This window comes from Paenibacillus sp. Root52, from assembly GCF_001426865.1.
In the GTDB taxonomy this organism is placed as follows: Bacteria; Bacillota; Bacilli; order Paenibacillales; family Paenibacillaceae; genus Paenibacillus.
The window spans coordinates 173,015-230,685 of record NZ_LMFO01000031.1 but is presented as its reverse complement, the minus strand read 5'-3'; the positions used below and the strand labels follow the sequence as shown (position 1 = coordinate 230,685).

The 57,671-nt window shown below is 46.2% G+C and carries 37 protein-coding genes (2 of these 37 running past the window's edge); 7 read left to right on the top strand and 30 right to left on the bottom strand.

Translation table 11 applies throughout. From position 1 onward, the window contains the following. A protein-coding gene (locus tag ASD24_RS25920; protein ID WP_056702081.1) for a GNAT family N-acetyltransferase crosses the window boundary here: on the top strand, positions 1–443 show its 3' portion. It extends 106 nt beyond the left edge of the window; 443 of the gene's 549 nt are visible here — the last part of the coding sequence; its start codon lies beyond the left edge, outside the window; the stop codon is at positions 441–443. Between the two features lie 209 nt (positions 444–652). Here ASD24_RS25920 and ASD24_RS25915 read toward each other — a convergent pair whose 3' ends face one another. Next, complete coding sequence (locus ASD24_RS25915) at positions 653–2,518, bottom strand: ABC transporter substrate-binding protein (protein ID WP_162248976.1); 1,866 nt, start codon at positions 2,516–2,518, stop codon at positions 653–655. Positions 2,519–2,726: 208 nt separating this feature from the next. Between ASD24_RS25915 and ASD24_RS25910 the strand changes: the two genes are divergently transcribed. Beyond that, positions 2,727–3,692 carry a DMT family transporter gene (locus ASD24_RS25910; RefSeq protein WP_056702077.1) on the top strand — a complete coding sequence of 322 codons (966 nt, stop codon included), beginning with the start codon at positions 2,727–2,729 and terminating at the stop codon, positions 3,690–3,692. Between the two features lie 472 nt (positions 3,693–4,164). Here the strand turns inward: ASD24_RS25910 and ASD24_RS25905 are convergent, their stop codons facing one another. Continuing rightward, positions 4,165–4,953, bottom strand: a complete 789-nt coding sequence (locus ASD24_RS25905) for an SDR family oxidoreductase (RefSeq protein WP_056702075.1) — start codon at positions 4,951–4,953, stop codon at positions 4,165–4,167. A gap of 19 nt (positions 4,954–4,972) precedes the next feature. Continuing rightward, a complete protein-coding gene (locus ASD24_RS25900) occupies positions 4,973–5,470 on the bottom strand; it encodes a GNAT family N-acetyltransferase (RefSeq protein WP_056702073.1) in 498 nt (165 codons plus the stop codon). A 305-nt stretch (positions 5,471–5,775) separates the two neighbouring features. Between ASD24_RS25900 and ASD24_RS25895 the strand changes: the two genes are divergently transcribed. Beyond that, positions 5,776–6,858, top strand: coding sequence for a MerR family transcriptional regulator (locus tag ASD24_RS25895; RefSeq protein WP_056702071.1), 1,083 nt, complete (start codon positions 5,776–5,778; stop codon positions 6,856–6,858). Positions 6,859–7,038: 180 nt separating this feature from the next. On the opposite strand, the gene ASD24_RS25890 is transcribed toward ASD24_RS25895, so the two are convergent. Continuing rightward, positions 7,039–10,434: a GH36-type glycosyl hydrolase domain-containing protein gene (locus ASD24_RS25890; RefSeq protein WP_056702069.1), complete on the bottom strand. Its 3,396-nt coding sequence runs from the start codon at positions 10,432–10,434 to the stop codon at positions 7,039–7,041. Positions 10,435–10,640: 206 nt separating this feature from the next. Then, positions 10,641–11,666 carry a LacI family DNA-binding transcriptional regulator gene (locus ASD24_RS25885; RefSeq protein WP_056702067.1) on the bottom strand — a complete coding sequence of 342 codons (1,026 nt, stop codon included), beginning with the start codon at positions 11,664–11,666 and terminating at the stop codon, positions 10,641–10,643. Positions 11,667–12,341: 675 nt separating this feature from the next. On the opposite strand from ASD24_RS25885, the gene ASD24_RS25880 reads away from it, so the two are divergent. Both ASD24_RS25880 and ASD24_RS25875 read left to right on the top strand, forming a co-directional pair. Then, the gene (locus ASD24_RS25880) at positions 12,342–13,997 is read left to right on the top strand and encodes an AraC family transcriptional regulator (protein ID WP_056702064.1); all 1,656 of its coding nucleotides are present in this window, start codon (positions 12,342–12,344) and stop codon (positions 13,995–13,997) included. Between the two features lie 92 nt (positions 13,998–14,089). Next, a complete protein-coding gene (locus ASD24_RS25875) occupies positions 14,090–15,121 on the top strand; it encodes an ABC transporter substrate-binding protein (RefSeq protein WP_056702062.1) in 1,032 nt (343 codons plus the stop codon). Positions 15,122–15,377: 256 nt separating this feature from the next. Here the strand turns inward: ASD24_RS25875 and ASD24_RS25870 are convergent, their stop codons facing one another. The 11 genes from ASD24_RS25870 to ASD24_RS25815 form a co-directional block, all read right to left on the bottom strand. Beyond that, complete coding sequence (locus tag ASD24_RS25870; protein ID WP_056702060.1) at positions 15,378–16,958, bottom strand: hypothetical protein; 1,581 nt, start codon at positions 16,956–16,958, stop codon at positions 15,378–15,380. A 240-nt stretch (positions 16,959–17,198) separates the two neighbouring features. Next, entirely contained in the window at positions 17,199–18,494 is a 1,296-nt protein-coding gene (locus ASD24_RS25865) for an ABC transporter substrate-binding protein (protein WP_056702058.1), read from the bottom strand. Further along, positions 18,473–20,242, bottom strand: coding sequence for a sensor histidine kinase (locus tag ASD24_RS25860; protein WP_056702057.1), 1,770 nt, complete (start codon positions 20,240–20,242; stop codon positions 18,473–18,475). The genes ASD24_RS25865 and ASD24_RS25860 overlap by 22 nt, the downstream gene beginning before the upstream one ends. Before the next feature lie 447 nt (positions 20,243–20,689). After that, a complete protein-coding gene (locus ASD24_RS25855) occupies positions 20,690–22,342 on the bottom strand; it encodes an extracellular solute-binding protein (RefSeq protein ID WP_056702055.1) in 1,653 nt (550 codons plus the stop codon). Positions 22,343–22,366: 24 nt separating this feature from the next. After that, a complete protein-coding gene (locus tag ASD24_RS25850) occupies positions 22,367–23,236 on the bottom strand; it encodes a carbohydrate ABC transporter permease (protein WP_056702053.1) in 870 nt (289 codons plus the stop codon). Between the two features lie 15 nt (positions 23,237–23,251). Then, entirely contained in the window at positions 23,252–24,193 is a 942-nt protein-coding gene (locus tag ASD24_RS25845) for an ABC transporter permease (RefSeq protein ID WP_235540867.1), read from the bottom strand. Positions 24,194–24,635: 442 nt separating this feature from the next. Continuing rightward, positions 24,636–26,186, bottom strand: coding sequence for a response regulator (locus ASD24_RS25840; RefSeq protein WP_056702050.1), 1,551 nt, complete (start codon positions 26,184–26,186; stop codon positions 24,636–24,638). Between the two features lie 465 nt (positions 26,187–26,651). Next, a complete protein-coding gene (locus ASD24_RS25830) occupies positions 26,652–27,875 on the bottom strand; it encodes an MFS transporter (RefSeq protein ID WP_056702046.1) in 1,224 nt (407 codons plus the stop codon). 277 nt (positions 27,876–28,152) lie between these two features. Then, a complete protein-coding gene (locus ASD24_RS25825) occupies positions 28,153–30,216 on the bottom strand; it encodes a molybdopterin-containing oxidoreductase family protein (RefSeq protein WP_056702044.1) in 2,064 nt (687 codons plus the stop codon). Positions 30,217–30,698: 482 nt separating this feature from the next. Next, positions 30,699–31,541 carry a formate/nitrite transporter family protein gene (locus ASD24_RS25820; RefSeq protein WP_056702043.1) on the bottom strand — a complete coding sequence of 281 codons (843 nt, stop codon included), beginning with the start codon at positions 31,539–31,541 and terminating at the stop codon, positions 30,699–30,701. Between the two features lie 690 nt (positions 31,542–32,231). Then, on the bottom strand, positions 32,232–33,593 hold the full coding sequence (locus ASD24_RS25815; protein WP_056702041.1) for an FAD-dependent oxidoreductase: 1,362 nt from the start codon (positions 33,591–33,593) through the stop codon (positions 32,232–32,234). Positions 33,594–34,094: 501 nt separating this feature from the next. On the opposite strand from ASD24_RS25815, the gene pelA reads away from it, so the two are divergent. After that, a complete protein-coding gene (gene pelA / locus ASD24_RS25810; RefSeq protein ID WP_056702039.1) occupies positions 34,095–35,306 on the top strand; it encodes a pectate lyase in 1,212 nt (403 codons plus the stop codon). A 113-nt stretch (positions 35,307–35,419) separates the two neighbouring features. Here pelA and ASD24_RS25805 read toward each other — a convergent pair whose 3' ends face one another. The 10 genes from ASD24_RS25805 to ASD24_RS25760 form a co-directional block, all read right to left on the bottom strand. Further along, positions 35,420–35,899, bottom strand: a complete 480-nt coding sequence (locus ASD24_RS25805) for a glutathione peroxidase (protein ID WP_056702038.1) — start codon at positions 35,897–35,899, stop codon at positions 35,420–35,422. Between the two features lie 320 nt (positions 35,900–36,219). Continuing rightward, entirely contained in the window at positions 36,220–37,110 is an 891-nt protein-coding gene (locus ASD24_RS25800) for an ABC transporter ATP-binding protein (RefSeq protein WP_056702036.1), read from the bottom strand. A 394-nt stretch (positions 37,111–37,504) separates the two neighbouring features. Then, positions 37,505–38,014: a hypothetical protein gene (locus tag ASD24_RS25795; protein ID WP_056702034.1), complete on the bottom strand. Its 510-nt coding sequence runs from the start codon at positions 38,012–38,014 to the stop codon at positions 37,505–37,507. Between the two features lie 232 nt (positions 38,015–38,246). Continuing rightward, positions 38,247–41,426 carry a GAP1-N2 domain-containing protein gene (locus ASD24_RS25790; protein WP_056702032.1) on the bottom strand — a complete coding sequence of 1,060 codons (3,180 nt, stop codon included), beginning with the start codon at positions 41,424–41,426 and terminating at the stop codon, positions 38,247–38,249. Then, the gene (locus ASD24_RS25785) at positions 41,423–42,682 is read right to left on the bottom strand and encodes a TRAFAC clade GTPase domain-containing protein (protein WP_056702030.1); all 1,260 of its coding nucleotides are present in this window, start codon (positions 42,680–42,682) and stop codon (positions 41,423–41,425) included. Before ASD24_RS25785 ends, ASD24_RS25790 begins: the two co-directional genes overlap by 4 nt. Before the next feature lie 38 nt (positions 42,683–42,720). Then, positions 42,721–43,368 carry a hypothetical protein gene (locus ASD24_RS25780; RefSeq protein ID WP_056702028.1) on the bottom strand — a complete coding sequence of 216 codons (648 nt, stop codon included), beginning with the start codon at positions 43,366–43,368 and terminating at the stop codon, positions 42,721–42,723. A 21-nt stretch (positions 43,369–43,389) separates the two neighbouring features. Then, positions 43,390–44,673 carry a vWA domain-containing protein gene (locus ASD24_RS25775; RefSeq protein WP_056702026.1) on the bottom strand — a complete coding sequence of 428 codons (1,284 nt, stop codon included), beginning with the start codon at positions 44,671–44,673 and terminating at the stop codon, positions 43,390–43,392. Between the two features lie 75 nt (positions 44,674–44,748). Then, positions 44,749–47,166: a transcription initiation factor TFIID gene (locus tag ASD24_RS25770; protein ID WP_235540851.1), complete on the bottom strand. Its 2,418-nt coding sequence runs from the start codon at positions 47,164–47,166 to the stop codon at positions 44,749–44,751. A gap of 1 nt (position 47,167) precedes the next feature. Continuing rightward, positions 47,168–50,557 carry a tubulin-like doman-containing protein gene (locus tag ASD24_RS25765; RefSeq protein WP_056702024.1) on the bottom strand — a complete coding sequence of 1,130 codons (3,390 nt, stop codon included), beginning with the start codon at positions 50,555–50,557 and terminating at the stop codon, positions 47,168–47,170. An 18-nt stretch (positions 50,558–50,575) separates the two neighbouring features. Next, positions 50,576–52,369 (bottom strand): vWA domain-containing protein, encoded by a 1,794-nt coding sequence (locus ASD24_RS25760; RefSeq protein ID WP_056702023.1) that lies wholly within the window; start codon positions 52,367–52,369, stop codon positions 50,576–50,578. A gap of 435 nt (positions 52,370–52,804) precedes the next feature. On the opposite strand from ASD24_RS25760, the gene ASD24_RS25755 reads away from it, so the two are divergent. Further along, positions 52,805–53,737, top strand: coding sequence for a hypothetical protein (locus ASD24_RS25755; protein WP_056702021.1), 933 nt, complete (start codon positions 52,805–52,807; stop codon positions 53,735–53,737). Positions 53,738–54,071: 334 nt separating this feature from the next. Here the strand turns inward: ASD24_RS25755 and ASD24_RS25750 are convergent, their stop codons facing one another. From ASD24_RS25750 to ASD24_RS25735, 4 genes are all read right to left on the bottom strand, one after another. After that, positions 54,072–54,410, bottom strand: a complete 339-nt coding sequence (locus ASD24_RS25750) for a cupin domain-containing protein (protein ID WP_056702019.1) — start codon at positions 54,408–54,410, stop codon at positions 54,072–54,074. 44 nt (positions 54,411–54,454) lie between these two features. Further along, on the bottom strand, positions 54,455–55,432 hold the full coding sequence (locus ASD24_RS25745) for an iron-siderophore ABC transporter substrate-binding protein (RefSeq protein WP_056702017.1): 978 nt from the start codon (positions 55,430–55,432) through the stop codon (positions 54,455–54,457). Between the two features lie 59 nt (positions 55,433–55,491). Then, complete coding sequence (locus tag ASD24_RS25740; RefSeq protein WP_056702014.1) at positions 55,492–56,340, bottom strand: helix-turn-helix transcriptional regulator; 849 nt, start codon at positions 56,338–56,340, stop codon at positions 55,492–55,494. 200 nt (positions 56,341–56,540) lie between these two features. Then, on the bottom strand, positions 56,541–57,671 hold the 3' portion of the coding sequence (locus ASD24_RS25735; RefSeq protein WP_056702012.1) for a hypothetical protein. 72 nt of this gene lie beyond the right edge of the window; the window shows 1,131 of its 1,203 coding nt (coding positions 73–1,203); its start codon lies off the right edge, out of view; the stop codon is at positions 56,541–56,543.

The window sequence follows — 57,671 nt, the reverse complement described above, 5'->3', positions numbered from 1 at the left end:
ACTGGCTACCATGGGTGGATCATGTGACCGAAATCGAGCATACCTCCAACTTTATTACCAATGCCTTGAAGCAAGGTGCTGAAAATGGTGGATTTACCGCAGGTGTATGGTTAAAAGGCGAGCTTGCAGGCATCATTGGCTTCCATGAAATTAATTGGACGAATCGCTCCGTAAGCATTGGATACTGGCTTGGAAAAGGTTACGAGGGGCAAGGATTGATGACCAGTGCGTGCCGTGTGCTCGTGGATTATGCACTTGTGACATTGGATCTGAACCGAGTGGAGATTCGTTCGGCGACCAATAACAAACGCAGTCGAGCTATTCCAGAGCGGCTTGGATTCGTGCTAGAGGGCGTCATTCGACAAGCAGAGAAGCTGCCTAAAGGCTACGTGAACCACGCTGTGTATGGCATGTTACAGCATGAATGGGAACTGCTGCGCTAAATTAAGTACATACGACTCCATTTCATAACTCTTTTTTTGATTAAATATTAACAAAATATAAGTTTATCGTGAGTCCCAACAAAAAAATCAGTAGAATATTAACCTTGATCGTAGACAGCTGACTAATTAGTCGGCTGTCTTTTCGTTAATCTGACGGGCAGGTTAGTGGCTAACCAAAATATTCATTATTTCTTGATGAACGAAATCCATCAATGTTTGGATGGTCGTAGCGCAAGTGCATAAAAATCTGCCCAACCATATGGGTTTGTTTGCATACCTATTAAACGCTTGTCGTAGTAAGTGGACTGGTGTAGATGGTACATAAAGAATAAAGCCCGTTTATTTCTAAGCCATTGTTCCGTTTCCTGGGTCATTTGAATCCGTTTGTTTGTTTCGGGCTCGTCTTCGATCATACGCAATCTAATGTCTAGATGTTCGTAAATCTCCGGGGATAGGTGCCTACGTACGACGTGTCGATCGTCAAACATAAGTCGTAAAAAAGAAATAACCGAATTATCATCAACAACAGCATTAGCTAATACAAGATCCGCGGCATCGATAATCTCTGGACGAATAAACTCTTCATAATCTCGAACCTCAACGTTAATTTTTATTCCATATCTATCACATTGTTCGCTAAACCAGCGAGCGTTTCGTTCCAGAGAATCACCCAATATATGATAGGTCAGAATGGATAGTGTTTGTTGTGGAAGAAAGGGTGGCTCATCTAGATAATCTGACTCTGGTTTTAAGTAGCCGGAACTATAGTTCGTATATTCTTTATGCTCTAACATTTGTTCAGAGAGGATGCTCCAATCAGGAAAAAAACTATAGGCAGGGCTATAGGTATCGTTGTTAAGATCTGCACTCATGCGATGTGGATTGGCTAAACGACTAAGCCATTGTCGAAAATCGTCATATTCTAGAGGTCCTGGCTTGTTTAGTTGAAATGTCATATAAGTGCATCCCGTTTCTATTTGTTCAATGTCAGGCTGTTGATTGTTTCGTGGATGAAGTTGAAACGGATGAATATAGGGAAGCGTATCCCCAGCTAATTCCTTTAGAGGTGATAAATGATAACGTGTTTCCGGTATGATCCACAATTCAACTCGGTCGAGATGAGCTCGTCCCGAAAAATAAGCAGGAAAGGCTTCAAGAACAATTTGGGAGTCATCGTTCTCAACTACTCGGAACGGGCCACTTCCAATGGGAAAACGTGAAAATTCCCTAGATGAACGCTTTCCCGAAGAGAGCGGGAGGATTGAAGCACGTGGAGAAGCGAGCAGTTGTGGAAGAAGGTGATACGGTCGGCTCAGACTAATTTCAACACAGTATAGGCCTATGGCTCGAATTTTAGCTAATGGAAGCTCAGTCCATTCTGTTCGCCCAAAATCTGTTGACGTTAATCGTTCAAGAGTATAGACAACATCCTTCGCATGGAGTTCGGTATTGTCATGAAAGAGTACGCCTTTACGTATGTAAAAAGTCCATGTACTCTCACTGTTATCCGTTTCCCAATAATAAGCCAAGTGAGGAAGGACTTCGTTATTGTCAACATTTTCAATAAGAAGTGTATCAAAGAGTTGCCGTGCCATATGCCACTCTGTACGCCGAAGTGCAAAAGCTGGATCTAGATTAGGCATACTTCGGTAAAAGGGAAGACGCAGTGTGTCTAGTTGATAATGTTCATTCTTATCTACTCGGTAACCATACTGCCCCTCTAGCCACTGTACAAATCTGCCACGTATGACATCGTCCACATCGTGGTTCTCAAGCAATCTTATTCCATCATGAAATTTTCCTTTAATTGTTGCTTCCTGAGCGAGTGCAAGCACTACTTCCGCTTCCGAAGTTAATATCGTCAGCGTTGAGCGATTCCCTCTTCCAAGTCCAGGCGACCATGCGATCCACCCAGCCGTACATAAACGACGGATAATCCACTTTACATTACGTGGTGTGCAGTTCCATACTGTGCCCAATTCCTCTAATGTCGTCTTCTGAGAAATCTGCCTTTCGAGCGTGATAAACAATTTCTTGAGACTGAAGAAATGTTCCGATAACTGCAGAAGATTCACCTCCAAATAAAAGGGGATATTTAAAATTGAAAGTTATACTCTTTTTATTCCCCTTATTTTAAATACAATCATAACATACGGACCATAAGTGCTACTAAATAGGAGGAGGAGGTTGTGGAAGTCACATATCTTCATTGGCAGACATTAGCCAAAGCAAAGGAGTGTATCAGAGAATTGTTCACTGTTTACGAAGAAAGAGGTGGGCCTGTTGACTAACGGAGGCTCAGGTCGTATAGGTACAGTTAGAGATCATTATATTCTCGCCATTGGTGCAGCTGTTCTAGTCACCTTGCTGTGGTCAACATCCTACATTTTGAATAAGATTGCGTTTCAGCATCATATTGGGCCTTTTACATTAGCTGGATTACGATATGCCGTTTCTGCAATTACATTGGTGCTCGTTCGGTTGATTCTAATAAAGCGAACAAACACAGCACAAGAAATGGAAATCCAAAAGAGAAGAGAACGTATCAAATTACGACCATACCATATCGTTATTCTTGGTGTAACTGGGTATCTAATGGCACAGGGACTGCAGTACGTGGGGCAAATGCTGATTACACCAACACAAACGAGCATGATACTCTCGGTTGGTAACACTGCCGTTTTAATTATACTAGATATTTTTTGGCTCAGAGAGTTACGTGGTCGCTCATCATTTTTAGGCATATTGGTCGCAATGGCTGGAATTGTCGTTTTCTATTTTCCTTGGGATTTTGGAGGAAGTCACTTTAGTGGAATTGTTCTAATACTCGCTTCTTGCGCTGGATATGCTATCCATCTGGCACTAACGAGGCACTTACTGAAAAACGGAAAAGCGAACCCGGGTGATCTGGTTCTCATGCCCATGGCTATTGGTGCCTTCGGGATGTTAGTAATCGGGCTATTTTTTGAAGGTTTACCAAGCTTCTCTTGGCCACTTGTCGGTATCATACTTTGGCTAGGGATTATTAATGGTTCATTGGCATTCTCCTTATGGACGTGGAGCCAAAGACACTTGCGAGCCTATGAAAATAGTCTAATCAACAATTTGATGCTCTTGGAGGTGGCTGTTTTGGATGTTCTCATCTTACATCGTAATTTATCAGTTGCCGAGGTGTTAGGACTACTAATGGTAGGATTAGCTGTAGTATTCGTACAAATATACTCTCATTTCAAAAGGCATACTCAGTAATTTTGAAACGCCTCTGATCTCCGTAAATAGAACATCCTGTTGTGCAATATTGATTAACGAGATGATGATTGCTTAACTAACTACACGACAATCAGTGATATCCATAAGGAGTTATGGTATGAAAAAATAGACTATGGATATACATCCAGACTACGAAGTATCTTTAAAGGCATAGTGCCCCCTCTATTCCGATATATCGGGTATAAAGGGGGTTTCACTATATAACCCTTTTTGTAAATGCCGCATATCGCGTCACTGTATTGGATCGAGCCCAATCTACCTATTCATACTCACTGTACTGGTTTAGCTCAATGTAATGGTCTGATTCGATGCAATCAGTCAAACTTGCTGTGGCTGATTGCTCACTCATCTGAGTTCCACCTAGTACAGACTGATGTCCTGTACTTTCATGTACTTCATGTACCTTTGAGTGTGCATTCCCATTATATCTAACGCCTGACTCAGACCTATACTAGAGTGCTCGTACCATACCGCCGTCTACTACAAGGGAAGCTCCTGTAATATACGTATTGGCACCAGATAGAAGGAACACAACTGCCTTAGCAAACTCCTCCGGTTGTCCATAGCGTCCAAGAGGTATTTCCTTACGGAATTGCTCACCGACTTCTTCAATACTAATTCCATTCTGCTCTGCCCGCGCAGCATCCAGATCACGTATCCGATCTGTGCCAATTCGTCCTGGGGATACGGTATTAATCAGAATGCCATACGGCGCTAATTCCTGTGATAACGTCTTCGCCATACCAAATACACCTGTACGGAAGGTGTTCGATAGGATTAGCCCTGGAATCGGCTGCTTCACTGAGGTAGAAGCGATGTTTACGATATGGCCGCCGCTCTCCTTCATATAGGGAAGAACGCCACGGATCACTCTCACATAACTGAGTACATTTAATTCAAATGCATGCTCCCAGTCTTCATCTGTCAGCGATTCAAACGTACCTGAGGGCGGCCCGCCTGAGTTATTCACCAGAATATCGATCTGACCAAATAACTCACCTGTCTTGCGGATCAGAGCTTCGATATCTTCCTTACGCGTCACATCGGTTACACAAAATTCAACTCGTCCGCCACCACCAGCCGCAAGCAGTTCTTCCTTAACCGCCATCAGCTTCTCCTCGTTCCGGCTTGCAAGCATCACATCCGCGCCTTCTGCTGCCAATTGAGCTGCCACCGCTTTGCCTAATCCTTGACTCGACGCAAGTACGAGAGCTTTCTTCCCTTGAAGTCCCATATCCATCGTTATTCCTCCTTCACGCTTATGCTTCGATAAAATAACTCATCAGAATGTCGTCTACATATTTCCCGTCAATATAAAATTCAGACACTAATCTACCTTCTGTTAGGAAGCCACATTGTGTGTAAAAAGCGATAGCCCCCGGATTACTCGATAAAACGCGTAACCGTAGCTTCCTAATTCCCTGCTCACGCGCATGCTGCTTCATCGCATCCATCAACGCTGTCGCAATCCCACAGCGGCGATCATGGGGATGAACTGCAATATTAATCTCATACACATGTTGATTAACAGGCATTGCTGTCGCTGGATGAAAACCGACATAACCACACACGCGTTCACCCTGTACCGCGAGTAGCTGGCTACCCGGAGGACAATGTTGCAGATATTGTTGTCTAGACCGCCAATGAAACGGTGCAGGTGACGTGTTTTTGTCCCACACCAGGGCATCCAAATCCATGAGTTGACGTGTGTCTTGGATTTCGGATGGTCGAATTGTATAGGTATGGCTTGTTAACATAATCGCGCAACCTTTCGTGCAATAATATATCGCTGCGGATCGCAGCATTCTCATAGAGAAGTTTGGTTGGTTTCACGGTTTAGCCTTGCAACTCATCCCCTGAAGAGAAATCTCACGAATCGATGGAAGAGCTGTAAAGACTACGTTGTTCTATATTGTAGCATAGCCTCAGACTGGACTAAAATCTGAAGCGACTATACGTTCTACTACAGTTTTCTTACACTGTTTGCAGATAATCTACAATCAACACTTAACCTTAACGTAACGTCATGGTTTATACTGAATGTACAAGGAGGTGCAGCAGGATGAACATCAAGGAGGCAGCAGACAGACTTGGTATATCTGCGAGGGCGATTCGTTTTTATGAGGAAAAAGGATTGATATCCCCTGCAAAACAAACAGGCAACGGATACCGAAGTTACACGGAGAATGATATATGGCGCTTACAGACCATTGCCGCCCTTCGTGAGATCGGCATGTCACTTGAGGATATCGCCCACGCCATCGGAGAGATCGACCAAGGTAATCAGCAACGGCTGGAAGAATACCTGGAGCTGCAACAAGCCGTCATGTACGCTCAGTGGATCGAACTCAAACGTATGCTGGATACCACCCAACGCATGATTGAGCTGAATCGTCAGGACGGGCCACTGGAAGTCAGTCACCTTCATGTGCTTGCAGACAGCTCACGCCGCTTGCGCGAAGCAAGGCAGAATTGGCATGACCGCTGGAATTACGATACACAGGCCGCCATCCATGATGAGAGAGTGCAGGCTACGAACAGAGCGAATTCTGAACACGTCAAATCTGAACAACTTGATCTATACCACAACTATGATGAAGCCCTTGAACAGACCGCTGATTGGATCTCGCCCATCCTTGGGGAAAAGGGATTGGACATCGGAACCGGGACAGGCAACTTGGCTGGAAGGCTGTTACAGCGAGGCGCGGATATGACGGCGATTGATCAATCCCGGGAGATGCTGCGTACCTGTCGCAACAAATATCCTGTTATGCATGTGAAGCTCGGCAATTTTCTGGCACTGCCTTTTGAGGGAGACTCCTTTGATTTTGTGGTATCCAGCTTCGCCTTTCACCATCTGAGCCCAGATCAGCAGTTACTGGCACTGGAGGAAATGCAGCGTGTGTTAACCTCACGGGGGCGTATCTGCCTCACTGACCTTATGTTCACAGAAGCTGACCACCGGGATGCATTTACGGATCAGGTTAAGGCCACCGGACAGGAAGAGTGGCTACGCGCTGTTCGAGAGCGCCACTTCCCCTTACTCAATGAACTGTGCACATGGCTGGAGAGCCATGGATATGTGACGAAGCATATCCGTTACAATGAGTTATTGCATACTGTGCTGGCCGTTCCACTGCGATAGGCATTGGAACGCCTCATTAAATTCCGTTGGATTCCCATCCTCATATATAAAGAAAAGAAGCCCTCTTGTAAATGGAAAGACTCACTTCCACTGAACAAGGTAGGCTTCTTTTTTGTGTATAGGGGACAGAAGAGAGTACCAACAAGATGGTATATTATTTGTCTCTCTCCTGATTACACATTACATATAAATATCAATAACTGTACGCTCTGCAGCACCACGTGCTTGTCTGAATGTCTCCTGCGAGATGCAGACGCCGCCCTGACGATAACGGTTAATCGTGCTTTCCGCATGAATCTCCTGGCCATTCACCGTCACACGGTTAACCCCACCTGTACTCAAGTGGTAGATAAATGTCACTGGCTCACCCGCATACTCGAATTCGAACTGCATACCGTCCAGCTCTGCTGGCAATACAGGGTCAATCACCAGATCTCCACCTTCCTGACGGATGCCAAGCGCATTCGAGATCAGTTGGTTCATGTAGATTCCAGGACCGCTGGAGTAGATTCTCCATCCACCCTTCACCTGTACGGTTCCTTTACGCAACTGGTCAAAATGTTCCTGCGCTTCATAGCGTGTGTTGAATTTACCGTCAGAACTACTGAAGTAGGCGTTCGCTTGGCGGATCTCCGCATTCGGCACAACCTCATTGATACCGATTGGGTTGATCATCGCCAGACCATTCCATACCTGATCCGTCTTGCCCAGCTTCGCCATGGCTTCCACGTAACGAATATGCGCATGCACATACTGCAAACCAATCTCGCGTCCAAAGTTGGATGCCTGCTCCGCCCGCTTGAAGTGTGTACTTACACCGCCTGCATATTGTGCCGGACGATTCATCAGACGTACACCATCTGGGCATAGGAACTGCTCACGGATAAGTGCATAGTGTGATTCAGCCTGCTCTGCATTCAGTAATTCACCAATCATGCTGCGCGTCATAGGCAGCAGACGATACTGAATACCTGTTTCTGTATCTGTTGGATGCAGCATCAACTTCGCTTGATCCGCTTCCTCCATGTATACAAATCCCGGGATTACATCTGTACCTAGCATGTAACGGTTAAAGTCCTCACGAATGCCTTGTGCCAGCACTTCAAGCTCCTGTGCAAATTCCGCATCCTTAGATTGCAGTGCTTGGGAGAGCACGTTCACGGACTGATAAGTTAGGGCTACTGTCCAGCTGCTCACCATGTATTGCTTCAGCTGAGCATTCGCCGGCTGGAGCGTATCATCCCAGTCGCCATCCCCGTAGGAAGATAAGAATGTATCGTGCAGGAAGTTGGCACGGATATATTCAATTTCTTTTTTGGCATGATCCAGTACGGTTGCCGTCTCTTCTGTGAATCCGAAGCTATGCTTAACGGTATACGGCACCTGCTCATCCAGGATCGCATAATCGCGAGTCGCTGTCAGATAGTCTGCCAGTACTTTGAGCGGCCATACGATGATATCGCCATGACTCTCTTCCTGTTGAATGGCAAAATATTTATCAAACATGAACCACTGCGGCCAGTTCCCATCATCTTCATACTGGTGGGTATAGACCATTTTGATGATATCGGCTACCTGTTCATATTTTTGCGTTGCCATGAAATACTCAACAGGCCCTTGGCATACATCCCGCGTACCCCATGCTGCTCCGCCATATTGCTCCAATCCGTGAGGCACAGAGTAGTGAACCAGCATATTATGTGTGTACCACCATGCCAGCGCATTAACTTTGAATAGATCCTCTGCATTCTGACCTTCACCGCGCGATAGGCGGAACCCATTCATAACACCCGCGAAAAATTCACGATACGCCTGAACTTCTTCTTCAAACGTCAGGCTCGAATCAAGCGTTGCTACCGTACCTTCTGCTTGACCTTCAAGTATCCCTTGGATCGTTAGCGTCCACTCAGCACTTTCCTCCAGACTGAGCGTAACCAGAGATGCGCTCCCACTGCGTACACCACTTGCCAGCAAGGATTCGTCACCCACGTTAAAGGTAGCACCTTCCACCGTCATTCGATATTGCAAATGAGGATATGTGCCTGCGCTAATCGCCTGTGAGTCTGCTGTGAAGATCAACGTATTGCCATCCTGCTCCATATGTAGCGGATACTCATATTCATTCACATTCATCGTCACTTGGCTCGTTACCAAATAGCGGTATGCCTTACCACTCGTTGAACGCACATCCATACGTACTTCGGTTGTATTTGTACCCGTGTAGTTTGTAATGATGAATGTGTCCGAATCGGTTTTGTACATCCAGCGTACATAGTTGAAGCCTATTTCGAAGAGCGATGGCATGGTCAGTAAACGATAGACCCCATCCAGCTCCACATAGATCCGTTGTCCTGCTGTCTTAGGCACGTTAAGCGCATTGCGGGCATTGCTGATCATTTTATTAAAATTCGTATTCCCAATGACAAGCTGGGAATTGAAAATACCGTACATATACGATGTTGTCGTAATAACCTGTGCTCCGAGCTGCACATTGCCACCGCTCATCAGGATATGACCATGCGGACGTTCTACGAGCAACTCTTTTGCTTTTAACACAATATGCTCGTAACTCCCCGTGAAGAAGGATAGCAAGGAGTCACCGCTGCGTTCTTCCTGATGCCGATCAGGGAACAAGTGATTAATCTCCTCTTCCGTCAGATCAACCGTCACCAGCGGATCGCCAAGGCGTGCAGACCGTTTTACTTGCTCCAATGTCTCTCCAAGCTGGATAGATTCTGCCTGAACCGTATTCCAAGCTGCCGCTACTTCATCCCCAAATTCCAGGGCAGAGATACCTGTAGGATGATCTGGCTTAGCGAGTCCGTAGAAGATAACTTGCGCTTCTCCATCCAGTTTCAAGGCTTCCGACTGTAACGCTGTATAAGCGAATTCGTACTGATACGTCTCATTAGCAAGCGCCGGGCGACTTAAGCCCTCGGGCTTATCGGTTTCTTTGTAAGACAGACCGAAGAACTGGAATCCGTCCGTGGAGTAACCTACTGCTTTGGTCAGTGAACCTTGCTGCATATACGGAAATGCGCCGCCCTGAGGCTGATTCTGACGGGAACATACCACATAACCTTTAGTTGCATCTTCAAATACGGTGTGATCGATATATTGTGACAGATACGCTTCATTGCTACGTACTGCGCCTGGATCGGCAAGACCTACGTCTTGTCCGTAAACGACATCCACGTGATGGTATTGTCCCTGGAGCTTCACATCCCAGAACCAGATCCCCTGTGCAGTAGCCGTAAATACGACCTGATAACCAATCTCTTGTTGCATACCATCCAGTGGTACGGTGCCCTCCCAGATTAACTGGTTGCTTGGCAAGGACTTACTCTTCACGACTTTGCTATTCGAGCGCGCTCCCAGCAATGGAACGGCATGAATGTTGCTACCCTCAAACACCCGCAGGTACAGGTTATTCAGTGATCCATCAATCGGGTTGCTAAGCAACTGGTTCAGCATCGTTGTGCCGAAAGTCGCCTGATACAGATCTCCACTATTCAAAAAAGAAAATGTCAGTTCCCCAGCAGTCAGCCGGATCGATTCATTCATCATCGTTGTCATCTTATCCACTCCTTGATGTAATATAAACTCAAATTCGAAACGTTTCGAATTGTCTGAAAAAGAATAGGGATTCCCTGAGGATCGAGCATGTTAAGCCTGATCCCGACGATGAACCCCTCTATTTTTTACATACTCGTGAATCATGTTAGCCAGATCTTGCTTATATATTCCAAAGCTATGCCACTATGAGCATCTATCGCCTATCCTTAAGCAGGCTGTGTAGGCTGTGTGTCAGTACCTGATTGAACAGACCGCACGGAACGTCGTACCACCATATCAATCGTTAGCGTATATGATGGATTCACCGCTTCACCGTTCAGCATCTGGAATAACAGATGTCCGGCAAGTGATCCTGCTTCATGCTTAGGCTGACGGATTGTCGTAAGCGGAGGATGAACGTATTCCGACAACTGAATATCATCGAAACCAACGACGGAAATGTCATTCGGAACAGATATGCCGCTTTCCTCGAATGCCTTCAAGCCACCAATCGCCATCTCATCATTACCATAAAAAACGGCCGATGGAAGCTCACCTTGCAGCATCATCATTTTGGTGGCACTATATCCACCTTCACGTACAAAGCTACCACTCAGCTTCCACTTCGAACGTTCCTCAAGCCCAGCCTCCTGCATGGCTCTAAGATATCCTTGATATCTTAAGGCATTGTCATACGAGTTGGACGGTCCACTAATATACGCAATGGTGCGATGCCCTTCCTGGATCAGATGACGCGTAGCGAGATAGCCACCCTGTTCCCCGTCCACCAGAACATTTACCAGATGATCTCCTGAGAGGTGACGATCCATCACAATGATTGGAAAACGTGATCCGGCTGATTCTACCAAAATATCATCATGGATGTTATGTGCGAGTATAATCGCACCGTCTACCCTTTTTTCACGCAAAAATCGAACGGCTGTGGAATCACGCTCACCCATAGAGCTACATGCAATCAGATCATATCCGTTAGCGAGCGCTACATCTTGCACACTCCGAATCAGTTCCGAATAATACGGACCAGACAAGTCCGTCAAAATCAAAGCGATCGTATTCGTCCGGCTCCGCTTCAGGTCCATGGCAAAGCCATTTTTGCGGTAATTCAGTTCACGTGCTGCTTCAAGCACCTTACTCTTCGTTTTCGCACTCACCTTGCTATCCCCATTTAATGCATAGGAAGCTGTCGAAAGCGCTACGCCTGCTAGCTTTGCCACATCCTTAATCGTCGCCATTCTACGTTCGCTCCTTCTACCTTGACCAAATTTCTCTTGATAAAACGAAGTTAAGAACGTTACTCTTACCACTCCGCTGACAGAACAACCTTCCGATCGCTGTTATCCCCAGATTTTTTTGAACTCCCTTCTCTAAAGGGAAAATCTGGGGATAAAGGCGAACGCTCCGCTTCTTCACGTTATTTCTGTCCTCTCCGTTCTCGTGTAACTATTAAGTCCGTTTTGTATATCTACATTTTATACTGTAAATGGTTGTGACAACCACTATATCTAATAACTTTCTACGATTGTGGGGTACTTCCGCACTAATAGGATATGCTCCGATACTAATTCGAAACGTTTCGAACACTCTCCGAAAAAATGCTTAACAATTGCTCCAAAAACCCTCTGCTACTAAGCTTAACAAGATATTTACTAGCGTTCTATCAACGTTATTATTGTACGTATAAATATCAATTATCTTGCTTTTTCAAATACATAAAATCGTTAATTACGCTTATAAATAGCAGATTGAAACGTTTCGACATTTTCATTATAGTCTGAGTTGGTAGCGATTTCAACCTCTTTTTCCATTTTTAATTGAATTATATGATTCAACATGTTGGTGCCCACACCGCTCCGTTATAGGTTATACTGCTTATTATCTTAGACCGATCAGAAAGGAGATCATTGTTTATGCGCAACTCGGAACACGGCTTCTACAGCAAGACGCCACCTGCATCTGTTCCTCTGCATGAAATCTGTGCCATTCCCTCTCCTATGTACAAACTTCGGTATCTTGTGAAGATCCACGATCAAGAAGCGCTCTCTCGAACAGATCAGTTGTGGAGCGAGCTGCACACCATCTATATTGTGACTGCCGGCCAAGCCAGACTAAGCACTACAAACGAACAATTTACAGTAGATACAAGCTCAGTCATTGTACGGCGAGCAGGAACTATACTTCGACATGAGCGTAAACGTGGCTCAGTGGCTCCGCTACAGGGCTTTGTTATCGCATTTGAACCGATAGAACAGGAAGTAGATACCTGGCCGTTTGCATCGGTAACGTCGTTAACAAGCCATAATATGACTGACTTCGTATATGATTTGGCTCAAGCCTGTATGTGCCCTGAGGCTGACAATCCTTTTAAACTACATATGTTGTTCTTTCAATTACTCGCTACTTTAAAGGAACAAGTTGTACAGGTAACACAGGAGGATCATTCTTGGCTGGATCTCACGATCAAACGCATTCATGACATGTATACACACCCTCTCTCCCGCGAGCAATTGGCAAGAGAGTTCAATATCAGTCCAGAGCATTTCTCTCGAGAGTTCAAAAAAAGGACGGGACTTACGTTTGTCGAGTACATTACTCGGCTGCGCATTCGAATTGCCCAAGAACATCTTCTGCTCTCGAATCCTTCACTACAGGAGCTGGCAGAGCTGACAGGATATCGTGACACCTTTTATTTGAGCCGTAAATTCAAACAGGTCGTTGGTTCCGCCCCGACAATTTACCGGAAGATGCCGAAGAAAATTGTCTCACTTACATTTAATTATACTGCTTCGTTGATTGCACTAGGTCAGATCCCCCATATAGGTGCTGTTGCTAGCTGGATGAGGGATCGCATTCAAGAACAAGGAATGGATCAATTTGAACAGCGGGGCGAGCATGAATTTATTCACAATCTGGATCTCATTGCAGACGCCCATCCAGATCTCATTGTCGGTTATGCACCACACGCCAACCTAGATAAGCTGCGGCAGATTGCGCCTACAGTCCTGCTGCCTTTCGAAGAACTTGACTGGCAAGAACAATTACTGAGACTCGGACGAATAGCTGGACTTGAGGCTAACGCCAGACAATGGCTAATTCAGTACGATACACTTCAACAAGAGGCTAACCTTACGTTAGATCGTTGCCTGGGGACTGTACGTGGAACAGCGGTATGCATCTTCTGGATTGGGGAGAGCGGAGCCTATATCTACGGCCACGGCTGGGGAAGAGCTTCACATGTGCTGTACCAAACGCTTGGTTTCTCACCTCCTGCTCACATGAAAAGAGAGGGTCACTTGCTCACGGGATATGCGCATGTCCCTTTATCCGAAGTTCATCTGTATGCAGCAGATTATATCTTCATGTCCTATCCCTCCGAACTAGCCCAGCGTGAAGTCGTCGATCACTTACTTCATCAGGAGCGCTGGAGCAATTTGGAGGCGATTCGAAACAATCGAGTCTACACCATCAGTGATGACATGTTCTATGGTTTCGATCCGATCTCTATGATCGAGCAACTGAAACACATCCTGCACCAGTTAACATCACATTTGTCCATGGTTCGATGATCATAGCCGTCCATGTACAAATGAGAACTCTTCCTCTATCTTATTAATGAGAATAATAATCATTATTGATTATATACAGGGGGATATAGACTATGTTTGTCGTAAAAAACCGCTTTGCAGGACTATTCATCATGCTTGCCATGTTAATGGTGTTAGCTGCCTGTGGTAGTAACACAGATACATCCAGCTCCACGGAGCAAGCGAGCGCCGGGGTCGAAGCAACGAATGGCTCCACTGAAACGAAAGCAGATACATCATCCAATTCCAAGGGTACATCCAATGCTACACGCATATATGCTTCCGCAGAGGGGGATGTTGAAATTCCTGCTGAACCTCAACGGATTGTTACGGATATGTACGTAAGTGATCTCCTTGCATTAGGGATAAAGCCTGTGGGTGCCGTTAAATATTATCTGGAGAATCCTTATTACGCTGATCAGGTTCAAGGTATTGCAGATATCGGTGATCGCGGAACGGTATCACTCGAGAAGATTATTGCACTTAATCCAGATCTGATTATCACTGCTTCTAAACAACCAGAAGAGGTTGAGAAGTATAAGAAAATTGCCACGACTGTCGTAATCACCCATGGTACGTTCGCTGATGTACATGAAGAGATTCGTGGATTCGGTGAGTTGCTGGACAGAGCAGATGAAGCCGAAGCATGGCTGAAAACATACGATGAACGGATTACAGCTGCGCGCGACAAAGTTAAACAAGTGATCAAGCCAGAAGAAACATTCTCTATCCTGGAAGCAACAGACAAAGGGTATTATGGTTACGGGGATAACTTTGGCAGAGGTGGACAAGCGATCTATCGTGCCCTGGAGTTAGCACCTCTTGAGATCACCAAGCAGGAACTCATGGGAGATACACAATGGAAAGAAATCTCGCGTGAAGTTATTGGTGAGTATGCAGGAGACCATGTCCTTCTCACGGTAGATGAGAGCAATGCGGGTTATGAGGGAGATGCCATCTGGAAGTCTCTTCCGGCAGTGAAGAATAATCAAGTCTATGAATTGCAAGAAGATCGCTACTGGTACTTTGATCCGATTGCAATCCAAGGACAAGCCGAGGAATTCGCCGACATGATCGTGGAGCGGGCAGAGCAGAACCGTAAATAATACGCACTTGCCTACTGCCTACCTCTCTCTTAATATCTCTTTATATCGCTCTACTCTTCTATATAAGTGAACAAACAAGACGCTCGGTCAGGTTTAATATCCTGACTGGGCGTCCTGTTTTATGGTGTAGGTTGTACTTAATGTATAGGTTGTATCTTATTAGAACGAAGGAATCCGATATAGATGGCTAGTATCTAACATGACTAAACGTTATTACTGAACTGTGTCCCGCATTAAAAAGAAGATAGCGGCTTGTTTATTTCAGGTATCCTTTGGATTTCCAATATCGCTTCGCAAAGGATTCAACAGCGTACGGCAGCTCCCCATTCAATAAATCCTCATTCGCTTGAATGAGCTCCTTGCACCCACGTTCCAACAATTGAACGGTATACAGTAATTGAGATCCACCTACATAATGAAGTTCAAGCAACAACGGCTCTTCCTCATCCTCGTCCTCCTGGGCCGAGTATTCGATCAGCACAATTTCCGTGCCGTCCGCATGCTGGTGTAGCGTATAGAAGTATTTCTCGACCTTCGTCTCCCCTTGTGTATCCGTATACTCTCTACCAATACGCAGCATAGCTGGTTGAGGAACACCATCACACAGCTGACCTGCTTGTCGAAATGCATAGTAGAAGTCTCCAATCCACAGCCCATGCCGGTCATCATCATAATAATCGTCATATGGCTCCACGATAGGCAATGCTAATAAGTCACGAATAAGTTGCGGTGAAATTAAGGTGCGGGCATACTGATAATTCGATACGGACTGCAGCAAGGTGTCCCATCCATGGTTGCTTAACTGCTGAATATCCGCAGGTGAGTCTTCCGTAAATACACTCCATTCAGAGTTCTCACTGTTCACATAACGATATGCGCCTGAGATCATCCAGACAGGATTGCCCGCTTGCCCAGCAAGTTCATTAGGAGAGCCCGAAGCTGGGTCTGCTGGCTCTATTTTGAGCAACAATGCACAGTCATGCTCGTCCTGAAAATACAGACTGCGGAAATAGCCCTCCGTATGCTCATCGCCATAGACAGAACCTCGGCAAAACTGTCCATCCACCCAAAACTCATAGCTGTTCAGCAACTCACCCTCCTCTCTTACAGGTAATAATGAAGGGTGAGTAAGACGCTCAATGTTCTCAGCTGTGAACTGATGATCTTCGAACCAATCCGGTACATCTGGCGCTAGTTCTGCGGCATAAATATACTCTCGTTTAATGACAGGTTGTCCCTGCTGCAGCCTCTTTATCATCTCTTCTCGCCATGGAAACGGCTCTTCTGTATCTTCGTCAATTACACACTCGGGAACAAATAACTCCAGCATGTCAAAACCTTGCCATGGTCCGAGATCCTCCCACTCTTCAAGCTGACGCTTCACTTTCCGCTGTCCTTGAACCTGAATTCCATATTGCTCTGTACTTACTAGCAGCCCACCTTCTACGTTGCCTCTCACCGTCAATTCTCCATGGTTGTAATCTCCCCAGAACATATCCTCCACATAAAGATCACCTGTAATATATATTTCCTGCCCTCCCACGAGCATATAAGGCGTTGTAAGATCACCATGCACAACCAGGTTAGAAGCGGCCGCGTCGGATTCTGTGTTTCCAATATAACGATCAACGATCAGATTTCCCTCCACCATAATCAAAAAAGGCCCCTCATCCAGCAACAGCTCACTGATATGAAGATCACCTGAATGCAGCCATACTTCCTCGGCATCAAATTCACCATCATGTGCTTCATTCTGTGTATACATCCAGCTTTCGTGAGGCAACCTCGTTTTGATATCGGCAAAAGTAACCTTTTGACCTATGTGATGTATGGACATGTCCTGACACTCCTCATCGGTTGATATATGGATAGTCTCTTCAAACCTACTAATCTTTGAATCTATTGGCAGTTCTATTCGCAGTATGACTGCCATTTTAATTATACTAGAGGAAATATCCACCATTCCACACCAAAAACCCTCATCCATGCGGAATGAAGGTTACACGATATTATTTGAAATACAGGTTAGTTACACATGCCACTCTGATGACAGAGTGGCCTTATCATTATTAGATTGCTAGGTTTCACTTCTCGCCAAAATGGCATTGGCACGTTCACGAAATTGCTGCGCTGCATCGTCTGCCGTTAACTTGCCAAATAACAATAGATCATACAGCTCACGCAGCACGGCAGTGACTTCAGAGCTACCTACAGGATCTGGAGCATCCATCGGACTGCTATGTTCTGCGACCCAATCTATATAGTCGAATACTTGTGCTTGCTCCGGTTCAACGATCATTCTCATCTGCTCCCGCACACTGGACGAAACGGGTACACCCCGCTCCCCTTTGAGCAGTAGATTGGCATCCAGATCATTAACGAAAAAGCTAATAAACTTCGCTGCCTCTTCCTTCTGTCTGGAATTACCCGCAATGGAGAAGAACATGCCTGGCTTCAGAAACAGCCCATCCGAATTGTTAGGCCCCGGCATTGGGGCAATAGATAAAGGCTTACCATAACGCTCAGTGGTACTAATGAATTGGTTAGAATACCCCCAGCTAAACAGAGCCTCACCCAAATAAAACGGATCATTGTCTGGCTTACCAATATCTGAGGTCCAGATGTCTGGAGCAAAGATGAGTTTATCCTGCACGAGGCGCTGCATCAGTCCAAAGTATTCAACAAACAGGGCGTCATCCTCATAACCGAGACGTGTCCCATCCTCCGCGTACAGCTTAGCACCATGTTGCCTCAAGTAATACGCGAAAAACTGTTCTGGGGTAAGATAAGTACCCAGGTAGATGCCCCTTCCCTGGATGTGCTTACCCATCTGATCAAAATCGTCCCAAGTCCATGCATCTGTCGGGAATTCAATACCATTTGCCTGCAACACTTCCGGATCATAGATACTCAACAGCGCATTAACACCTAGGCTCAGTCCGTAGACTTTGCCGTCTATACTGCCACTATCCAGCTGCTGTTTGTCCACGTCCTTCGTATCAAGCCATCCACGCTGCGCATACGGTGCTAGATCCTCCAACAGCTGTAGTGAGCTATACTGAGCCAAATACGAAATGTCCATCTGGATAATATCTGGCAGCGAGTTCCCCGCCGCCAGTGGAGCCATTTTCCTCCAGTATTCATTGAAACTGCTGTATTCGTACTCAATATTCACATGTGGATTCAATTGTTCGTATTGATGGATAACTTCAATCGTGGCATTGTTACGAAATTCTCCGCCCCACCAGGCAATACGCAGCGTAATGGGTTCTTCTTCAATCACCATACCAGGCCTTTGAGCAAATTGGGGCACGCAACCGAGCAGAGCTGCCGTCAGGCAGATGATGCCTATTATTCGCAGTAATCTTCCCACAGCTTCTCCTCCTTCGGCAGCGGTAAGGGAACCATGACCTTGGTTCCGCAACCCGGCTTGCTCTCTAGCCTGATGTCATGATCGTCACCGAAGGCTAGACGTAGCCGCTCCCTGATGTTCATCAGACCAATTCCCGTACCCCGAGTCTCCACTTCACCGCGAAGCACCTTCTCCACAAATTCCGGTTCCATGCCTGGGCCGTGATCTTCAACGACAAGTAAGAGCTTCCCTTCTGATAGTTCCGCATACACACGAATCTGACAGGCGCCCACCTGCGGCTCCAGCCCATATTGGATCGCATTCTCCAGTAACGGCTGTAACGTCAACTTGGGAATAGCACACCCTAGGTAAGGCTGTGGCACATGCAGGTGAAAATCCAGTCGGTGCTGAAAACGATACTTCTGAATCGTGACGTAATGATTAACGATCTCCAGCTCTTCCGCCAAAGTGATGACATTCTGCTTGAAGCTGATTGATGTGCGCAGTAAATAGCCGAGCGACAGCACCATACTGGAGATCTGTTCCTGCTTATGCTTTTTGGCAAGCCAATGGATAGAATCCAGGGCATTATACAGAAAATGTGGATTAATCTGAGCCTGCAACGCCTTGAACTCCGTTTCCTTAATGACCAGTTGGCTTGCATAATTTTCTTTAATAAGTGTATTGATGTGGGTGATCATCAACCGATATGTACGGTGCAATAACCCGATCTCATCCATATGATGATGCGTTGGCACGGTTAGATTCGCATTATCGATATTGTCGAGATCACCATACTGCACCTCTTTCATCTGTCCGATGAGCTGTCTAATCGGTCTCGTTAAGCTGCGTGCAAATACCATCCCAAGGGTCAGTACGATTACAATGGCTATGACATAAACGACGATTAGCGCATTTTTCAGCCATATGATTCGCTCAAAAATCTCGTGATAGGAGGCCATGTTATAGTAGACCCAGCCGGTGTAGGACGATTTCTTTTGCGCTAGAAATACTGCCCTTCCATCCAGGTTCTTGATCTCATAACCACCACTGCCCGGCAATGGCTTCAGCCCTTCAGATACTGCGTTCTGGAGCTGCCGATAAGGATAAACTACGTCGTCTCCTGCCTTCAGAACAATATCACTATTCTGGCTATCCAATCCTGCGTATTCCTTCACGAGACGTTCAATGTTAATCCGTAGAAACAAAATGCCGACAGGCTTGAGCGTCATCGGATCATAGGCTCGTACCTGTCGAACCATAACCAGCATCGGGTCATCATCATCTGGATACAACCACCTAACAGCACCATTTGCATGCTCAGCAGCTGCAATCATTCGATCATACTTTTCCTCAGATACGGTTATCGTCTCACCATACTTATTCACTCTTCCCTGAGAATCAATTAAATGAACGGACTGCACGTAACGTGCAGCCCCACTAATGTGTTCCCATAGCCGATCTGTAATCTTCTTACGCTCAATAAAACTGGAGTACGCCGTGTCATCCTCTAACAAAGATTTTAGCGCCCGCTGGATTTGCATATCCGAGATCATATTTAGTGATAACGCTTCCAACTTCTGCAATTCAAGATCAACCGTAGAGGACGAGAGATTCAGCAGCCGGGAAGACTTATCGAATAACTGCTTATCATAGACGGAATACGTATAATACAAGGAACTGAAAGCCAGCGTGATAATAAATGCCATCATGAACATGATCATCATGAACATTTTCATTTTGATACTTAGTTTGCGGTAGGCTATCATGACACAAGCGCTCCTTTGAACCACGTGATTTTACTAGTGCGTGTTGAACAACCTCTACTAGATATATCACATGCAGGAAAATTCTCCTATATCTTTTTAGCGCCCCGCTCGTCTAGCAGCATTCAACGCTTGGATGATGCACGAATCTCCCTTTTCGTTCGTGTGTACATGTTCAGATTCGTCTATATAAGTTCGACTGAAAAATATTTACACTTACCACTCCGATGACAGAATAACCTTCCGATCGCTGTTATCCCCAGATTTTTTTGATTCCCTTCTTCCAAGGGAAAATCCGGTGATGGCGTATGCTTCCGAAGTAGCTTTCTTTCAGAAAGCTTTGAGGCGAACGCTCCGCTTCTTCACGTTATTTCTGTCCTCTCCGTTCTCGTGTAAAAAGTTTAGTTGAACTTATATAGCATATGAGACATAACGAACATTTCTTGCCTATTATTTTGCATTATATCGGTCATACGCAGCTTGATGAATCTCGATGGCACGGTCAATGCCCATGCTTTTGATCGTTTCAGCCATCGTGTCAAATTCCGTGATTGGCTTCTGTCCGCTAATGATAGCTGTCATCGTCTCATTCAGATACGTATTAACTTGACTCATAATGGACGTGCTTGTGCTAACCTCATCGGAGGACAAACGAATTGGCGGAAGTGTCAGTGCTGAGCTGGCTTTCATCCATTCCTCATTCGCTGCACGTTGTCCTTCATCGAACAAGAGTGCATCCAGATAGCGGCTGTCTTGGTTGATCGGGCCATCCATAATGGATAGTGCATACGAAGCTAGAGCCTGATCATACGTCAAACCTTTTGGATTATCCACAATGACATCCGTGAATTTGACTCCATCTCCTTCTTTTACATAACTGTCGTTCTCGATCCCGAAGTTGAACAGGTCACTGCCCTCTTCACTATAGTTATAGTCCATCCACTGTACGATATATTTCAGTTTGTCTTCGTCTGCCGAAGATGTGATGGCTTCACCATAGCTGAGCACCTTCGCTTCCATGTTAAACGTTGCATAAGCAGTTCCATCTGGAGATTGTGGCCATGGCGCACCTGTCACATCGAAGTTCGGATCGGTATCTCTCATGAGGTTAAAATATTTCCCCATACCGCTGAATACCCCGCCCTGATAAGCACCCGCCAGATTGTTGGTAACCTTGTAGTCGAACGCCTTACCATCATTGGTCATAATCTCAGGATCAATCAGACCTTCCTTATACCACTTCGCCATAGTCTCCAAGAAGTCACGATATCCGGGTTGAATAGGACCGAATTCCACCTTGTCCCCATTCATCTGGAAGCCTCCAATAACGCCAAAGGCAGTAGCAAAGTCATGCAGCTTCGTCAGGTTACCTGGTCCCCAGTTACCCGTGAAGGGTAATTCATCTTGTTTCCCGTTGCCATTCGGATCTTGCTCCTTGAACGCCTTAAGCACCGTATACCACTCATCAATATTCGTCGGAGCTTGCAGGTTCAACTTATCGAGCCAGTCTTGGCGGATAATCAAACCAGAGGTTGCATTCAGCTTGAGTGCATCCAGCTTGAGCAGCGGGAACATATAGATCGTTCCATCATCAAGGGCAATCTGCTTCTTCACATCAGGATCAGATTCGATAATGCGCTTCAGGTTAGGTGCATAGCTATCGATCAGCTCGTTCAAACGGATGATTCGGCCATCCTTGATCATTTTCTCCGGTCCGCCAACGGCATCAGCCCAGTTATAATAGATCACGTCAGGTAATTCTTTGGTAGAGATGAGCAGGTTAAATTGATCCCGTTGTTGTCCGAGTGGAGGGTGCGTGAACTTCGCCTCGATCCCCGTTCTCTTCGCCTTTTCCTTGTAGGAAGCCATATCTGAAAAATTGTTCAGTGAGGCTGTGAGCTTCGCATCATTGGCGCGCCAATAATCAATCGTGAAGGGTTCACTTGTAATCGGTAGCGGAATCTCAGTCAAGGCTTGAACCGCAGGCTCCGTCCCTTCTTCAGGCTCTGTAGCACTTGGCTCACTAGCTCCTCCTGTACATCCAGCCAATAAAGACATGGTGAGCAGAGATGACAATAGAATAGACCCCATTCTTTTTTTCACGTAATTCGCCTCCAAGGATTAAATTTATTGTTTCACAGCACCGATTAAGGCACCCTGAACAAAATAGCGTTGGATAAACGGATACACCAGCATAATCGGAAGTGTCGAGATAATAATGGTGGCATATTTGATGTTCTCACCTATTGCAAAGCCTGTATCCACACCCGCCCCCATCGCTTCCGTGCTGCTGCTAATTAAAATGTCGCGCATAATAATCTGGATCGGGTACAGCTCTTGACTCCGCAGATAGAGCATCGGCCCCACGTAGTCATTCCAGTGATCCACGGCGTAATACAGCATCATAACCGCTAGAATCGGCTTGGATAAAGGCAGTACAATGCGGAATAAAATCAAGAAATCATTGGCGCCATCCAGCTTCGCGGATTCGATCAGACTGATCGGGATGCCTTCGAAGTTTGTTTTCATAATGAGAAAATAGAATGTGCTGATCGCTCCAGGGATAATCAGGGCAAAGCGCGTGTCCACCATCCCCAGATTTTGAATGAGCAGAAACGTGGGAATCATCCCTCCACCAAAAAACATCGTGAATGTAATCAACTTCATCAGCGTTTTTCTGCCCAGCAGGTCACTACGAGATAACCCATACGCCGCGAGTGAAGTCATCAGCAAGTTGATTGCTGTCCCCACCACCACGTAGAAGAGTGTATTCATATAACCCGTGTAGATACGGGTATCCTGAAATACCGCTTTGTACGCTTCCAACTGAAAGCCTTCGGGCCAGAGCATGAGTGAACGGGAACGTAACATCTGATCCGGATCACTAATCGAAGAGTTGAACACATACAGCATCGGGTAGAAACACAGGATCATGACCACCAAGAGCAGCAGCGTATTAAATGCATCAAAGATATGTTCACCTGTAGACCTCTTCATCGCTTCACCTTCCAATTACCAGAGACTGGTTGAGTTGAGCTTTCTGCTGATTGCATTAGCAGCGATAAGCAGCGCAAAGTTAATGACTCCGTTGAACAGCCCAATGGCTGTTGAATACGTATAATTGCCCTCCAGAATACCGGAACGGTATACAAAGGTTGATATGACATCCGATGTCTCATAAGTCGGTGCGGTTTGCATGAGCAATATTTTCTGGAAATCGGCATTCATCACCGCGCCCATACGCAGAATAAGCATGATGACGATGGTTGGCATGATGCCAGGCAGTGTAATATGGAGCAATTGGCGCCAGCGATTCGCACCGTCAATCTTGGCAGCTTCATACAACTGGGGATCAATGCCGCTAAGCGCCGCCAAGAAGATGATGGACGCCCAGCCTGCTCCCTGCCAGATATTCGATAGAATGTACAGCGGACGGAACATATCCTTCTCTGCTAGGAACATCAGCGGCTGTAGATCGAAGAACCCACGAATGACATTGAACAACCCGCCGTCCAAGGATGAGAACGTTTTCAACATTCCGACCACGACAACAACTGAAATAAAATGCGGCATGTAGCTGACCGTTTGCACTGTGCTTCTGAACCATTTCTTACGTACTTCATTCAAGAGCAAGGCAAGTATGATTGGGGCTGGAAATCCGAATACGATACTGTAAAAACTCAGAATTAATGTGTTCTTAATGAGTCTCCAGAAGTAATAACTTTCGAAGAACATCGTGAAATTGTCAAAACCGACCCATTCTCCCGACATTATGCCTTTGACTGGGCTATATGATTCTTGAAACGCCATCAGGAGCCCATACATTGGCCCATAGCTAAAAATCAGATAATAGGCGACGACAGGAAGCAACATGAGGTATACATACCTGTTACGAACAAGTTCCTTTTTCACAAAGCTCCATTTGCCAGATGGCTTCAAATGTCCCGGCTCCATCACCGGACTTCGCTTCAGCTCCATCCACTGTACCTCCAATTCTGATGTGGAAATCCTCTATAGGTGCGTGTTCAAAAAGAACGGTTTTCAGTACCGAGAAGATGGGATGAAGATAGAAATGGAGTAGCGGAGCGTAGGCAAACCTACGTGAGCAACCACATTGTTTCCGAAGGAAACAAACTGCGTAAGCATCCACTTATTTCGGCTGAATCCCATATTCGATGCTGAGATGCCGTCAGGCATCCTTCGTAATCAAAAGCGGACTTTTTGAGCAACCTCTATAGGTATAATGATAGGCCTTGGGTGGGTCTTCTTCCCATGCTCATTTCCGAGATATGGATGTTCAAAACCGTGTTCTACAAGTTCGTGTGATAAAAGTACGGTTTCAGCAGCCCGAAACTAGGGACGGCTACACAAAAAAACCTGCTGTCATTGAAGACAGTCAGGGTATGGCTTTCTTATATTCGGATGGAGAGAATCCCGTATATTTCTTGAACACTTTGCTGAAGTAAGGCCAGTTCGATCCAAAGCCCGTATACTCTGCGAGCAAGGAAACCGTATAATTCCCATCCTGCTCCAGTAGCTCTAATGCTTTTTGTATCCGGTAGGTGAGGACATAATTGGTGAATTTCTCGCCCGTCTCTTTCTTGAACATCTTGCCAATGTAATCGGGATTCATGTAGATCTCTCCGGCAATGGACTGGAGTGTTAACGTTTCATCCTGATAGCGTTTCTGTACAAGCTGCTTCACCTGGTGCACCATCTGAGACTGCCTGGAACGCTGCTGTTCATAACGGCGAAGGGTAATCTGTTTGGCGACAGTCAGCAGGAACTGTTGGAAGGAATGCAACGTACTCGTCTCAATCATATACGGTAGTCGGTCCATATAATGCTTCATATCTGCAGCTCCGCTGAGCCGAATAATCTCCATAAATATTTGGATAAGGTATGATTTGGTCTGGGATATATCGTATCGAAGATCGACCAGCAGTTGGAAGATTCGGTTCAGCTCCGCTCCCGCGTCCTGCCAGTGCCCTGCTTGAATTGCGGTGACAAGCCTTCCCTGATCATACTCAAACTCAGGCACATCCCGCTCCTCTATTGCGGCAACATCACGCTCCATAATAAGGCTGCCCTCTCCAAGGTAAAAGCGATGGTTCAGGTACGCAATCGTTCGCATATATAATTGACGCGCCTGTGGTAGTTCACCAGGTTCACTCAACGCCATCGTCAGGTCATAGCGATAATAGCGGGTAAAGGTAACTCGAATCTCATCAATATTCCGAAATAGCTGTGCTTCTGACATCGTATCTTCCATCATGACGAGCAGATGCCCTCTAACCGTTGTACTTAATATGGGATTATGAAAAATATCCTCTGCGATGTTCTTAACAGCGAACAAGTGCAGATACTCATGCTCTCCCTCAATCTCGACTAATAACAAACGTACACGCTGACCCAGAAATTGCACACTAAATAACTCGCCAAAATACTTCCATTCCTTCACGCCATACGTCTTGTTGGTGACCAATTCCTTCAGAAAATACTCCTTCGCATGTGGCAGTACTCGCTCCAAATTGTATTGAATGGCCTGCACAAAGTGCTCATGATCTGTAAGCTCACGCTTCTCACTGACCAGCTCGCCAATGGCCTGAACCAGACTCTCCTCACTGCAGGGTTTGAGCAGGTAATGCTTCACCCCATATTGCATGGCAGTCTTCGCATACTCAAATTCAGTAAAGCCTGTGAGCATAATAAACGAGATCTCCCGATATTTCTCCGCCACCGCTTCAACAAGTTGCAGCCCATCCATACCTGGCATACGAATATCCGAGATAATAATGTCAGGACGCTGCCGTTCGATTGAAGCAAGCGCTTCCAATCCATCGTGAGCAATACCGATGAGCTCCGTACCCAGTAGGGACCAATTCACGACACTGGAAATTCCGTCAGAGATCAAAAATTCATCATCAACCAACAAGACCTTGTACATGTAGAACATCCCCCTGATTGTTAACTGCTGTCTTTATTCTATTATATGAGCATTATGCATAAATATGGGGGTTAGTTCCGGATGACAGCGTTCATGTTATATGAACCTGTGATGTGGACAGTTCTGGATGATGTGATTTTACATGAAGATTACAGAGACACGATCAAGCTCTTAATATACTGGTATAAAATGGATGAATCGTTGTGAATGGATGTGAGGTTAATCAAGATGAAATTAAAAATTTTTCTGAAATACTTCTTGGGCTTTTTTGTTTTGTGGAATGTATTATCCGTGGTATTCAGCATGATCTTATTGGGTAAATCGTTAGATGAAATTGATTATATGCTTAACATATTCGGTGGAACTATATTTAGCGTGTTAGTTGCAATTGTAAAGGCACGAAATGAATGAAAAACAGCCTTCCCTCGTTTCAAGAGGAAAGGCTGTTTGTGGTTATTCCTTTTTTTAGCCGTCGATTCCATATTCCTTCACCTCACGGTGCCGATTCAGTGCCGCATGCAGTAGGAAACCAACTACCGCTACAGCTGCCATCGCAGTCGCAAGCCAGGCTACAGGAATTAATCCCTGCTTGTCATACATGACTCCCATCGCATACGGACCAATGACCCGACCAATTGCTCCGATGCCACCGGACACCCCAATATAGAAGGGCGCTGCTCGTCCAGCGTGCTCGGATATAAATGCTGGCGTTGCCGGGGAGATCAGCATTTCCCCAAAGGTCGCGAGCACCATCGCTAGAACCATGCCCGGATAGTTATACATTGTGATCATCACCAGGTATGCCATACCGTAGAATACGGCGCTAGCCGTCATCTGAGCGTTGGAAGTACGAGCCATTGTACGTTTAATCCACGTCGTGAAGGGCTGTCCTACAAAGATCAGCACCCCGTTCAGGGTCCAGAGCAGACCATACATTCTTTTCTCCATGCCTTCTGAAATAATGTACGGCGATACCCCTGTATTCCAGATCGAGTTACCGAATAACAGGAACAGCACACCGAGACTCATAAACAGATACAGCCTCGTATTGCCTAGCAGTGCCCATACACTTGCACCACCGGTCTCCGTCTGGCGTTTGGTCAGATGTACTTCCCCTTGCTCCGGTTCAAGCCGAGACAGATAATACCAGAAGAATATCGCAAAGCCCACCGAGGTGACCCCGTTCAATATGAAGCTGAGGTGATACGAAAAGTCCGCCAGAAATCCACTAAGCGCTGTACCAATCGCCACACCGATGTTGTTCGCCACATAAATAATGTTGAACAGCTCACCACGTCGCTCTGCAAAACGAAAACCGATAAACGCTTGAATCGCAGGTAACGACAAGGAACTGAATAAGCCAATCCAGCCCATTGCACAGATAAATATAACCCAATATGCACTGATCCACGGTAGAGCAAACAGTCCTAAGGCATTCAGTGCCAGCGATCCGATAATCAATTTTTTGACTCCAACTCTGTGATACAGTGAGCCGCCAAGCAATTGTCCAAAAATACCGCCCAGCGATTGAATCAGGATGACAAATCCGGCGTTAGCCATCGTCCGACCTAACTCGTCAAACACATACATCGTTGTCAGCGGCCACATCAAGGCACTGCCTGTCGCGTTGACCAGACTTGCCAGCAAAAACACTTTTACTTCCTTAGGATAGGAATCTAGCCATCTCATAATCGTCGTTCATGCTCCTTCATACACCACCTGTTTCCGTAGAAAAGGCTCCCACAACGACTGGCATGACCAGCCGACGCGAAAGCCTATATGGTAAAGTTTATATAATATGAATCTAGTTACATAAAACTCATTAAAACGAGTTTTATGTAACTAGATATAGACAAATTGAACCGTTTCGATCTATATCTAGCCTTGATTTAAGCAGCTAAAGGTATTATGAAATTGATTCAATATGAATCTATATTACCTCAAAAAAATGAGCTTGCAAGCACACTCACTGACGCTTCACTTCAACAGTGGCAGAGAAGAATGTTGCGCCATTCCCCATATCAGACAGACGATTGGACGTCAGCGTATTGACGCGTTGTTTCTTCCCTTCGCCATCCCACCACAAGCCTTGGCTAATTACTGTTCCTGGGAGCATCGCTTCGGTAATTTTCGCTGTAAGCTCAATCTGTCCACGTTCGTTCCACACGAGCACTGTGTCGCCCTCTTCCACGTTTCGACGTGCGGCATCCTCTGGATGAATCTGTAGCATAGGCATTTTCTCCAGACGTTGATGCTTCTGCGTATTCGCAAATGACGAGTTCAAGAAGTTATGATTCGGCGGAGATACAAACATCAGCGGATATTCATCTGTAACACTGGCAGGTCGCTCTCCATCATAACCTTCCAAGGATGTGCGGTACGTAGGTAGGGGTGGCAACCCACGCTGCTCCATCGTTTCGGAGTACAATTCAATCTTCCCAGATGGCGTTGGCAAACGATCCAAGTAAGAATCATATGGCGTCATATCCAGCTTCACAAACCGCTGCTCCTGAAGTGCCTCCAGTGTTACCCCGTTCATATACGGGTTATCTGTATTCTGGAGTGCTGCCTCAATCATCTGTTCTGGCGTCTCGCCAAAGATCTCAGGATCATATCCCATCGCCTGTCCAAGTAAGGAGAACAACTCTACATTGCTCTTACTCTCCCCGATCGGCGCGATGACAGGCTCCTGCAAATGAACGTACTGATGCCAGTAGGAGGTGTATAGGTCTGTTGCTTCAAACGAAGACTTCGCAGGCAGCACAATATCTGCGTATTTGGCTGTATCCGTCATGAATAGGTCGTGTACAACCGTGAATAAATCTTCTCTTGCAAAACCTCGCTCCACCCGCTCGGAATCCGGTGCAACAACCAGTGGGTTGCTGCAATACACTAACATCGCTCGGATTGGCTGCTCTGCTTCGAGCAGCGCTTCACCAATCCGGTTCATGTTCACTACTCGCGGCTCTGGATTATGCCGCAGATCTGGACGCTCCAATGCATCGCTATTGGTGCTCGCATAGCTATTCGTGCGCACGGCACCGCCGCCGCGCTGCAACCAGTGGCCTGTGATCGCAGGCAGACACGATATGCTGCGCACACTCATACCACCATGATCATGATGCTGGAGGCCATTGCCGATATGAATATGCGCTGCGTTCGCCTTGCCGTACAGTTCAGCCAGCTTCACGATGTCAGCCTCCGGCACGCCGGTAATGCGTGCCACACGCTCTGGGGTATAATTTTGAACATGATCACGTAGTGCGTCATGTCCTAAGGTATACTTTTGCATAAAGGCTTCGTTCGCCATCCCACGTTCAAACAACACATGCATGACTCCCAGTGCTAGCGCACTGTCTGTACCCGGGTAGAGCGGGATAAACCAATCTCCCCATTGAGCGGTACGGTTGCGGTGTACGTCGATCACGACGATCTGAGCGCCCTTCTTGCGAGCTTTCTCTGCGAGTACAACCTGATGCATATTCGTGCTGACAATGTTACCTCCCCATACGATGATGAGATCCGCATGCTCGGTATCCTCTGGGATTGTCCCTTGATTAGCGCCCATGGTATATTTCCAGCCGGTATTGCCCGCCGCATTACAGATTGTCTGCTCCAGCATGCTCGCTCCAAGTGCGTTGAAGAAACGTCGATCCATACCGTCAACGCCGAGAATGCCCATATTGCCATAGAAACTGTAAGGCAGAATGCTCTCTGATCCGTACGTCTCCGCAATGGAACTGAATTTGGAAGTAATCTCGCCAATCGCTTCGTCCCAGCTGATCTGTTCGAACTTACCTTCACCCTTGGCGCCAACCCGTCTCATCGGATATTGCAGCCGCTCAGGGTGATATACACGCTCGGTCATATTTCTAACTTTGTTGCAGATGGCGCCCTTAGTGATAGGATGATCGGGGTTTCCCACGACCTTTACAATTTTTCCGTTCTCTTTATGTAACAGCAGACCGCATGTATCCGGGCAATCGAGTGGACAAACTGCCGGAAATACACCATTCTCCTGATTAATCATGTTGAATTTCCTCCCCTGTAAAAGCTATCTCTCTATCATATCTTCTCTAATGCATTAACGTAAAGAGAACAGTTCATTTTCACATCTACACAAGACGCCATTATTTTGCAAAAAAAGTTTTTTGCTTTTGATTCATTATCCAGATTCAGGGGTAAATAAAAAACAAGGCATTAGGCTAGTGTTTCCCCACTTCCTCCTCATGCCATATCATGGACCACTCCCGAAATTCGCCATGAACAGGTTTCGTTCCCCCGAACCTTGTCATGGCGAATTTATTTTGTCTATTTATATAATATGAAATTAAACTAATCATTATTTACAGCTGTCACTTCGATGACAGAATAACCTTAACTCTGTCCAACTGACAAAAATAAACATGAAAAAACGACCTCGTTCTCGCTCTGCTACGGGTATATACTCACCGTGATCTAGAACGAGATAAGATCGTCTGTACTGTCTGTCATACTTCCTTGAAGTAATCGTTACGCCTGTTTACTCAGCATCGGTCTAGCTTCAGGCTCGGTTGCCATTTTTAACTCCGGCTTCACTTCGGACTCGCTTTGGCGAAGATACACTATATAGTAAGCTGCCGCGACAAACAGAGCACCACCCGTCAGATTACCAAGCCATACCGGTATGAAGTTCATGATGTATTGTGCCCACGAATAATGCCCTTCGAAGATTGCTGCAGGAATTAAGAACATATTCGCTACAACGTGCTGGAAGCCGATCGCAACAAAGGCCATCGTAGGAAACCAAATACCGAGTACTTTACCACTCATCGTATCTGCTGCGTAGCACAACCACACCGCCAGAGCGACCAACCAGTTGCAACCAATACCGGAGATGAAGGCTTGCAAGAATCCGTCATGCAGCTTATGCCCCGCCATATCCACGACCTTCGCTAGATATACGCCCTCACTCGTTAGCCCTAACACATGACCAAACGCATAAGCCACGAAGATCGCTCCTAGAAAGTTCCCAACCGTCACCAAAGTCAGGTTCTTGAACATGCTTCCCACCGATAATTTACGTGCGATTGTAGCTAGAGGTACCGCCATCATATTGCCAGTCAGTAACTCTCCGCCACCAATAAGCACAAGAATAAGACCTAATGGGAAGACAGACGCACCAATTAGGTTCACTAGGCTTCCCCACTCTGCCGGAGCAGAGGCAATCACCCGTATGTTCAGCAGAAATCCTAGAGATATAAATGCCCCTGCCATAAAACTAAGGATAAGTACAGATAAAACAGGATTGTGAGCCTTCTTAATCCCGCTCTGCACCGTGTATTGTGCAACCTCAAGAGGTGTTTTGACCGCCATCGCCATTCTCTCCTTTGCTTCTCATATTGAATGGAACGTTCTTCAGTTCATGCCTGAGTTTTTTATAGCTTCACTGTATGATCTAATTGTATCTTGGCTGAAGATAAAACTTTGTGCAAATAATCACAAACATTAGATGCATTTTTATTTATTGATCCGTTTCATAAAGAAGGCTCTAAAGGAGTGTCTCGACGATGATGGAATTACGGTTCCTTATAATGATGCCTGAAGATGAGTTCTTCACTTCATAATATTATCTCTGGTGCTGCACCTAGTGGGGCTAAACATTTTCGAATCTATATCTTACGAACATGAGACACGCTATTTCGCCAATATAGCACCGATCCGGAATCTAACGAACTCAGTGCAACTTATTGTGATCATTGGGAGTAAATTGGGACACTTTATCAGGCTTTTTCGTGAAATAAGGTTGCTGCGGTTCGTTACAATTCCAATGTTGCTCAAATATGGGTTATAAGCTCACCTGAGTTCGTTAGAAATTTGGAGGTGACTTTGAAACGTGTAGCACATCCTACATGCTATGGTTCGTCTATCTCCAGCTAAATAGAGAAAATACTCTTTTCTCAGGACAAGCAAAAAGCCAGCGATTACTCGCCAGCCTTTTGGTTTGATTAGTACCTTTGATTAATACCTAATTTACCTTTTATTCACTCACTGATTCGAATTTGCTTACACCAACGCTGGTGCTTTCACTTCAATTGGAGGTAAAGCTTGCAATCCAGCTGTGTTCAAGAAGTTCCACGGTTTGTTGTAATGTGGCTGGAAGAAGAAGTCGATGAACGCGAGCTCATCTACCGTCATGTTGTTTTGGATGCAGACCGAGATGGTATTGATCGATTGTGTCAGATCCACCTGAGACATCACTTGTGCACCAACAATACGGCGAGTTGCTTGCTCATAGACCACTTTGAGCAGCAGCTTCTCAGCTGTTGGCATGAACTCCGGACGGTAGCTATCCTCCAACACGACAGCCTCAACCACCAGACCCTCATCCGCTGCAGATACCTCAGTCATACCTGTACCAGCAATGTTTTGCTCATAAATTTTGATACCTGACGTACCCTGTGTACCCATATAAGGTGTTGTAGGACGAACCAAGTTACGCGCTACGAGTGTTCCCATCCTTACAGCATTGGTTGCCAGTGGGATGTAAGATGCTTTACCTGTTGGGTTGTAATGAATTGCACAGCTATCCCCTGCAGCGAAGACGTCCTTCTGACTCGTTTGCATATATTTATCTACAATGATAGCGCCGTTCGGCAGCATATCCACCTGACCTTTGAGCAGCTCCGTATTCGGGCGGAAACCGATGCACAGGATAACGAGATCCGTCTCAAATTCACCTTTGGATGTAATAACTTTGCTTACTTTGCCATTCTCACCGGTAAATTTCTGTACCGTCTGACCCAATGCCAGCTTAATACCGCGGCTAGTCAGCGTGTCTTCGATGGCATCTGTGAACTCGGGATCAAGGTATTTGTTCAAAATACGGTCCACGCTATCAATCAAGGTAACTTCTTTACCGTTCATTTGGAAAGCCTCGACCAGCTCGACGCCAATGTAACCTGCACCTACAACCGTGATGCGTTTGGCATCTTTGGCTTTTTCTATAATGGTATTGGAGTGGTTATAGTTTTTGCAGAGCAAGATGTTATCCATCTCAATACCTTCAAGCTTCGGAATAACCGGCCATGATCCTGTAGTGACAATGAGCTTATCGAAAGTATCTTCGAATTCTTCCCCCGATTGCAGGTTTTTAGCCTGAAGTTTGTGATTAGCCGTATCAACGGCTGTAACTTCATGCAGCATTTTGGTTACAACGCCCAGATCGGCGAGCTGATTCGGGGAAGAGTAGAACAGTCCATCTGGATCTTTCACCACGCCACCAACATATAGCGCAATACCACAAGATAAGAAGGAGATGTTGTCATTGCGCTCGTACACGGTGATTGTTGCGTCTGGATACAATTTTGCGGTGTTAACAATAGCTGCGGTTCCTGCGTGTGTACATCCGATAACTGCGATTTTCATTTAAAATTCCTCCTTGAGTGTATGAAAAGTTGTAGGATTTATAATGTTAATTAAGTTGTGAAATATTTCACTACTTTGTCGATACTGTCCTTGTGATTTATTTCACTTTATACACTCATTATAATGTGATCTTTTTCACATTGCAATAGGTTTCTGAAAAATATTTGTCTAAATGCAGTTTAACTCGGTTGGCCTGCTATTGATATGCTCCCTCGACCCGGGTACTGACTATGCGTGTATTGTATGGCTTCACGACGTTATTTTCCCCTGAAAACAAACCCTTTATGCTCCGATATGATGATCTGCATTGCTTCAAATGAACACACAAAATGGGTTAGTTCTACCCCTGCTTTAACGTAAATGAAGAGAAATAATCCCATTATTTTCAATAATATAAGGTAAATGGGTTGATTTTCATATTGGTAAGCGCTTACAATATGCCTATGATCCTTTATTTGGATTTTATATACTACAAATACCAAAATTACAGGAGGCGTTCATTTGAAGAAACATTCAGTGCCTGCCACACTCAAATTGGTTCCCGTCGCGCTTGCCGTTGCCATGATGACAGCCGGAGTCGCTGTACCTTACGGTGCTTCTGCTGCTTCCACTGCCCCTGGCCCTACTACTGCTGTCGATTCTCCACCCGTAACGATCAAAACCGAAGTTCTGTCCTCCAAAGCTTCAGCAGGTGTGGATGTCTCCTCTCTGCTTCAGAAGTTTAGGGATTTCAGTAATTTTGCCACTGGTGATCTAGCCAAGGACACAGCCTATGCACTCAATATCGTCTCATGGCAGATGCCGCATGGTGGATTCTACAAAGACATGGAAGAGCAATATGCAGCACCTTGGGATGGCGTGACAGCACGCTCTGGCTGGAAGGATCCAAATGGCACTGAACTCGGGACGTTTGACAATGATGCTACAACATCAGAGATCCGTTTCCTGGCTAATATGTATAGCAAAACAGGAAATCCCGTCTTTAAGGACAGCGTCCGCAAAGCAGTCGGCTTTATCCTGACCTCTCAATATCCGTCTGGAGGATGGCCGCAGGTATATCCTAAACGGAGCAACTACTCTGACGCAGTGACTTATAATGACAATGCTATGGTACAAACGATGGTATTAATTGACGACATCGTGGAGCGAAGACAAGGATTTGACAACGATATTCTAAGCAACAGTGACCGTAATAAACTAAAAACCGCTCTGGATAAGGGTATCGATTATACCCTTAAAGCACAGATTATCAATAACGGTCAGCCTACCGTTTGGGGTGCACAGCATGACCCTGTGACCTATGCTCCTGTAGCAGGCAGAGCGTATGAGTTAGCCTCCAAGTCAGGATCTGAATCAGTAGCCATAACGGCTTTTCTCATGTCCAGACCTCAGACTCCGGAGATCGAACGAGCAGCCAAGGCAGCGTTGCGCTGGTTTGATACGGTTCGGGAAAACGGAACCAAATACAATCGGCAAGGCCCTGTTTATTTTGAACCGGATGCGGGGAGCGTAATCTGGTACCGCTTCTATAACGTAGATGAAGATGTGCCTTTCTATGCGGATCGGGATGGATTGAAGTATATGAACATTCTGGAAATCAGCGAAGAACGGCGACACGGGTATTCCTGGGCAGGAAGCTACGCGCGTAATCTGTTGAAGCTTGCTTCGGATGCCGGGTACTATCCTCTGAGCACACCTTTGCCTGGATCATAAACCTTATGCCGCCAGGCATCCTTCGTAATCAAAAGCGGACTTTTTGAACAACCTCTATAAATGATAAAGGAGCCTGGTCTCTTAATCGAGACCAAGCTCCCCACATCATGTATTTAACCGAGCAGCTTCTCGATCTCTGCTATCATAGCTTCTGGAGATTCTTTAGGTTCATAACGACCTACAACCTCACCCTCACGATTAACCAGGAACTTCGTGAAATTCCACTGAATCGTGTTATCCTCACCCTCACCTGGTTGCTGTTCACGAAGGTACTGGAACAATGGATGAGCATCTTCGCCATTAACATCGACTTTGGCAAACACAGGGAAGTCAACTCCATAGTTTACTTGGCAGAACGACTCAGCTTCCTCACTCGTGCCTGGCTCTTGTCCACCGAACTGATTACAAGGGAAGCCCAATACAACCAGACCCTGATCGCGATAACGATCATATAACTTCTGCAATTCGCCGTATTGTGGAGTCAGTCCACATTTGCTGGCTGTGTTGGCAATCACCAATACTTTACCTTGATACAGATCCAGAGGTGCTTCCTGATTAGCAGTAGTTAACGCTTTATACGAATATACGGACATGACTGATTCCTCCCATGATTGATGTTGTTTTGGTTCTAGGCTCAAGCTAAATTAATCAGAACGACGGTGCGCTCTTGAGTAGCCTGTCTTACTATTATAAGCATGAACCGTTTAATTACCAAATATCCTCAGCACCCTACCTGTCTATAGCTCACTCGCTTGCCATTAGACTCTCCGCGATGTACAGCGTCGTGTATAAAATGGAGTACCCCTTTAGCAGTCTCTACACAAAAAAATAAGCCGCATGCAATACTGCACGTGACTTATTTCTATAATTAATGACGACCCATAATATGATCTGCAATATTTAATTTCCGTGATTAACTTCCCGTTGCCTGATGAACACGTTGTTCTGTACGTTCTCCGGCATGAACCATCGCACTGTTGAACACCCGTGGATCTGATGTCGTAGATTGTTGTTGACGCTCCCCTGCAAGAGCATAAGGCAAGCAGAGAGGTACACCAGAACGTGGGTCAATAACGATATCCGCTTCAATGTTGAATACTTCACGGAGTACATCGGAGTTCATAACCTCTACAGGCGAGCCTGTAGCGATTGCTTTACCCTTCTTGATTCCGATCATATGATGCGCATAACGTGAAGCATGGTTCAAGTCATGGACTACCATAACAATGGTGCGGTTAGCTGTCGCATTAAGCTGTTCCAGCAACTGTAACACCTCAAGCTGGTGAGCCATATCGAGGAACGTTGTCGGCTCGTCCAAGAAGAGAATATCTGTTTCTTGCGCAAGCGCCATAGCGATCCAAGCACGTTGACGCTGCCCACCAGACAGTTGATCAATTGGACGGTCATGGAACTCCGTCATGGCTGTTACATTAATCGCCCATTCAATCATGCGCTTATCTTCAGCACGCATTGAACCAAAACCTTTTTGATAAGGGAATCGTCCATAAGACACCAGTTCCGTTACTGTGAGTCCTTCGGGAGCTGTAGGATTCTGTGGCAAGATCGCGAGTTGCTTCGCTACTTCACGCGTGGATTGCTTATGAATGGACTTTCCGTCGAGCAGAACGTTACCAGCCTTAGGATTCATGATCCGAGCCATCGTTTTCAGGATCGTAGACTTTCCTGAGCCGTTGGCTCCAACAAGTGCTGTGATTTTCCCTTGGGGAATCTGGATATTCAGATCCTCAACAATTAGTCTTTCCTCATATGCGATATCCAGCTTAGACGTCTCCAGACGAAACATTCGATCATCCCTCTCTCATTTATCCCGGTGATACCCCGGCTATCGACAACGAAAACGAAATTGTAATTCTGATTATTTCCGGCGCAAAATATCTTCTATACTAAAGATACTGATAATCATTATCATTTGTCAACAGGTAATCGAAATTTAATCTATTTTTTCTAAGCTGGATCGACACATTTTAGCTACTAACTTCAGTTATTGCCTCTTAGATACCTTCGAGAATGTGAGAGCTTTTCTCAGCATAAGCGTAACTTGACGCGTCAATTTCTCGAAAAAACCATCCCATCATCAATATGCTCTTTTGCTCCATTTATGCAGAAACTCAAAGGCCAGAAGCTCAATCACATCCACATTCATACTACAGCATTCATCGTAGGACAATGTGCAATTCTCAATCCGGTTGTATCTCGTGGAGATATAAGATCATCCTTTTCTTATCATCAAATCCGGTTTCCTCTGACTCGAACCTCGCTTCTAATACCACTTGAATCTCATCCATTGGGATATCTCGAAGCTGTTCCTGAGTCAGTTGAAGCTCTTTCTCTTCCGTGTACCACACGTTAGCCTTCAGAATGGTTGTAACTCCGAGGTCTATAGAGCTTCTTGGCGGAAGAATGGATTTTCCATCATGATGTAGGTCAATATCGAACAATCCAACGCCATGAAAGATTTCATGCTCTGTCTGCTCTCCAACATACTTGATGCTGGGACGAAAATGGATAAGCTGCTCCCCTTCAGGAGTGGCCACGAGCTGCAACACATAATCCCCCACCTGTCTTGTTGCTGTAAGCGAACCATCTTGCTTCTCTGTACGATCCGGTGGGTCTGAGATCGGATCTCGTACATTAGAACATCCCACTACGACACAACACATCAGTATGATCGCAAGCCAAACTTTCATCGTATGCCCCCTATTTCATCTCATTTATTCTATGAACCTCTACATTCTAGACAGTCAAAACCATCCAAATGTTACATGGAAATGAATTCTTGTTCACAAAAAAAGATGACCTCTGGTCAACCATTACCGAGGTCATCTACTATGAATATTGCATGACATGAGTTCATTAATTCATTGTGTTCATACATGAATTCATTACATTCAATCCATGAAACAGACAGAAGACTGTCTTCTAAGCTTCCGGTTGCGACGAAAGCTTAATCACAGTGGTTCCACTTTGGATACTGATGATATTCGCTGGATCCATATCATCCGGAAGTGAGACCTGTTGACCGAAAGGATATAAGCGATCTGCCGCCTCAACCGTAAGTGGTTCTGTCACAGCAGAACCTCCTTCTCCAGCCTCCGCTCTGTTAGAAGGTCCGGGTGGCGCCGTCTCCGTTCCATCCTGGGAAGACTCATTCGTAGATTCGGTAGAATCGGACGTTGTGGTCGAATCGGAATCCTGACTTACCTCGTTACTGGACTGGGTGTCATCAGTCGTGTCAGCAGAGTCACTCTCCGAACTCCCATCAGAGCTATCCCCCGAATTACCTTCTGCCGCACCCTGTGATTCACCGTCAGCTGAACCTACCGCATCTGGTTCCTCATTCCGGTTGAAGCTCTCCCATTCACTTGTAGCATCCTCCAGTTCGACTACGGTGCCATCCGCCAGCTTCAATTGCAACTTATCCGTCTGTAATGCATCGCGGTCTGCTTCATTTCGGAAGCGAATCACGAGTTGTGGCGCAGTCGCTGTGCCGCTCTCTTCGGTTACCGGTACAATGTACGCCATCTGATCGGCTAATGAAACTTCTGGTTCAACTGGAACCGCAGGGTCTTGAACTGGTGTAGGTGAAGCGGCAGGAGGTTCTGCATTATTCCCCATTAAGGCGTACGTTCCTCCTGCAATACCGAGAATTAGAATCACCACGAATGACCCTAAAAACACATTCTTTCTCTTCCCAGTTAATAAACGTACGAGGGATGAAGATAACTCAGACTTCGCACGGTCATAGGTGGGCTTTATGGCCTTACTTGCTCTAGCATAATATGGCCTAAAGGCTGACTTTGACTTGAAGGCTTCACGATCATGCGCCTTGAAGTACGCGACGATCGCATCGGAGTATGGCTTGCTCGCTTGAGACCCTCGGATAAACAGTCGTTGATTGCCCGACCATTCCAGAAACGGGTACAGACCTCGCTCACTGCCTGCTGTACTCCGAACAAACTCAATCAGTCCTGCATAATCCAGCTTAGCCCCACTACCTCCACGGTAAAAGGCAAGAGGCAACGCTGCGAACGCATCCTGATCAGGGCGTTCTCTAAGCTCATCGGCAAGCCAGCGTCTAGTCCAGCGTTGGAGCTCATTACGCTCTGTAAGGGAGAGGGCTTCCAGCTCCTCTTCATCCCGACCTTCCCCACTCAGCCATGCTCTCGCGGCCAGCATCATGTTCGTGCGTGCGGATACATCTGAGCCCTGACGTGCAGCCCAATCCCGAACCTCACGATCATGCTGCAAAATATCAATACTTAATAGGTGCGCCCGACCCACTCGGTCTAGATCAAGATCCTGGATCAGGAAGAGATTAATGACGTAAGCAAGCTTGTCCGCCAAACGGGTTAATTGCTCTTGATATGACAAGGCTCCAGCGTCAGCACCAGATTTACGTTCTGGACGGGCAACGGCCTCGGATTGACCGATCTGTCCCGTAATTTCTGTGTCTACAGGGACTTCCATGGAAGTTGAGACACGATCCAATACACTCACTCGACTGAGTGCTTCATTGGCGGATTGCACCGGATTTGGTGCAGAGCATAGCCGTTCACGAAGCTCTATGGCTGTCCGTTCTAGCAAAAAAGCATTATGGATCGACGACGGATGGAATAGCACCCAATTTTCAATGACGTCCACCACATTTGCCGCTAACTCTGTATGTTTTAATTGACTGTCCAAGTAAGGCTCAAATAACAGCTTGGTCAATGATTCATTGGTTAACACCTTACCGAAAAATGCACGATTCAGCGCAGCATTCCGATCCAGTAAACTGTATAATTCTTGAACCGCCCGCATGCGTTTCTGGGTGCGCGCGTTGTTGATCGCATAGATGAAATAGTCCACGATTCGGGATTGAACCACTGGCGCGGCTACGGCGAAATACTCACCGATTCGAGCTGCAACCGGCTCTTCGGGCACATTTTCACGTTTAACATTATTTAGTTCCCGACTAAGCAGCGTCAGGAATAGCTCATTCAGACGAGCGCGGCGCTGGATTGCTCCTTCGGGTTTCAGATATGTAAGAAGCCCACTTAGCACACCACTTTTATTATTAAGGTATAGGTCTTCATGTCCTTGTTCAAGCCGGTAAAATAGCGATAACTCCCCGTACGCTTCAACCGAAAGCTCACGTCCAGGCTCCATGCCGGACAACATCTCGTCGGCAAAAGAATAAAACGGCGTAGCCGCCTTCGGATCATGCAGCAATGACCATGCAAAATCCATATAAGGAAAATTTGCCACTGCTGCATCTACGTGGGTTACTCTGCCTGACATGAGATCAAACGTAAAGTCCTTCTCCGTATTACGATCTTTGGGACGAAGTGTGCCTCTCTCCACGAACTGAAGGTGGATACCTTTCTTCGCCTGTGGCTCCTTGGCAAACGTCATGAACCCCAGCTGTCTCCGGAAGGCGTAAGGTAGTGCCGTATAGAGCAGACGAAGCAACTCCTTCGCCCCTGCTGTGACTTGCTCTGCGGGCAGATCCAATGCGATATACACTTTACGGCGTGTCGCGACAGCCTGCATCACTGCATAGAGCAACCGCTTGAACAATATCTCGTTCAGTTTTAACCCAGCCAGAATCTCGGCAGGCGCGACTGAAGGGACTTCAGATCCCTGCCCAGCTTCCCTCTCCCTTGCAGAAACACCCGGTAATTCAGACAGCGCAGGCAGCACTGTGCCTTGCTCGATGTCATAGGACGTAGCAAACGCCGCGTCCAGCCAGCCGCCCGCTCTCATCAACTCTTCCGAACGCTCAGGAGACAATACATAGTTATGAGCGAAGAAGGCACTACGAAGCCCAGTAAAGTCCGCCGCTTGGTACACATTCTGTCCTAGGATCGTCTCTCCACTCTCCAGATGCAGTAGATGTATTGCTGCTGGGAACTTGGTCTCGTCCTTCTCGCTCCGGCCAGTCAGCTCCGCAGGAGCATCATAGACACAGTACGGATGAAGTACTTTTTTGATAAAAGAAGGTTCCAGTCCCGGTGATGCCGCGACCGTATCGAAGCCTTCCGTTGTGCGAAATACCCCTCGCCGCTCTCGGGTATACATCTGTTGTTCAATCGGCGGGGTCATGGAAGACTGCATCATCCCACTCTCCCCTCAATATACTTCAGCTTGTAGAGCAGCCATAGGAATGGCTCGTCCACGCGGATTGGGCTAACAACCCCTTGTAGCTTCATATCTACAGGATTGCTTCCTAGTGCGGACACAGCGAAGTATGCCGTATCTTTGAAATAGACATCCATTGTGCCTTTGAACGGACGATCCACCTTCTCAATAAACCGACGAATCTCTCCATCGATATTCTCAAACTCCGTCAAGTCGAACCAGTCGCGGTGTACCATGTTACGGAACACGTTGCTGTTGGATTTGATGTAATCGCCATCCTCATCCTTCAGGGAATGCAGCATGTCGCTTTTGGTCAGCACAACAGCTGTTGGGATGTTTGTTTTTGCCTTATCTTGATAAGCAATAAAGTCACCGAACAATGTCAGTACCACGTCGCGTGGTTCATCGTATCTTGGTGTCCACTCACCCGGCTCATTGCCGAGGTTAATCCGGATTTTGTCCCGAATGGAGCGAATCTGAAGTGGATCAACCATAAACAGAATGCCTGCTGAGTTTTTGATATGCTGTCCGTGAAGTCCCAGATAATCCTGCTCCACCATACCCTCACCAGCCACGTCAAAAAACACCAGTGTCAGTGGAGCTTTATCTTCGTCCTTGAACACAAATTGGAAAATAAACGGTTCCTGCAGCTTCTCCTTCTGTGTTGAATCTAGCAGATCCCCCCGCTCAAACAACGGCTCTTCATAATCCGCACGGAATCTACGGCTAATCTCTGCATTCAGCGGCATACAAGCAGCATCAAAATGATCGGCTGTGTAATGCTGTAACGTATGGATGAGCGATGTCATGTACACCGATTTACCCACTTGGGAAGCCCCAATAATGGATATGATATTGCTCGGCGCCTTACCTGCTGTAACAGGTAGCTCATTATGACAATGTGGGCACAGTCTGCGGCGGGTGACGACACCATACCGATCATTCAGCCCCATTACAATGTTATCTGAATAAATGCGATGCTCCTCTGGCACGTCATGCGGGGCAAGCACGGCCTCCATATCAAACACCGTATCAAGTCCAAACCGTTCACGGTAACGATTTAGCTTCGCATCTTCCCCCAATGCGTAGTCTTCATCGTCGTCTCGGTGATGAGCTGCCCGGAATACAACCTCTTCAGGCCAGAATTTACTGAAGCAATAGGGACATACAATATCGTAAAATAGCGGCCGTTCTTCTGGCTGCTGTCTTTTCAAAAAACGACTAAAAAAGCTCATAGCCACTCCCCTCCCCTAATTGAAAGTCAACCCATTAATTAATCCGATATTAGTCGGTACACCGTTCCATACTTGGGGCCGTCCGTGAAGAATAGCCTAACGTATTCATCCTTCGCAACCTCAACGGGCGGCATCTCATTTCTTCCAGGTACAAAATCATTTACAAATGGATACACCGTACCATCTTCCTTATTAAGTGGAACACTCCCCTGTTTACGAACATAGCAGAGAGCCTCCTTCGGAACTGGTGCTTCGGTCGTAACGGTCATAAATACACTTTTTCTTTTCTGAAAAAAACCACTCTTATACCGAATGGAAAATCGAATATCCGCCTTGCCCGCACTCGCCATTACCGTGTTCTCACCGTTCAATTGACGGAGCAGTACCGGCTCGGCGTCATCCATCCTACAAATATAAACCGTATAACGGATCGCTCCAAAACCTGTTATCCGATCCACGTATCCGTTACTTGCTTTGTATTCCTCACGCGTATAGAGCTTCAATTTACCTTGCGCATGTGCATCGCCGCTGTTCTCTTTGCCCAGCATCGCAACCTCCAGCCGTTCAACATACACAGCCTCGACACCCTCTGGCCAGAGCCAGCGAAGCGTACACATGCCTTCGTCCACCGCAAGTGTCAGTTTGCGAATTGTGGGCGCCGAAGGATCTGCATCCGTAAATTGCATGTTCCTAAGACCTCCCGATGTTTAAAATCCTTTGCTTCGTTTGTCTCTTGCGCGCCCTCCGAACCCTTCTGCCGAATCGTTCCCTTTTCTGGCAGCGCGACGGCCACGATTGCTCCGTGGTGTGTTCTCTTTCATCGGAATAATCCATGTAAACAGGGTCAGTACGGAAGCCAGCAAGAGCATTGCGCCAAGCCTTACAAATGCATCGCCGACAGGCGATCCATCCAGCCCCCATTCTAGAAGGAGACCCGCTAACAGACCTGAGACTGCTCCACCAATGCCGAAGCTGAGTGCCAGATGGCGATTATCGAATACCAGTCCAAGTGATACCCCCAGCGCTACCCCAATCAACAGCAGGGCAGCTACGCGGAAAATAGCCAGATACGTGCTATGCTCCATCATCCCAGTACGTTCCGTAACCAGTGTTCGTTCATCAATCGTATCGTAAATCTGCTGGAAGGCCAGGTTAAGGCCACCTGCATCCGGCACATCATAATAGAGGCCACCTGTCTGCCCAGCAATGCTCCGCAATAGATCTGTACCCGAAGGGTCTACCAAACTAAGTCCTACCGTGTTGACCGCAATCTGTTCATTCACATATTCCGATAGAATGCCAGACGTATCAACCTCACTCATTCCGTCAGATAACAATATCGCAACGGTACCACGCTTCGGATCCTGTTTGCCCTTAATCTGCTCCATCGCTTCTTTCAAGGCCGCATCAAAGTTCGTTCCACCTGAGGTCGTCACGATGCTATCAATTTTATCATATACCTCATTCTTAGCAGCTTCATTATCCAGTGCAATGAACGGCTGCAACAGTTCTGGCTCATCCGCAAATGTAATGACGGCTACCTGCTTATCGCTCTCCATCTGGCTAATCAGTGTCTTCGCTGCCTCAAAGCGACCATTATTCGGATCGGTCTCTGTCATGCTACCTGAATTGTCAATCATGAGCACGATATCCTTAACCTGCTTCACACCGCCTGGATTGATCTGATACAGCAGTTGCACCACTAGCCCCACCACGAATAAGAGTGCAAGCGTTGCGGGGACAAGTAATTTCCAAGATAAGCTCAGATATCGCAACTTCCATGAAGCACCGTTAAGCTTCGGTGAGATCATCTCAGCGAGTAGGCAGAATAGACCTACACTTAGTGCAACAACACCGAAATATAATCCCATCAGCAACAGACGCGGCATCTCTCCAAGCCACTGATGCAGCATGATTTCCCCTGCCGCAAAACCTACTGCTCCGCCAATGAGGCTGAACAGTACCAGGAGAAGATTGATTTTTCGCTGCATGTTCACATGCATCCTTTCTACACCAGCCCTTAATGAGGCTGAATTAATACAACCGTGAGTGCTAATGAAGGCTGGCTACCGCACGGGAGACAGTTTGTCCGCAAGACCTTCAGGATGCAACTCATATCCGTTATCTGTATAGGAATCGTAATATACCTTGGCATTACGATAGACCATCAGATCTTCGAGATGGAAGCCTCCCATAAGATTCAATTTCTCTACTCCGCTACTTCGCTCTTCATACACGACACCAAGCTTGTAGATTCGTGAAGTTTCCTCGGCATGTGCCGCGTAGTCCATAAAGGCACTATCATGGTCACCAAAGAAATATTTTTCTTCATACCGATGTTCCTGCGTATAATCGAACACCCTAACCCGAACAACAGCCTGATCCTCTAACGTGCGATATAATCGACGGAACAGATCATCACGAGTCAACACATTTTTATCCCCATACGTTATCGTGACATTAGCACGTTGTAATAGCTCTTCTTCAAAAGGGACACGCAATGGTTCAGCAGTCAGCAACAATGCATGACATACGTCCATAAGACGCTCCAATACACGCTCCTTGCCCTGCCTAGCCAGATGGTTCATATCCCCCATATAGCGGTCTTCAAACCATACGGCTCGTCCACGCTTGGCTTCCAGATCCGTGATCAGATCTTCCGTCACTTTGCCGTAATATTCCATGACATTTTGTCCAATGTACTCATCCGCTGCAGCTATGCTCTCCTCGGCTGTCTCGCGCAATGTTTGTTCCAATTCCTCAAGGGATTGGGTGATGCCTCGACTAAAAGCGTGAAGTTGCTCCATCTCCGTATCGTAGATGCGCAGCAATTGCAGTTCATTTTCGATCCGTAATAGCTCCACCTTCGGTACATACACTCGCTCAAGGATACAGTCAATCACGTTGCGTACATTTTGTTTATCACGGAATAAAGCTCTTTTGAACGGTTGATCCTGCACCTGCTCCTGTAGCCGCTGCTCAAGAACAGCTCGTGCCGACTCAAGCTGCATGGATTTGTCCCGAATCAACCCAAGCAAGCCTTCCCGTACACTTCCCATTCCATGATTACTCCAAGCCGCCCACTGGAAGTAACCTACCTCCGGGTGCTCACCCCGGGCTTGTTCCGCCTGCTGACGAAGAGTACTTTCGGTACTCCGCTGACGTACACGTTCTTCTACCTTACGTGCTACATTATCGCGGAAGTACGCCTCGGCTCCATGACCAAACAGCGCTCTCTCCGCTTCCCGTAGCGATAGCGGCTTGAGATCAGCGTAACTGACGTTATGGGTCATGATGCCACTCATACCGCTGACCAGATCCTCACCTGGTAATAGCCCATCAATCTTACGTTCTATCGTAATCGGATCAAGGCCGAAGAATGAAAGCTTGTCCTTGATGCCCCAATCCTCCGGTTCCTTCCGCATCTGTTTAAGCAGATGCCGGTAGAAGTGATACAGCACAGCAAGCGCTATAGGCTTATTGGGACGCCTGATCTCAGCATAACCTGCGCTGGCATAACCATGCTGATCTGAGGTGGTGCGAATGTTATTTTTAAATGAAGTATTGTTGTAGGTGTTCGCTCCTGTGCTCGAAATGGTGCCAGCAGCATCCATGTCCTGTTTACGGTTCTTGAGCAGACAGATGCGGCAGATGATCTCGGCATTCTCTATCCACCCACCAGATACCCCTGTGCCCCGTTCATTCTTATCTGACAAAATATATACCAGGTCAAACAGCGGGGAAGCCGGATGTGTGACCGGAATGGAGATGCCATCTTCAGTCACGAGCAGACGACCGCTAAAGGTATAGTCCAAGCCCTGCATATAATCAAGCTCTCGCAAAAAGGCCAGTCCTGCTGCGCTTGCATACCCGTATGAGTCCACTTGCTCCATTTCACTAACCAGAACATGCAGATCCGTCTGCACGGATTTGAAGGATTGAGCCAGTATCGTTTCCGTCAATTTCGTAAGCTCAGGCAAAAGCACATTCAATGGATCATCCGCTCTAGTTACAACCGTCACATAGATGCGGTCAAACGAAGAATACAGTCGCCCGTATTCAGCGATTCGGTTACTCACCCGCCGTAATGTACGATTCAGACCCGCAAGTGCCTGATCTGAATCGTGAAATTGACGGTATATGTCTTTGCGCAATGTTTTGGATGATTCAGAATGTCCCGTAGACAGCGGTAGAATATGACGAGCTACCTGACTTTCCTCAGATCGTTCGCCCCTACGCTCCTCTTGTTGATCCAAGTCCTCTGTTCCAGCCTGTACATAGACCACGCCATCCCCGTTATCCCACTTCGTTCGGTTGATCTCACGGACAACAGGTAATGCTGGTGCAACCAAGTCACCCACGAACAAGAACAAAGCAGGGTAATGAATGCTGCTGCGACCATCACCCAGACTACCCTGACGTTCCTGCTCCGCCGTATATGATGCCGCGAATTGCGCCAAGCTGTGCTTCATCCCGGCAGCCATCTTACTTCAACCTTCTGCGAATGTCGTTTAGCTTGGACGACATCGTTCTGTAGAACTGATAGATATCCTCACCATTCGCCAGTTCGACACGTTCGTATTCCAGACGATCACGGGACTCCATGAACAGTGCAGCAAGTTCATCCAGTTTCGCAAGAAGCGGAGCAATATCCTCCGAAGCGGTCAGATCGTTATCGCGGCGTGAAGCTTTGCGGAGCAAGGTGTTCCGATCCTTCTCAGACAATCCACGGAAGTTGCCAAACACCTCATATTCAGCAAAATTACGACTCTTCATTAGATTGGCGAACGGCTCCCATGCATCTTCCTCGGGATCACGATCATAGACATACAGTGCACCCTTCTTCACAATTGTGTCCGTATAGAGGGCTTCAATGAAGCGATCATACCACTGCTCTTCATCCTGATGCTGCGCAAGGATACCTTCAAGCTCAGAAACTTTCACTGAGATTGCATTCATCTTCGCCAGTTCCTCGCGTACACGCGCAATCAGTTGTGGAGAACGCACCAGGTTTTCTTTCGCCATATCTTCATTAATACTTCCGAAAATATCCTTCACGCTCACCCGTGGCAATCCTTCGGATTGCAGACGTTTCAGCTCAATGACTGCCCGTTTCACTTCACCTAGGTTCGGTGTGGTTGATGTCAGACGCATGTCGTAGCTGCCTAACTTCGCGGATAGATCAAACGGCTCTGTCGTTACTACCGCGTAGCGGTTGCTTGTGTTCTCATCCAACGTCTTCGCCATAATGATGTTGTACCCGAGCGCTTGCTCGAATTCGGAACGGACACGGGCATTGTACTGCTTCACGCGGCTGTTCTCATACACATCGCCCCATGACTTCTCTGGGATCGGGGATGGAAGATACGTCCAGTTATTTCTCTCCGTCTGTACAAGGTGGCGACCAATGCCCTCTTTGTCGAGAATCGTACGCTCATAACTTTCTTCATATACTTTCAGCGGTGTATACACGAAGAGCGGCACACCGTTACGTGTGTTCAACCAGAAGATTCGGTTACGAACCTCGCTCTCCTTGACCGTAAAGTGAGACTTCCCTACCGCATTGTTCTGATAATTGCGAATACCTTTGAGAATACCCGGTGCCTGTGTTGGTACGGATACGAATCCCCATGATGGGAAATGAAGGCTGCCTGTGCTGTTGCTCAGGTTAAATACCGGCACCGCTTCATCATCCAGTTTACCTGCGATGTGCCGTTCTACGAACTTCTCAACAGATTCATCCTGACCATACTTAATCACGAGGAAATCTTCCATTGAACGGGTAATCAGATCGCCGAACTTCTCGGTCAAGAAGTCGGAGATGGAACTTACCACATCAATCTCGTTCTCCTTCACCCATTGGTTGGAGTTCTCCAGCAGTTCACGCGAGAAGTCACGAATCAAGTCATCCGTATCACGCTTGTCTAACAGTCCGTCCACGACGCTGACGATATCCGGTACACTTACCACGTTCCAATAATACGTCTTGTTGCCTTTGTGATCTGCCTGTTCTTCCCCGCGGGTCAGAATATCTCCGTTCTTGGAGAAAATCGAGCTGAGTGCATTCAATGTCTCACTAAATACGTTATAGATGCGGCTGTTCTCTTGGTTGAGCAGTTCGTACAGATCCTCATAGAACTCGATCATCTGTTCGTTCCGCTCTACATCAGCGTGTAGCCAGTACTCATGAATTTTAGCTTCAATATAAGCATTCTTTTTCTTCTCTTTGGAGACGAAGGCGCTCTTCGCATCACCGAGCTTCTCTTCAGACTGTTCTTGGGCAGCCTCGATATCGCGTGGAATGCGGAAAGCATTCTCCCGTAAAGTCTCAATGTACGATTGGATCATCTTGAGAATACAGAAGCCTTTCTCCGTATAGATGAGACGAGAAACATAGAATGGCCCCTGCTCTGGATGCAGGAACATCCGGCGAATCTGTTCGGTGAATTGCCCTGCAATCTCACCCGGATGCTGTTTCTTCGCTTTGATATATTCTTCACGTGCACGTGCTAGGAAGTTCTGCTCCAGCTCCGTGTCCATGTTCACCACTTGGGATTTCACGACATTGTTGTAGGACAGACGTTCACTGTTCTGATAACCTGGGAGCGGCTCCGGCACGCGGGATTCGAATGCCTTCACTACACTTTCGAGATCAATGCCTAACTTACGGGCGAATTTCTCGGTATCTTCCTGATTCGGTGCTTTGGAGAACATCGTGCTCATCTTATCGAACATCCGGTACGCCAGATATGTCGTCATTTCTTCAATCGGCAGTACAGCCGAGGATGCACCAATGATGTTGTAATCATAGTTCGCCGGGTATACCTTATTCATCTGTGCAATGTTGGTACGAATGTTGCTGATGTAGTCATGGATCGCGAACTCTTCCCCAGACTGCTTCTCTTCACTCGCCATGAAATTGGTGATATTCTCTGCCGTAACATTCATACAGTAATCGTACGCATTCTCCAGCAGTTTACCTTCCGTGTTCGTGGCTGAGATCAAGTGACACAGGTTAAACGGTGGCAATGGAGAGTTAACGGTCAGAATGTTACCGTACTTCTGAGTAAAACGCTCACCGCGGCTATCCACGTTCATCCAGTAGTCCAGCTCTTTAAGCGCAGCATAACCGTTCTTACGGATATACTCCCGTGTGTGCTCACTCAAGCTTTTGTTGGACAAGTTCACGTCTGGCGTGAACAGGTAGCCCAGTGTATTGACGCGGTCAATCCCCGCTGAGCCATGATCACGTTCGATGATGCCACGCACAATATAGGAAATATCGAGGAAGCACCCACTGCCAGTACCACCGGACAGACCTGTAAGTAGGAATACCATCAATTTCTTATTCGTACCTACGGAAAGTGTCTTAATCTTCTTATCGATCGCTTGCACCACTTGGTTGATCTTCGTAAACAATAGCAGACGACCTGCCTGACGAACGCCGGCGGCTCCGTTCATGCCATCCGTAATGCTCAGCTCTGGCGAGAGCCAGTCCGTAATATAAGGCTCCAGCACACTGCGGTTCTGCAGCAATCCACCAATCTCGGCATTGGACAGTAGCACAAATTCATTAATCGGATCTAGACCGATTCCTTTGTATCTCTTCGCACGATCCTGTTCGTTCGTTTCGAATGCGAGAAACTCGACGTTGTCTGGTTTCTCCATTTTCTTCTTAGACACTGGATCTTGTGGCAGCTTGAAGCGACGATTAATCTGATACTTGAGACGAAGTAATGCATCGATCCCTGTTCCCCCAAGACCAATAATCAACATCGGGTTATCGATGGTATCAACCCTGATTTTTTCGCTGACAATACCTCCGCCAAGCGATACATCCAGTTGCTGAATATGTTCTCTAACAATCGGTTTCATTCCATGTCCTCCCTTTGGTTACACTAAATATTCAATCAAAATTGTTTTATCCGCTTGTTGTAGTGGGATGCTCAGTCGATCACCGTTCTTCAGTTCAACGCCTGAGCTTGCATCAACCGCACGACCGGATTTCTCCAGCGTGCCTCCTGCTGTGTTGCGTATCATAATCCTGTCACCATTGCCGGGTGTAAATATATATTTTTCGGTTTCCTTAAGTTCAGGGTCTAGCTGCAGCAATTGATGTAGATGGAACTTGCCCCGGAACGATGCTAGCTTTTTGTATTGTGGATAGGACTTGTCTCCCGTGTTCTCATCACGAATCTCGACGACCATCTGACCGACAAACCCACGATTTTTACGTTTCAGCCAGCCCATCAGGAACCAGCCTCCAACCGCTACAACGATCAGAGCGATGACACCCAGAATGACCGGTAACCATGGGAACGGCTTGTCCTCTCCACCGGGTGATGTCGTTGGCTGAGTTCCGCTTCCCGCTGCTCCACCCGCATTAATGATGACTGGAGCGCTCTCTCGGTAAAAGCTATCTTCCTCTGCCCGAATAACTAATTCATATTGATGGTTATCTGGAACGGTGAACGTACCAGCAAATCCATCTCCCGTGTTCTCGATTGGCTGTTCCTCACTTTTACCTGTATCCTCATCGTTGATTACCAGCGTTGCCTTCATGTCAGCATACAAATCTTGATCCTGTAATGGTTGACCGCCATTCTCTAGCTTCGCGGTTAAATCGATCTTGTCGCCTTTTTTATAGGACTTGGTCTTAATTGGATCCACGACGAGTTGCAGATCGTAGTTAAACAGCAGATTGATATCGATACTGTCCTTCGGAGCCCCTTTGACTCGTAGCTTCCAATCTCCCTCCTCTGGTTTGAGCAGCTTCACCAAGGAATAGCTCTTCGAAGTGGATAGCTTGGCTGCATCGGAGTTCAGATCGACAGCCTTGCCAGCTGGATCGGTCAATTGAATCTCGACTGGCTTCGATGACATGATCGAGATATTAGCTTCTAACACACTATCATTCGGCACGTTCACGGTAACTTCCTGATAACTGCCGTTTCCCGTAATGGAAGGCAGCTTTACGACATTTAATTTGGCATGATCTGCGAATATTTCGCTAAGAATCTGTGGCAGATCATCCGGCGTATCGGTGATAAAGGACTTACCGCCTGTCTGCTCGGCTAGGTCAGCGAGTGCATCCTTGTTCAGTTTGCCATCGGCATTCAGACCGATCGTATACACGGGAATGCCTTGTGCCTTTGCTTCCTTAACGGCTATGTCCAGATCCGCATCGGACTGTGCCTGTGTACGCCCTTTTGTTTTGTTAAAATCGTTGTTACCATCCGCCAGTAGCACGATCATCGGGGAATGAGACGGGTCAGCACCATGATTCAGGATATTCACAGCCTCAGCGACACCTACTGAAATGTCAGTGTATGGCCCTCTGCCGAGCTGATCAATAAAGTCCTTCAGGTTGCTTTTGTCTGCATCTGACTGGATCTCTAGCATTGCCTTCTCCCGCTCCACCTGATCGGTGTATGCGACAATCCCTACCTTGTCCCCTTGGACAGGTAACATATCAATAAACATTTTCATGGCTTCATTGCTAATCTTGTCACGATCACTTGTGTTCATCGAATTACTTACATCGGCCACAAGTACCGCATCAATTCCGCTTGATTGTGTCTGAGCCGCTACCGCCTGAGGCAGTAACGTCGAAGGCAGCAGTAGCGTTAGTAATACCAGCAGAACCAAGGTTCCACTAAGCCAGCGTATTTTGCGTGTGCGCAGCATGAGGTGTACTCCTTCACGTTTGAGATTAAAATGGGAATAGTTTATTATAGGCGTCAAGCCTTAAGGAAATCTTAACAGTCTACTAATAAATTCTGAAAAGCACCCCTATCTTGAGTTACAATTCTGTAATGACTGGCAAAAATCGACGATTTCAGCCTTTTTGTTGGAACAAATATTCCAACTATGGAAATATGATATAGTTATTGCCATCAAACCGCAATATAACAACGTAGCGTGCGATCACCTTTATTTGTACGCACAATAACGCTATCTAGAGAGGATCGAATTATGGTTACATACGTATGTCTCACCATATTGTTTCTTTTTGTCCTAATTAGAGCAGTTCGATTCTATCTTCACAACCGGAAGCCTGTGACCCGAGAAGATTCAGATCGCACGCTGTACACTATACTGAACGGTGAGCGTGATTAGAGCATGAGCACAAAACAAGTGGTTTCTATTAGACCTTTTAACCGGACGACATATGCCTTTGAAAAGTTGCGTGTGTGCAAGCGATGTGGACAATATACCTGCTTATGGGAAGATGAATGCACATCCTGTGGCCGCAGCACCCTGATTCATGTTCAGGTACATGCTGGCTCACGGGTTAAGCGCCGGATCGCTCGTGATTTCCTATTTACGATTATTCTGGGGTCTGCTGCTACCTATTTTGGTGAGACGACCGATCAAACGATGCTAGCCGCAACCGTGTCTCTACTGCTCATCGGATGGCTCATCTATATTCATAAACGCGCCTTTCCTGTCCAACAACTCCGACAGATGAAGAGGTTATTGTACGAGGAACGGGAAAAGATCCGTCAGGGCATCAACCGCAACTGGGCGCTAGTCGCCGAAGCTCGCCAGGAGGATGAAGCTCTTGCATACGAGATGCTGCGTGAGATTGGCTCACTTGTATACAATGATCGAATTCGTCTCCAGCAAGTAGCTTTACTTCAATCCTTCGTTCTTCGTAGTGACATGGATTTACAGTTGAAACCACTTCTGCTTCGCAATTTCGAGCGGCTGCTCGCCGAATATATTGGTGAGATTGCTCGGCTCAAGCCTGATCTGGTTCGTGAAGATGCCATTCGTTATATCGCTACGTACGAAGTGAATATTTTACAGCTACACAATGGCATTCAGATCTTAACTGCAGTGGCGGCCGCGGCTGTACGCAAAAGCAAATATATTGAGTTATTCCCTAGTCTTATTACCCGCTACGCCCGCTTTATGCCCAAGGATCGGTTCATGCGCTTGTATCACACCATAGAACGGTACCCCAACAAAGCGCGAGGTGGACTGGCAGAATCAGTGGGACGGGTGTATAACGAGAAATATCGAGATCATTATGCAGACGGGCATGTATAGAAATGAGATATGGACGATGGCATGTCATTTAGTACAAATTGACTCCCTGCATATAGACGAATAAAAGTATACCCACCCCTGCAATTATATCGGCAACAGGTGTGGGATACTTTTAATCAGATACGAGGTGATGAAATAACACAATTCTACAAACAGTCCAAGAAGACTTTAGTTGGAATTGTCAGCGAGTGTGTAGGCAGGTTAGAGCAACCCGCATGGAGAGGAGGGTAAGGAGACAATCATATGAACGCAGGCAGACCGTAACTTATATAGACGTAGAAAAGGAACAAGCTTTAGCTAAGAATCAACCCGTTCTATTATCATTATTAGCTGTTCATTTCGGATCTATATCGGCAGTGGCTACTCCACGTTTAGGCTCTATTATCATGATATGAGTTTCCTTTTCAGCAGAAGGCTTCTGTTCAGACCCCCCTGGGACAATAAACAGCTCGCCTTTAGAAATTTTCACTTGTCCATCACGAAAATCAATCAACATCTCCCCTTCAAGAACGATAAACACCTTATCATCACCTTCATGATTATGCCACTCAAAATCGCCCTTAATTTTAACAAGCTTTAAATCATAGTCATTCAATTCACCAATAACTTTTGGAGACCAGAAATCGCTCATTTTAGAAAACTCGTTTTTTAGTTGAATGGATTGGTATTGCATCTTCATTCCTCCTTGTATTATGGACCGTTACAAACGCAATAAAATTATTGTAAGGAATTGATCATATTTCGTAACGCATATTCGGTAGCTAATGGGCCGCCAGTAATCGCGGAAGTGTCCATTAAATAGACATTGTCTTTCTTTACAGCATTAAGGCTGTTCCATACTTGGCTTTGTTCCAAGTTATTCATTAGCGCTTCTTTTTTTGTAATATCACCAATCAGGAAAATATGGTCTGCTTCAATCGTCGAGATTCCTTCAAACGAAGCGAATTCATTATTATTCCCTTTAAATGTCTGATCTGGTGTGAGACCTAACCCCTTTTCTGGGTCAGACGCCAGTGTATAGACAGGGTTGCCTTCACCTAGAACATTGAACGTTTTTCCATCCCAAGATACGATAAGCGCTACGGTTTCTCCTGCAATCGACTTCAATGTTTCGCGCCCAGTTGTAATTTCATTCATCATTTCATCTATTACTTTTTCCGCTTTGTCCTCTCTTCCGATGATCTCGGCTACAGTACGAAGTCCATATTGCCAATCTTCATAGATGGCCTTGGTTTGTAGCGTAATGACGGGTGCAATTTTTTCTAGTGCTTCATATTGATCCTCATGGTTTTCTGTAGCAATAATTAAATCGGGGTTCATAGAAATTATTTTTTCAATACTAGGGGACATTTTATCGCCTAATTCTTCAGTAGAATCCAGCTTTCCTTTTAAATAAGTCAGAGAAGAAAGATACTCTTTATCCGTTGAAGAAGCAGGCGGCTCTTCCAATGCAACTAATATCTCAGGATAAAAATACCAGAGTGCAGCTATGTTTTTGGGCTTTGCCTCGATAACAACCTCTTTGCCTAATCCATCCTTAAATGTTCTTGGCCAATCTGCTGCATTTATTTGAACTTCTGACGTAGATCCTACATTGGCTACTGACCCTTTATTCTCAGCAGGTTTTTCATTACAACCTGTCAAAATACCTGCTAATACTATGATTAAGATCGGTAGCACGTTAACTTTCGACATATATTTATTCCTCCAATATATCCTCTGTTGTCTCCTCCCTTAGTGTAGTGCATATATTTTCAAATATGGATGGATGCCTGTTGAAATGAGTATGGATTATTGATGAACTTTCCGCGATACTGCGTGGGGGATATGCCAACTCGCTTCTTAAACACCCTGCTAAAATAAAAGGGATCTGTTATTCCAACAGCTTGTGCAATTAGTTGTACAGGCACGTTGCTTGTAACTAGCATTTTTTGCGCAATCTTTATTCGATAGTTCAGTACATATTCTGCTGGCCCCACACCTGCATGCCTTCTGAACACATAAGAAAGCCGGTTTCTATTTATATTATTTTGTTCTGTTAGTGAAGCTACTGTTATACTTTGATCATAATATTCATGAATATAACTGGATATCCGTTCAAATATAGGAAGTGATTCGTTACTATTCTGCCTGTTCGCTACACATAACAGAGCTTCATTCAGCAATTCTCGAAACAAAAGTTCTGCCTGAAATGAAGAGAGACCTCCTCGCTGATTATACGCATGCCAAAGTCGCATCAATATTTCGACAAGCCGTGGAGACTGCCCTGTCAACAACTCAAAATGCTGCTGAGAAAAGCCAGCATGTTCAAAATTATTCATCTGATATAGAACAAGGATATATTCCCAATTGGATTTACCAAACACTGTATGTGCAAGTTTCATTTTTGCACCGCCATGTACAACTTTCCCTGGTGAGAAAATATAGGGTGTCCCATTAAATTGAAATTGTGTCTTTCCTCTAAGCGGAAATACAAATCCGGGAAACGAATCTGTGTATTCTGCATGGGGTACACCTGGATTTTTAGCATAACGAAATATACCCTCGACTCGAAAAGGGTTCGCCGCAAGAAACTCAGCCAACTGATTAACGTCTATTTGCACAAAGTATTCCTCCCCTCGCGATCAATCTCTTATTCTGTATGGTAATTCAAATGATTTTGATTATCAATATCATTACATGAGTACAATCCAAGCTTTAAACAGTCCTGTATGTCTACTAATAAAGAAACGCGAAAAAGGATTGCGACGAAATTCCTATCGCGACCCTCGTTAGAGAACCATATAACGAGAAATATAAATGGTTATGAATGACTTAGGGATATGGATTCGTCCTGTCTACGACCATCTCTTCCTGCTCTAAGCGGATAGATGAGAATGTATGGAATCCAAACTAACACAGCACATAATATTGCACTGCCAGATAAGGAAAGGTGTATCTGTCCAATCACTGTTGTCTCATCACTGCCCCCCAGCAGGATACTGGTACCTAGGAAGTTTAGAAGTGTACCGCCCGCGTAGAACAACATATGCTTCCACAGCAACCGTTTCACTAAAATATAGAACAGTACACAACCGATCATGATGATAATAGACGGCATAAGCCATTGATCCGGTTCAATACTTCCAGACTCTGCAGCTCTTCCCATGAAATAAGCAACGCACCATTGCAGCACAAATACTAGCCAGCCTAGACCTACATTACGCGTTGATGAGTCTCGTCGCTCTTGCTCGTCTTCAGCACGCATTAGTGCGAGTAATTCTTCCTCTTCTTCCTCCGTTAATTCGTCATACTCATCGGCTTCCATTCGTTCTTCCACTCGCTCCAGATACATATCGTGCTGATGGCTCAATTGGTCTGTGTACGAAAAAGCTTCTTGATCCCGATCCATGCGGAGTCTCTTCAATAACTCTGCTTCAGGTACATAACCCACGGTATGGATCGTTGTAAACTTCAATTTGCCCGTTGGTGCAAGACGTTCTATCCATGCTTCAGCATCCTGCTCTTCATAAAATGGCACACTGTGAACTCGATCTTTCATGTTTTGCTGATATACCAAGTGAATGACCGGCATGGTTTGCAGACCCGACGGTGCTTTATGCACATAAGCATTAAGGCGATCTATCATATGTTTGCCGTAATACACCGTTTGAATCTGAGACCAATCAAATTGGTTCTCCTCGTTCATTTTGGTATGTGGATTCCACTGGCTGTATCTAATTTGGTTATTATGCATCTGCGTCTGACTAAGGTGATTCTCCACCCACGTCTCCTGTTGTAATTGATGATAAGAACGATAGGCTAACACGCCGCCAAAAGGAATCGCACCAAGAAAGAACCACGTTAAAATGGATAGATCTACGAAAAGGAGAATAACAGGTGCTATCACGAGCAGAGCTCCGATGATCATATGGGCATACAACGTGGCATAACG

Excerpts from the sequence above, each read along its gene's own strand:
- ASD24_RS25905 (WP_056702075.1), bottom strand. The coding sequence starts at position 4,953 with ATGGATATGGGACTTCAAGGGAAGAAAGCTCTCGTACTTGCGTCGAGT.
- ASD24_RS25900 (WP_056702073.1), bottom strand. The coding sequence starts at position 5,470 with ATGTTAACAAGCCATACCTATACAATTCGACCATCCGAAATCCAAGAC.
- ASD24_RS25895 (WP_056702071.1), top strand. The coding sequence starts at position 5,776 with ATGAACATCAAGGAGGCAGCAGACAGACTTGGTATATCTGCGAGGGCG.
- ASD24_RS25890 (WP_056702069.1), bottom strand. The coding sequence starts at position 10,434 with ATGACAACGATGATGAATGAATCGATCCGGCTGACTGCTGGGGAACTG.
- ASD24_RS25885 (WP_056702067.1), bottom strand. The coding sequence starts at position 11,666 with ATGGCGACGATTAAGGATGTGGCAAAGCTAGCAGGCGTAGCGCTTTCG.
- ASD24_RS25880 (WP_056702064.1), top strand. The coding sequence starts at position 12,342 with ATGCGCAACTCGGAACACGGCTTCTACAGCAAGACGCCACCTGCATCT.
- ASD24_RS25875 (WP_056702062.1), top strand. The coding sequence starts at position 14,090 with ATGTTTGTCGTAAAAAACCGCTTTGCAGGACTATTCATCATGCTTGCC.
- ASD24_RS25870 (WP_056702060.1), bottom strand. The coding sequence starts at position 16,958 with ATGTCCATACATCACATAGGTCAAAAGGTTACTTTTGCCGATATCAAA.
- ASD24_RS25860 (WP_056702057.1), bottom strand. The coding sequence starts at position 20,242 with ATGATAGCCTACCGCAAACTAAGTATCAAAATGAAAATGTTCATGATG.
- ASD24_RS25850 (WP_056702053.1), bottom strand. The coding sequence starts at position 23,236 with ATGAAGAGGTCTACAGGTGAACATATCTTTGATGCATTTAATACGCTG.
- ASD24_RS25845 (WP_235540867.1), bottom strand. The coding sequence starts at position 24,193 with ATGGAGCCGGGACATTTGAAGCCATCTGGCAAATGGAGCTTTGTGAAA.
- ASD24_RS25840 (WP_056702050.1), bottom strand. The coding sequence starts at position 26,186 with ATGTACAAGGTCTTGTTGGTTGATGATGAATTTTTGATCTCTGACGGA.
- ASD24_RS25830 (WP_056702046.1), bottom strand. The coding sequence starts at position 27,875 with ATGAGATGGCTAGATTCCTATCCTAAGGAAGTAAAAGTGTTTTTGCTG.
- ASD24_RS25825 (WP_056702044.1), bottom strand. The coding sequence starts at position 30,216 with ATGATTAATCAGGAGAATGGTGTATTTCCGGCAGTTTGTCCACTCGAT.
- ASD24_RS25820 (WP_056702043.1), bottom strand. The coding sequence starts at position 31,541 with ATGGCGGTCAAAACACCTCTTGAGGTTGCACAATACACGGTGCAGAGC.
- ASD24_RS25815 (WP_056702041.1), bottom strand. The coding sequence starts at position 33,593 with ATGAAAATCGCAGTTATCGGATGTACACACGCAGGAACCGCAGCTATT.
- ASD24_RS25805 (WP_056702038.1), bottom strand. The coding sequence starts at position 35,899 with ATGTCCGTATATTCGTATAAAGCGTTAACTACTGCTAATCAGGAAGCA.
- ASD24_RS25800 (WP_056702036.1), bottom strand. The coding sequence starts at position 37,110 with ATGTTTCGTCTGGAGACGTCTAAGCTGGATATCGCATATGAGGAAAGA.
- ASD24_RS25795 (WP_056702034.1), bottom strand. The coding sequence starts at position 38,014 with ATGAAAGTTTGGCTTGCGATCATACTGATGTGTTGTGTCGTAGTGGGA.
- ASD24_RS25790 (WP_056702032.1), bottom strand. The coding sequence starts at position 41,426 with ATGATGCAGTCTTCCATGACCCCGCCGATTGAACAACAGATGTATACC.
- ASD24_RS25785 (WP_056702030.1), bottom strand. The coding sequence starts at position 42,682 with ATGAGCTTTTTTAGTCGTTTTTTGAAAAGACAGCAGCCAGAAGAACGG.
- ASD24_RS25780 (WP_056702028.1), bottom strand. The coding sequence starts at position 43,368 with ATGCAATTTACGGATGCAGATCCTTCGGCGCCCACAATTCGCAAACTG.
- ASD24_RS25775 (WP_056702026.1), bottom strand. The coding sequence starts at position 44,673 with ATGCAGCGAAAAATCAATCTTCTCCTGGTACTGTTCAGCCTCATTGGC.
- ASD24_RS25770 (WP_235540851.1), bottom strand. The coding sequence starts at position 47,166 with ATGGCTGCCGGGATGAAGCACAGCTTGGCGCAATTCGCGGCATCATAT.
- ASD24_RS25765 (WP_056702024.1), bottom strand. The coding sequence starts at position 50,557 with ATGAAACCGATTGTTAGAGAACATATTCAGCAACTGGATGTATCGCTT.
- ASD24_RS25760 (WP_056702023.1), bottom strand. The coding sequence starts at position 52,369 with ATGCTGCGCACACGCAAAATACGCTGGCTTAGTGGAACCTTGGTTCTG.
- ASD24_RS25755 (WP_056702021.1), top strand. The coding sequence starts at position 52,805 with ATGAGCACAAAACAAGTGGTTTCTATTAGACCTTTTAACCGGACGACA.
- ASD24_RS25750 (WP_056702019.1), bottom strand. The coding sequence starts at position 54,410 with ATGCAATACCAATCCATTCAACTAAAAAACGAGTTTTCTAAAATGAGC.
- ASD24_RS25745 (WP_056702017.1), bottom strand. The coding sequence starts at position 55,432 with ATGTCGAAAGTTAACGTGCTACCGATCTTAATCATAGTATTAGCAGGT.